The following is a 56,372-nucleotide window of genomic DNA, read 5'->3' on the forward strand; positions in this document are numbered from 1 at the left end:
TTTCGCCGTTGACCCATTCGCCTGTGTATTCATAGCCTGTAGGAAGACGATAAGTCCCCGTACCATGCTGCTTTCCATCAAGGAATTCACCCTCATAGACGCCACCGTCGTCATACTGCTTTGTTTGGACTGTTTGCGCATGTGCGCTAGTCGCCAACCCAACTGTAAGCAGGGCCACCGCCATTGTCTTTGGTAATCCAAACGTCTTCATTCGTGTACTCCGATCACTTGCTCGCACTGCAGCTTATGAAAGGTGCTGCATCCTGACAACGGTTAAGGTTGCACAATGCATGCATTGTTTTGCAGCCGTCTTTCTAATACGCGTCATTCTGCTACATAAATTGCGGTGAATTAGGACAAAACTATGACGAAAATGTTCCGCCTTACGATGGCTCAGCTGAATCCCGCCGTTGGTGATCTGTCCGGCAATGCGCAGCTTGCGCGCGATGCATGGGAGGCAGGCCGTGAAGCAGGTGCAGACATGGTCGCATTGCCTGAAATGTTCATCACCGGATATCAGACGCAAGATTTGGTTCAAAAGCCTGCGTTTGTTGCTGATGCGATGGCGCATATCATGTCGCTTGCTGCTGATTGCGCCGATGGCCCGGCGCTTGCGATTGGTGGCCCGCAGTTTGATGAAGACCGTCTATACAATTGCTACTTTATCTTGCGTGGCGGTGAAGTCGTGGCGCGGATGAAGAAACATTTCCTGCCGAACTTTAATGTTTTCGACGAAGTCCGCCTGTTTAAGAGTGATGATATTTCTGGCCCCTATGTGGTTTCAGATGGTCCGCGCCTTGGTAGCCCGATTTGCGAAGATGCATGGTATCCTGATGTCGCCGAGGCGATGGTTGAAACTGGGGCGGAAATTCTGGTGGTCCCTAATGGGTCACCTTACTTTCGCAATAAGTTCCCAATCCGCTTAAACAATATGGTCGCGCGTGTCGTCGAAAATGACGTGCCACTGGTCTACATCAACATGGTTGGTGGTCAGGATGATCAGGTGTTTGACGGCGGATCGTTCGTTTTGAACCGAGGTGGTAAGCTGGCCATGCAAATGCCTGTTTTGCAAAGCGCGATTTCTCATGTCGATTTCAAACAGACTGATGACGGGTGGGAAGCGTTACCGGGTGAAATGGCGACGTTGCCCGACGACATCGCTCAAGATTATCAGGTGATGGTCATCGGTTTGCGTGACTATATGCGCAAGACCGGTTTCAAGAAGGTTCTGTTAGGCCTCTCTGGCGGAATCGATAGCGCGATTGTCGCCGCGATTGCGACCGATGCGCTGGGCCCAGAAAATGTGCGCTGTGTGATGCTGCCTTCGGAATACACGTCGCAAGGGTCGTTAGATGATGCGGCGAAGGCCGCAGATGCGCTGGGTGTAAAATACGACATCGTCAATATAGCTGGACCACGCGCCGCAGTGACCGAGGCCTTGGCGCCGTTGTTTGGTGATATGCCTGCCGATCTGACTGAAGAAAACATTCAGTCTCGTATTCGTGGCCTGCTGTTGATGGCGCAGTCAAACAAGTTTGGCGAGATGCTTTTGACAACGGGCAACAAATCCGAGGTCGCAGTTGGTTATGCCACGATCTATGGCGATATGGCGGGCGGGTATAACCCGATCAAAGACATGTATAAAACGCGCGTCTTTGAAACATGCCGCTGGCGGAACGCAAACCACCGCGATTGGATGAAAGGCCCAGAGGGCGAAGTGATCCCTGTTGCGATCATCGATAAGCCGCCATCGGCTGAGCTGCGTCCTGATCAAAAAGACGAAGACAGCTTGCCGCCTTACGACATTCTGGATGGTATCCTAACGATGCTCGTCGATGAGGAAGCTTCTGTCGCGGATTGCATTGCAGCAGGCTATGATCGCGAAACGGTCAAACGCGTAGAGCACCTGATTTACATCAGTGAATATAAACGCTTCCAGTCCGCACCGGGGCCGCGTTTGTCGAACCGTGCGTTCTGGCTCGATCGCCGTTATCCGATCGTGAACCGTTGGCGCGACAATACCTGACAAACACGGGTGGGCTGGGTTAAGCTGAACTATGGCTGAAAACAAAACCCAACCCACGGCACAGGCTGTTTCTGAATTCATCGCGAAGGTGGAACCGCAGCGCAGGCACGATGATGCGGTCACGCTCAACGCGTTGTTCCAAAAGATCACGGGCTGGGAACCACGAATGTGGGGGCCGTCTATTATTGGGTATGGGCAGTATCACTACACCTATGACAGCGGACGCGGAGGCGATTTTCTGGCAACGGGATTTAGCCCGCGCAAAGCAAATTTGGTTATCTATATCATGCCGGGATACACAGATTTTAGCGTAATCTTAGGGCGTTTGGGTAAACACAAATTGGGCAAGTCATGCCTGTATATCAATAAACTGTCGGATGTTGATATCGACGTGCTTGCCGAACTTATCCAAGCGGGGCTTGATGATTTAGGCAGACGTTGGCCCATCACGGCCGAGTGAACACGCCTATTTTGCCGTAGACATAACGTGTTGAAGGATTAAGTCTTAGCCGTGGCGCTGCACTGCAGCGCCGATTTTCATTTAGCCTTAGGTATTCCCAAATGACTGCACCAGACGAACCCGCATTGCTTCCTGGCCGTTGGGTCGCGATGGCTGCTTTGTTGATGGCCAACTTTATCAACCTTCTAGACGTGAGCATCGTCAATGTCGCCCTTCCCAGTATGCAACACGCGTTTGATGCAACTGATAGCCAGATCGAATGGGTCGTTGCAGTCTATATTCTAACCTTTGCATTGCTTCTGTTACCAATGGGTCGGCTTGGCGATGTTGTTGGCCGGCGGCGCATGTTTTTGTCAGGGGTATGTGTGTTCACGGTTGGATCGACGCTATGTGGGATGGCACCTAGCATCGGGACCTTAGTTGGGGCGCGTGTCATTCAAGGGATCGGTGGGGCGATGATGATCCCGCAAACGATGGCCATTGTTCCGGCACTATTTCCACCGCGTGAACGCGGGTTAGCTTTTGCGTTATTCGGCTTGTCTGCTGGGTTGGCGTCGGTCGCTGGGCCGCTGATTGGCGGAATGTTGATTGCTGTCGATCTGTGGGGCCTTGATTGGCGTCCCATTTTCCTAGTGAACATCCCAGTCGGGATCGTTGCGGTTGTCGCGACTCTACGGTTTGTGCCGTCCTTAGAAGGAAATAAGGCGCTGCGGCTTGATTTTATCGGGATCGGGATTGCGGCTGTGGCGCTGCTACTTGTCCTTTTCCCTTTGATCGAAGGGCGTCAGGTCGGTTGGCCATGGTGGTGTTGGGCTATGATGGTCGCGTCACTACCGCTCATCTATGCTTTTGTGACTTGGCAAAAAAATCAAGCTGCGAATGGTCGCCCGCAATTGGTCCCTGCGAGCCTGCTTGAGAATTCCGGCTTTGTCCGAAGTGTTGGCTTTGCGACGATGTTGTTTTCAGGGATGCCAGGGTTCTTTTTGACATTGGCAATGCTACTGCAGGTGGGGAACGGCCTGACCCCGCTGGAGTCTGGTATCACCACGCTTCCGTTCTCTGTTGGGGTGCTGATTGCCTCGTTTATCTCGGGTAAACTTGGCGTACGCTTCCCCCGCGAACGCGTTTGCGCCGGAGCCTTGATGATGGGGAGCGGGATGACCGCACTTCAGTTTTTGATCCCAGGCGCGGGTGAGGAACTGTCGCGTATCGCGTTGACACCTGCGTTGATTATTGCGGGTATTGGCCTGGGGACAGCGGTTTCGCCGCTGTTTCAGACGGTTCTATCGCATGTTGACGGCCAAGATACTGGGTCTGCCTCAGGTGCGATGCAGGCATTTGTCCAAGTTGGCGGCGCGCTTGGGCTGGCCGTCATGGGCGAGTTGTTCTTTGCCACGGTGCAGCGCGAATTACCCGGTGCGGTGGATCCGGCAGCGGTTTACACGCATGGGTTCTCGCTTGCGATTATGTTTTCGACGACGGTTTTCTTCTTGCTGGCGCTTTGGGTGTGGCGTTTACCTGTACCAAATCTTGGCGAAGCCGCCCCAACGGTAGACAAACCGCACCTAGTATGAGAAGGGCGTGCCAACAGGAGAATGCGTTATGACAGTCACGAGATTCGCCCCATCGCCAACTGGATGGATACATATCGGTAACTTGCGCGCTGCGCTATTCAACTATGCGATTGCACGTCAAAATGGTGGTCAGTTTGTACTACGTATTGACGATACCGACGGCGAGCGTTCCAAAGAGGAATACGTCGAAGGTATCAAAGCCGATCTGACGTGGCTGGGTATCAAGTGGGATCGTGTTGAGCACCAGTCACTGCGGATGGACCGTTACGAAATCGCCAAGCAGCGCTTAATCGAAATGGGCCGACTGTACGAATGTTTTGAAACGCCGGTTGAGCTGGACCTAAAGCGCAAGAAGCAGCTGAACATGGGCAAGCCGCCGGTTTATGACCGGGCAGCATTGTCACTGACCGACGCTGAAAAAGACGCGTTGCGTGCTGAACGCGGTTCGCATTGGCGCTTTAAGCTCGATCTGGAACGGATTGAATGGAACGACGGGATTATCGGTGACATCTCTATTGATGCGTCATCCGTGAGCGATCCTGTTCTGTTCAAGAACGGTGGTCAAATTCTTTATACTTTGGCATCTGTCGTTGATGATATTGAAATGGGCATCACTGATGTTGTCCGCGGTTCTGATCACGTCACCAACACAGCGACGCAAATTCAGATCATGCAGGCGCTGGGTGGCACGCCGCCGCGCTTTGCGCACCATTCGCTGCTGACTGGCCCACAAGGCGAGGCGCTGTCAAAACGCCTTGGCACGCTGGCACTGCGCGATTTGCGTAAATCTGGAATTGCACCGGAAGCGATCCTTTCTCTGATGGCACGTCTTGGGTCATCCGACCCGGTTGAACTGCGCGCGAATATCGACGAAGTGATTGCTGGGTTTGATATTTCCAAGTTTGGTTCGGCACCGACGAAATTCGATGCTGCAGACCTCGGCCCGCTGACCGCGCGCCACCTTGCTACGCTTTCGCACGAAGATGTCGCAGAAACGATCAATGCCGCTGGTGTCCCTGCCGAATTGGCCGAGCCATTCTGGAAAGTCGTTCGCGACAACATTAACACGCTTGATGATGTTGCTGGCTGGTGGGTTCTGTTCCGCGATGGCGCGACGCCGCTTGTCGACGATGAAGATCGTGAATTTATTTCTCAGGCGTTCTATCTGTTGGATAACCCACCTTACACGAGTGAGACTTGGGGTAACTGGACAAACCTTGTGAAAACCGAAACTGGTCGCAAAGGTCGCGGGCTGTTTATGCCGTTGCGCAAGGCGGTCACCGGGCTAGAACGCGGACCAGAGATGGCCGACGTTATGCCTCTTTTGCAGGTTAAGCCGACGCTGGATTAAATCCGGAGGACGTCTTGTAGATGACGATCAACAAGGGCGGTTTCGCCCTTGTTTAGTTTTTGGTGACGCGGATAGCGCGGTGCGCTTCGGTCATCCCAAACTGGGCCCCATCCATCAGTGGTTTCGAAAAATGCGGCAACACCAGCTGTGCCGAACATTTGTAGATATCCCTGCACCACAACATCCAAATAGCTTAGCAAGATCGGATGCGAGACCGTCGGCCCGGAATGAAGCGTTTGATTAACTTGGTACACTGCGGTCGCAGTTTGCAGGCCGTTGTGTTTGGTCTGGTCCGTTACATCATGTCGCCGGTATGCGGCTTCGCGTTCATCCAGCGCGGCCCAATCTGCATTTGGTACACGGGCAACAACACCTGCGATTTCACTTTGATCGTCGGGGACGACGGATAGATAGGCCACTTCACGTGTCGTGGTGCTTTGCCAGACCCTCCGCCACCCGGATAACACCGCCGGGCGTGGTTCTTGGTAATCATGCGTGGATAGGTTCACGAGGCTACCGTAACCAAAGAATGCTGGATCGTTCATTCGCGTGCTCGTAAGATTTGGGCGGGTTTCGCGGACAATGATCGCCAAGCAAAGCCAAGGCCCGCCAGCGTAGACGCAAGAACTCCGCCGATGATAATGAGCAATGCATTTGGCCAGATGACGCTAAAGCTTGTTTCCATGATGTAGGTCATGACGGCCCATCCTCCTAAGATGCCAGCGCCCAATGCGACGATCCCTGCGGCAAAACCTAGCAAGGCGGATCGCAGCGCGAAACTGATTAGAATGCGCCGACGCGAAGCGCCAAGTGTCTTTAGCACGGCGGCTTCAAATGTGCGGGCGCGTTCTCCGGCTGCGGCTGCGCCGATAAGTACCAAGAACCCGGTAACCAGCGTAATTAGCGCGCCATATCGTGTCGCTGCCGCGATCCCGCCGATCAGTTCTATGACTTGGTCAATCGCGTCACGGATACGGATGGCCGTGATATTGGGGTAGGCTGTCGCGAGGTCGCGCAGGATGGTGGCCTCGGCCTGTTCTTCGGCATAGACAGTTGCGATCCAGCTATGTGGGGCACCTGCCAGTGCGGCCTGATTGAGTGCAAGGACAAACCCGATGCCTGCGTCTTCCCATGTGACATTACGAAAGCTAGTGATCGTTCCTGTAATATCGCGGCCCAGCACGTTGACGGTCATCGTGTCGCCCAGTTCTAATCCCATCTCAGTCGCTTCCTCTTGGGAAAAGCTGATTTGGGGTGGGCCGTCATAGCCTTCGGGCCACCATTCGCCTGCGGTGATCTCTGTCCCAGTCGGTTGGGCGTCGGTGTAGGTGATGCCGCGATCACCTTGAACCACCCAATGCCCGCCGGCTGCTCTTTGGGCTGATTGGCCGTTGATCTGCGTGATGACACCGCGCAGCATTGGGGCGGTTTCAACTTTGCTGACGGCTGGATCACTATCTAGCCGCGCGTTAAATCCGTCGATTTGATCGGGTTGGATATCAACAAAGAAATAGCTGGGCGCAACAGCGGGCAATTCATCTGAGAAAGACTGCTGCAAATTCCCGTCGATCTGCCCAACCGAGGCAAGCACAGTTAGCCCAAGACCAAGCGACAGAACCACAGAAGTGGCCTCGCCACCTTGTGCGCCAATGGAGCCAAGCGCCAACCGCAGGGCGGGGCGGCCTCTTGCCGTTGTGCGCAGGCGGCGGGCAATCCAGCGGATTATGATCGCCGCGATTACCAGGATAAACAGCGACCCTGCGATGCCGCCTGCCGTCCACAGTGTAAGGAACGCTGTTCCAGAAAACTTGATCGCGGCCGCGACGAGTAGGATGACCAATGCAGTTAATGTGCTTAGGTACTTTCGTGGCGGCAATGTTCTGGCACTGCCAAAGGCATCGCGGAACAGGGTCGCTGCGCGGATGTCCTCGGTCTTTGCAAGTGGCCATAGTGTAAAGATCAGCGCGGCAAGGACGCCGTAAATGGCTGCTTCAATTAGCGGCTGTGAATAGACTTTGAAAACTGCAGGGATGGGCAGGCGTGCCTCGATCACTGGCGCGAACAATACTGGCAGGCCCGCGCCCAAGACTAAGCCAATACAGATACCAAACAGCGCGAGCACCCCGATCTGGATAAAGTAAGTCTGAAAGATAGTCGCCCTTGTGGCGCCCAGCGTCTTAAGGGTCGCGATAACGTTTGTCTTGCCTGCGAGGTAAGCTCGAACTGCGGCGGAAACGCCTACGCCGCCAACAGCCAGCCCGGACAAGCCAACAAGGATCAAAAACGCGCCAATCCTATTCACAAATTGTGCCGTGCCACCTGCGCCCCGCCGACTATCGCGCCAGCGTAATCCATCGTCTCGGAATTGGCGCATCGCGTCACGTCGCAATACGGGCAGGTTGGCTCCATCAGGGAGATCCAGCCGGTAATTGGTGGAAAACAACGTGCCTTCGTTCAGCAGCCCAGAATTCGCCAAAGCGTCTGTTAGAACGATTGTGCGCGGCCCTAGGCCAAAGCCTCCAGCAGCATTGTCCGGATAACGGTCGAGGATCGCACGAAGCGTGAAGTCTTGGGTGCCCAACCGAAACCCATCACCGGGTTTCAGGCCAAGACGGTCTGCAAGGACGCGTTCCATCACGCCGCCATAATCGGCAAGTGCATCTGCCAAGGGCATTGGTGGGTCTAGGATGACCGACCCAATAAGCGGATACAAATCGTCAACTGCACGTATTTGCGTAAGCCCCCGTTCGTCACCCACTACAGCCATTGACCTAAAATCAACGGTTTCCGAGACGTGATCGGCGATACTATTGAGCCACGCTAATTCTGTATCTCGGGCAAAACGATAGGTGAACTCGACCTCGGCATCGCCGCCCAAAAGTGCTGCACCGTCGCGTTTTAGCCCGGCCTCGATCCCGGCACGCACGGTGCCAACGGCGGCAATTGCGGCCACACCCAGCGCAAGGCAGGCCAGAAAAACACGAAAACCACGCAGGCCACCGCGTAGTTCGCGCATGGCAAAGCGCGATGCGATCCGGATACTCATTCTGCGGCCTGTGCTTGGGTTTCGATCCGTCCGTCACGCAACCGCACAACGCGGTCACAACGCGCGGCCAATTCTGGTGCATGGGTTACCATGATCAGCGTGGCGCCGTGTTTGTCGCGCAGATCAAACAGCAAATCCATAATCGCCTGACCATTCGTTTCGTCAAGATTGCCAGTAGGTTCGTCAGCCAGCAAGATCCGAGGGCGCGGTGCTGATGCGCGGGCAAGCGCGACGCGTTGCTGTTCACCTCCCGACATCTGGCTGGGATAGTGATTGATCCGGTCACCAAGCCCCACTGCCTGCAATTCCGCCTCTGCCCGTGCAAAGCCATCCGCCACACCAGCCAGTTCGAGTGGGGTCGCGACGTTTTCTAGCGCGGTCATCGTCGGGATCAGGTGGAAAGATTGGAACACCACCCCCATATTGTCCCTGCGAAAGCGCGCAAGCTGGTCTTCGTTCATCGTCGTTAGCTCTTGGCCAAGCGCCAGGATGCTGCCAGACGTAGCCTGTTCCAGCCCGCCCATGAGCATAAGGAGTGACGATTTGCCCGACCCACTTGGTCCAACAAGGCCCAATGTTTCCCCCGCCCCAACATCAAGCGAGATGTCGTGCAGAATATCGACGCGCCCCGCATTCCCATCAAGTGAAAGATTAGTGTCGGAAATGGATAGAACAGGATCGGTCATGCAGGCGGCCTTTGGTCAAATCTGGTCCAATGGATATGGTGCGTCACGGTGGCTGCGCAACCTTACTATCGCGGTTTTGCTAACTACCGGGTCAGTTCAGGCAGAAACGGTCACGATCGCGGCGCTTGGTGACAGCCTGACGGCTGGCTACGGGTTACAGCAAAGCGATGGGTTTGTGGCGCAGATGCAGGCTTGGCTGAATGAACAAGGCTCTGATGTGCGCGTCATCAACGCCGGTGTGTCCGGCGACACAACAGCGGGTGGGCGCAGTAGGGTCGATTGGACACTGACCCCGGACGTTGATGCGATGATCATTGCGCTTGGCGGGAATGACTATCTGCGGGGGATCGACCCAAAGGTAAGTCGCGATAATCTAGATGCAATCTTGGCCGCAGGGCAGGCGGCAGGTGTGCAGATGCTTTTGGTTGGGCTGAATGTTGGGGCCAATTATGGGCCCGACTATGAAACGGCGTTTGAGCAAAACTATGTTGATTTGGCCGAGAAATATAATGTTTCTTTATACCCAGACATGCTCACCGCAATGCGCGCACAAGTAAGCGACCCATCGCAGTTAGGGGCATTGCTACAGTCTGACGGGTTACACCCAAATCCGCGCGGGGTGGCATTAATCGTCCGAGATTTGGGACCGACCTTGTTAGAGCTTGTCGCCAAGGTTGAGTAGTTTAGGATGATTTCACTCAAGTAACCTAAAATCTAAGGGGTATAGTTATGTCTATTGCTAAGGTCACAGAAGTCATCTCAAGCTCATCAAAGTCGTTTGACGATGCAGTCGAAAATGGCATCAAACGTGCGTCAAAAACGCTGAAGGGCATTACTGGTGCATGGGTTGCAGACCAGAAAGTCACAGTGTCAGACGGTGAAATCCAAGAATACCGCGTCGTCCTAAAGATCACGTTTGTTCTGGACGATTGATTAATAAACAGGGCGTTCCGCTTGGGGCGCCCTATTTTTGCTCAAATCGGCGCTCCCCTTAGGCGGTAGCTAAGAGGGGGATACCCGATTAGCAAGCGCCCAACCTGTCTGTACACCGTAGGAAAAAACTTGTGTTTTTTTAATGCTAGCGAGGAGCATTTATCAATGTTGGTAATTGGCGGGACCCTCGGTGAGTAATAATAATTTGAAACACTATCAAGTTTTTGTTCTTCAAATAATGGCTCAGCCAGCTGACACATTAATTAACGATGGTCGGTGGAATATCGACGACATACCACTTGCGATTATTCAATCGTGGATGACTGCTTTCACAGACATGGAAACAGGTGGAAGTTACACGTTGCTTCCTGAGTTTCTTGAGGAGGTGATCGAAATTGATAAATTGCTACGATCTAGAATAGATGACGGGACCGCAAAGAACTGGAAGAATTCTGAGCTTAAAATTGAACCAATGTGGGCAAAGATAAGGAATCTCGCACATCAACTACTTCTCAGTGAAGAAATCCCAGTTGATAATCCGGACCCAAGTGATTGGTATGCGATCTTACCGGAAGAATTGCACTAATTTCTTTTTGCTCACATTGTGTGAGCGTGAAAATTAGAGAAACGACATATGAGGTGGTATCAAAATCCCTTCCCCATGTTGTGCTTTAGGACTGATAGTCAGATTCGACTAAGCCTACACAGCAACAGTTAAACATTGCCTAGCGTCGCACTTTCTGGATTGTCTGATCCGCCCTAACCGTTTCCCAACCGCCTACTGCCCCATCTGGCCAGATCACCCGGACCTCTGCAGTTTCATGCGCTCCGATCCCAAAATGCAGCGGGAGGAGGCTGCCGCTAACGTGCCCGCCTCCGATGGTGCGTTCGATGGTTTGGGTTCCGTCTGGGGTGCGCAGTTCGACGAAGGCTCCGATAGCGAAGGTGTTCGAACCAGTTTGACGCGGATCTATGGTGACCCAATGGCCGGTATCAACGCTCGTATTCTGCCAAATTTCTAGCGGTGCGCGGCGGTTGACGACGACGATATCTAGCAATCCGTCAGCGTTCAGGTCGGCCAGTCCGGCTCCGCGAGAGCGTTCGGTAGTGCCAATCCCGGCAATTCCGGCGGCCTCGGTGAACGTGCCATCAGAGTTTTGCATCAGCAAGTTGTTGGGGTCTTGCATCGCAAGCCCCGGCATCTGATCGACGTTGCCTTTGGCGATGAATAAATCTGCCAGCCCGTCATTGTCGATGTCACCGAATTCGGCATGCCAGCCGGTTGAGGGGCGGCCATCATCTCCGGTAAAGGGGCGTTGGGCGTAGGTGCCTGTGGCATAAGGGACGGGCGCGAATTGTTGACCGTCGTTGAACATAAGCACCTGATCACCCATCGAGGTCAGCATGACATCGGGTTTGCCGTTTCCGGATACGTCACGGCTGGCGATGCCCATGCCCCAGATGCGCTGCACAGGCCAGCCGTCATCTTCACCAAGCTCGCGCAGCGGATCCAGCGACCACATCTGTTCGTATCCGTTACGAACATAATACTGGCGGTCGTTTGATATCCGCAGCATCGGATTGCCAGATCGTTGCCAATCCGAGAACAGCATCGAAAGCGGGCAAAAGCCCGGACTAAGTGCGGTTGTTTCGCCGTAGAGATTGTACTCTGGGCGCAAGAGCCAATTCGTGTCGCACGTTCCAAACGGCCCGTCGGGGTCTTTTGCATCAACATAGTTGCCAATGGCCAGTGTCGGTAGCGTCTGATTGTCTTCCCATGTGGCTGAAAACGCTGTGGACCAACGGTCATCTTTGGGGAGGTTGAATGTGTCAGTTGCATCGCTGAATTGACAGTCACCTTGCCCCCGCAAAAGTACATTGGGTCCATTACGCAGTACCATGAGGTCAACAATACCGTCGCTGTCGATATCGATTGGATATGCACCCGTCACGGCGAGAATCGGTTCGATATCGCCTAAAGTGAAGGCGATGTCAGTTTTTGAGGTGTTAATAAAAAGTTGCGCGGGGTTTGCGCCACCAGCGGCAAAGACCTCGGGCAGAGAATCGTTATTGCAGTCAAAAAGGGCAACACCTCCACCTACGAAATGCTCCCAACCACCGGCATAGATATGTTCGGGCTTAAGGCTATAGTCGCGGTTGACAAAGCGAGGTTGCGCATGTGCTGACTGTACTGCCACCGAAAAGGTTAACGCTATGATCAGCTTGCAAAAATTATAAGGCGCCTGATGTGGGGTCGCATCTGGTCTCATCATAAGTAGTTGCTTGATGCGGGGGCAAATTGCGCGAAATGTATTATTTTCAGACATTGTTTTTTCCCTCTTGCGGCTACCGTTTATACGGTGCAGACGAGCCCGGGCGTCGATAGGGCGGCGTAAATCAGTATTAAGATTTTTCAATGATTACAACGCTCTTTATCAGTTTGACAAAACTGTTAGCGCTAGCCATATTTCCGCATATTACGGCCCTAGAAGGCCGAGTTCTGGGAGGATATCAAATGAACAAATATGTTATTATCGCTGCAGCGATGGCTGCGGCAATGCCTGCAACTATGACGTTTGCAGAAGGTCATGCAATGACCGTTGGCGTGAGCTGGTCTAACTTTCAAGAAGAGCGCTGGAAGACAGACGAAGGTGCTATCAAAGCGGCTTTGGAAGCTGCCGGTGCCGAATATGTTTCAGCTGACGCGCAGTCTTCTGCTGCAAAACAGCTGACAGACATCGAAAACCTGATTGCACAGGGCGTTGATGCGCTAATCGTTCTTGGCCAAGATACACAGGCTGTTATTCCTGCGGTTCAGGCTGCTGTTGACGAAGACATTCCTGTTGTTGCCTACGACCGTCTGATCGAAGACGACCGTGCGTTTTACCTGACCTTCGACAACATCGAAGTTGGTCGCTTGCAAGCTGCTGCCGTCTTGGCTGTTCAGCCGACAGGTAACTACGTGATGATCAAAGGTTCGCCGACTGATCCAAACGCAGACTTCCTGCGTGGCGGTCAGCAAGAAGTGCTGCAAGCCGCAATCGATTCTGGCGCGATCACTATCGTTGGTGAAGCGTACACCGATGGTTGGCAGCCTGCGAACGCACAGCGCAACATGGAGCAAATCCTGACAGCGCAAGACAACAACGTTGATGCTGTTGTTGCGTCTAACGACGGTACTGCCGGTGGTGCGGTTGCCGCGCTGACAGCGCAGGGCATGCAGGGTATTCCTGTGTCTGGCCAAGATGGTGACCACGCTGCGCTGAACCGCGTTGCTGCGGGTACACAAACTGTGTCTGTCTGGAAGGATGCTCGTGAACTGGGTAAAGCCGCTGGCGAAATCGCTGTTGCACTTGCCGGTGGCACTGCACCTGCTGATGTTGACGGCGCTGTGACATTCACAACACCGGGCGGCAACGACATGAACGCAGTGTTCTTGGCACCTGTTCCAGTAACCGCTGATAACCTGTCCGTCGTCGTTGACGCGGGTTGGATCACTCAAGAAGCACTGTGCCAAGGCGTCGAAAACGGCCCAGCACCTTGTAACTAATCGCAGTTAATCTGTGAGTTGAGCGCGCCGTTCCGATGTATCATCGGGGCGGCGCATCCGCTCTAGCACCTTAAAAATCGAAAACGCGGGACAGCATATGACTGATAGCACCCAACCTTCTGGATCTACCCCGGCCCAGACGAAACGAAACATTTTCCAAAGCCTCGAGCTTGATGCACGTTTGCTTGGTATGATTGGGGCCTTAATTGCGATCGCGATAGGCTTTAGCATCGCAACCGGGGGTAATTTCCTGACGCCTCGGAACATTTTTAACTTAACCGTTCAGACGGTATCAGTTGCGATCATGGCAACGGGCATGGTTTTCGTGATTGTGACCCGTAACATTGACCTTTCGGTTGGTGCTTTGCTTGCAATTTGTTCTGCTGTCATCGCGATGATGCAGGCGCGTTGGTTGCCTGGTTACTTTGGCTTTGAGCTTGGGTCCCCTTGGATTGCGCCGCTTGCTGTTATCTCGGGCTTGTTGATCGGTACTTTGATCGGCGCGTTCAATGGCGTGTTGGTTGGATACCAAAAAATTCCAGCATTTATCGTCACATTGGGTGGCTTTATGGTTTGGCGTTATTCAGGCTGGTTCCTGACTGAAGGCCAAACAATCGCGCCGTTGGACCCTACCTTTAATCTGCTTGGCGGCGCCGAAGGTACGCTGGGTGAATTCTGGAGCTGGATTGTCGGTATTGTCGCGTCACTTGCCGCCGTATGGAGCGTTTACAAAGCGCGCCGCAACCGTACCGAACATGGTTTCCCAACCAAGCCACTTTGGGCGGATGGCACAATTGCTGGTGTATTCGTTGTTGCGATCTTGGGATTTGTGGCGACGTTGAACGCGTACAATATTCCCAAAGGCAAAATGCGTCGCATTTTCGAGGCACGCGGCGAAGTGATGCCCGAAGGGTTCACACAAGGCCACGGTCTGCCGATTTCGGTTATGATCTTGATTGTCGTCGCCGTTGTTATGACAGTTGTCGCCAAGAAAACGCGCCTTGGCCGTTATATTTTTGCTACAGGTGGTAACCCTGATGCCGCTGAATTGTCAGGGATCAATACCCGCCTACTGACGGTTAAGATTTTCGCAATCATGGGCTTCCTATGTGGCCTATCGGCAATCGTTGCGCAGGCGCGTTTGCAGTCGCACACGACCGATATCGGTACGCTGGACGAACTGCGTGTCATCGCGGCTGCCGTTATCGGTGGTACAGCCTTGGCTGGTGGCGCTGGTACGATTTACGGTGCTATCTTGGGTGCGATGATTATGCAGTCGTTGACATCAGGCATGGGTATGGTCGGTGTCGATAGCCCGCTACAAAACATCGTTGTTGGTGCAGTTTTGGTCTTCGCCGTCTGGATTGACATCGTATATCGTCGCAAAACGGGAGACGTATAATGACTACGCCACTTCTTGAAATGAAGAACATCTCTATCCGTTTCGGAGGTATCAAGGCGGTTGATAACGTATCAATCAGCCTGATGCCTGGCGAAGTTGTTGGTCTGTTGGGCCACAATGGTGCAGGTAAGTCGACGCTGATCAAAATTCTAGCTGGTGCCTATAAGGCCGACGAAGGCGAGATTTTTGTCGATGGCAAAAAGGTCGAGATCAACAATCCGCGTGATGCACGTGCGCAAAACATCGAAACGATCTTTCAGACGCTTGCACTGGCGGATAACCTTGATGCCGCGTCAAACCTGTTCTTAGGTCGTGAAATCACAACGCCTTTGGGGTTAGTTGACGATGCAAAGATGGAAGCTGAATCGCGCAAGATCATGGCGCGTTTGAACCCCAACTTTCAGCGGTTCTCTGAACCTGTTCGGTCACTTTCAGGCGGTCAACGTCAGTCCGTTGCGATTGCGCGTGCCGTGTATTTTAATGCGCGTATTCTGATCATGGATGAACCAACCGCTGCGTTGGGTGTCCATGAAACGGCGATGGTTGCTGATCTGATCAAAGAACTAAAAGCCCAAGGCTTGGGGATCTTTTTGATCAGTCACGACACACGTGAAATGATGGAACTGTGTGACCGTGTGTCTGTCATGAAAAACGGTCAGATGATCGGTAACGAACGTGTCGAAGACGTGACCGAAGATGATATCCTATCGATGATCATCATGGGTAAAAACCCAAAGCGTGACGCAGCCTAAGGCGCGAATGCTTTAGAATTGAAAAGGGCGGCAGGTGTAAACCTTGCCGCCCTTTTTATTACCCGGTGACCGACATTGTCGCGGTCACCGCTTTTTTCCAAGCGTCATAGCGTCGGGCTCGTTCGTCTTCGGGCATTGCCGCCTCAAACGTACGTTCACAACGCCAGCGCTCTGCGAATTCGGTCTTGGTTGGGTAAAGGCCAACATGCTGTCCGGCAAGCCATGCAGCCCCCAGCGCGGTGGTTTCTAAGACCTCTGGTCGGTCCACGGACGCACCGATGATATCAGCAAGGAACTGCATCGCCCAGTCAGACGCGCTCATCCCGCCGTCAACGCGCAGGGTGGGTTGGACACCTTCACCTTGCCAATCGGCGTGCATCGCCTCGATAAGGTCGCGGGTCTGATAGCCAACGCTTTCAAGCGCGGCGCGGGCCAGTTCGGCAGGGCCAGTGTTGCGGGTTAGACCATAGATTGCCCCGCGGCATTCAGGATCCCAATAGGGCGCACCAAGGCCCGTAAAGGCGGGTACAAGTATCACGTCTTGGCTTTCATCTGCGGTTTGGGCAAGCGGCTGGGTTTCAGCCGCATCCCGAATAATCTTTAGCCCATCGCGCAGCCATTGCACGACCGCGCCCGCGACAAAGATTGATCCTTCTAATGCGTAGGTCGGTTTGCCATCTAGCTGATAGGCGATCGTGGTCAGCAATCTGTTTTGCGACGCGACCGGAGTATCGCCCGTGTTCAATAACGCAAAACAACCCGTGCCATAGGTGGATTTTAACATGCCCGGTTCAAAGCAGGCTTGCCCAACAGTCGCTGCCTGTTGATCGCCAGCGACGCCAGTAATCGGGACCGCCCTGCCAAATAGGTCAGGTCGTGTTGTACCAAAATCGGCGGCGCAGTCTTTGACCTCTGGCAGCATATTTTGTGGGATATCCAAAAGGTCGCAGATTGTCGTGCTCCAGCGCCCTTTGTGGATGTCATACAGCATCGTGCGGGCCGCATTGGTGGCGTCGGTGACATGCGAAGCGCCATCGGTCATTTTCCAGATGAGATAGCTATCGACTGTACCAAACAGCAGGTCACCGTTGCGTGCGCTTTCGCGTGCTCCGGGGGTGTTATCCAAAATCCATTTCAGCTTAGTCGCGGAAAAATACGGGTCCAATAGTAGGCCGGTACGGGCTGTGATCATATCAGCATGACCTGCGGCCGTCAGTTCGCGACAGAACGCAGCGGTGCGGCGGTCCTGCCAAACGATGGCGCGGTGGATGGCTTGGCCCGTGTGTTTGTTCCAAACGACCGTGGTTTCGCGTTGGTTGGTAATCCCAATCGCGGCGATGTCATCGGGGCGAAGCCCGGCGCGTTCAATCGCGGAGCGCGCGGTGCCTGCGACTGTCGACCAAAGGTCTTCGGGGGCGTGTTCAACCCAACCTGAGTTTGGGAAATGCTGTTCGAATTCTTCTTGTGCAGAGGCCACGATTTTCATGTCGCGATCAAATACGATCGTGCGTGATGATGTGGTGCCCTGATCAATGGCAAGGATATGTGTCATGCGACTATCCTATCCCTATTTATGCGTGATGGAAAAGCGCGACGGCGGTAAAAACCGTCGTCGCGCCACTGGTGTCATGGGCAGGGAGGCCGCCCATGACGGGACTTCAATTTACTGCCAAGACTGGATCAGCTCGTCGTAAGAAACCGTGACCGGCTCTTCGTCAGTGCTTTCCAAAGCGGCCTTTGGCGAACCCGGCTGGCTTAGCCAGTATTCTGGGTCCATTTCTTCGTTCATGACCGGGCCAAGTTCACCCTGTACGCCTGCGCGCTCAAGACGTTCCAGAACGCGTTCTTGTTCTGCACAGAGGCTGTCCAGCGCCTCTTGGGCGGATTTCGCACCAGAGGACGCGTCCCCGATGTTCTGCCACCACAACTGTGCCAGCTTTGGATAGTCAGGGATGTTGGTGCCTGTTGGCGACCACTGAACCCGTGCTGGTGAACGATAGAATTCAATCAAACCACCCAAACGCGGTGCGCGCTCGGTAAAGCTTTCGTGGTCGATTGTGGATTCACGGATGAACGTCAGACCAGCGTGGGACTTTTCAACGTCAACCGTCATCGAAGTCACGAACTGTGCGTATAGCCAAGCAGCCTGAGCACGATCCAATGGTGTGGATTCCATCAGTGTCCAAGACCCAGCATCCTGATAGCCGACTTTCATGCCGTCTTCCCAGTATGCGCCGTGTGGGCTTGGTGCCATGCGCCACAATGGCATGCCGTCTTCGTCCAGAACGGCCGCAGCACCTTCGCCAACCATGTCAGCGGTGAATGCGGTGTACCAGAACATTTGCTGTGCGATGCTACCTTGCGCCGGAATTGGACCCGATTCAGAGAACGTCATGCCAGCCGCAGCAGGTGGGGCATAGTTGGTTAGCCAATCCACGTAGCTTTCGATCGCGTAGACGGCAGCAGGAGAGTTCGTCGCGCCGCCACGGGCCACGCATGAACCGACAGGCTGGCTTTTCTCGTTTACGCGCACACCCCATTCATCGACAGGCAGACCGTTTGGTTCGCCTTTGTCGCCCATACCAGCCATGGACATCCACGCATCAGTAAAGCGCCAGCCGAGTGACGGATCTTTTTTGCCGTAATCCATGTGGCCATAGATTTCAGTGTCGATGCCCATGTGGCTTAGGTCGCGGCCAGTAAAGAAGGCAGCGATGTCTTCGTATGCGGACCAGTTCACAGGCACGCCCAGATCATAGCCATACTCGGCTGCGAAATCGGCCATGTTCTTTTCGTCGGTAAACATGTCGTAGCGGAACCAGTACAGGTTCGCGAACTGCTGTGTTGGCAGTTGGTAAAGCTTACCATCGGGCCCAGTCGTAAAGTCCAAACCGATAAAGTCAGCAAGGTCTAGTGTTGGGCTTGTGACGGCAGCGCCTTCACCAGACATCCAGTCGCTCAGGTTGCGCGCCTGTTGGTAACGCCAGTGCGTACCGATCAGGTCACTGTCGTTCACATAGGCATCATAGATGTTCTGACCAGACTGCATTTGCGTTTGCAGCTTTTCCACAACATCGCCTTCGCCGATCAAGTCGTGGGTGATGTTGATGCCAGTGATCGCTGTAAATGCGGGTGCCAATACATTGGCTTCGTATTCGTGGGTCGCGATGGTTTCAGAAACCACACGGATGTCCATGCCTGCGTAAGGCTGGGCTGCATCAACAAACCACTGCATCTCTGATTCTTGATCGGCACGGCTAATGGCCGAACGTTCAATTGTGCTGTCTAGAAAGTCGATTGCGGCCGCCATATCAGCATGGGCGGAATTGCCCAGTACCGCAAAGGCCAGTGCCATCGCTGTCGTTGATTTTAAAGGTAAGTTCATTATCTTATCTCCTCCCGATAGTAGAACTTTTCATATTTTGGCCATGCGGCATGTATCGTTGCCGCACAGCATATCTACTGATCAGACCCAGCGAAAAACCGCGCCGGCGTAGATCAGGCAGACCAGCAGCGCATATGGCTGGGGTCCGACCTCAAGACCCAGCCAAATCAGATTGATAAAGGCTGATCCTAAGAGCGTGATGAACAAACGATCACCACGGGTCGTTTCGATCCGAAGAACGCCAACGCGTGGCGTTTCGGGAACTTTGATTGCAAGGATCGTAAAGATCACAAGCAGGGTCGCGATAACCGCAAAGAAAATTGCGGTCGGTGTTGTCCAAGCCATCCATGCCATGTGCAGTCTCCTTGGTTACACGCGGCCTAGGGCAAAGCCCTTGGCGATGTAGTTACGTACGAAATAGATCACGAGAGCACCGGGAACGATGGTCAGCACACCGGCTGCCGCTAGAACGCCCCAGTCCATGCCAGAGGCCGAAACCGTCCGTGTCATGGTGGCCGCGATTGGCTTTGCGTCGACCGAAGTCAGTGTCCGGCTAAGCAGCAGTTCGACCCACGAAAACATAAAGCAAAAGAACGCCGCGACGCCGATCCCGCTGGCGATCAGCGGTGTAAAGATACGGATGAAAAAGCGTCCAAAGCTGTAGCCATCGATATAGGCGGTCTCGTCGATTTCCTTTGGTACGCCGCGCATGAACCCTTCGAGAATCCAAACCGCTAGCGGTACATTGAATAGGCAATGTGCCAAGGCCACCGCGATATGCGTATCGAACAATCCAACCGAGCTATACAGCTGAAAGAAGGGCAGGGCGAAAACCGCAGGTGGTGCCATCCGGTTGGTCAGCAGCCAAAAGAACAGATGCTTATCACCAAGGAACGTATACCGCGAAAACGCATAAGCTGCGGGGAGTGCCACAGTGATACTGATCACAGTGTTCATGACGACATAGATCATCGAATTGACGTACCCCATGTACCAGCTGGGGTCGGTCAAAATCTTGGTGTAGTTCGCAAATGTCAGATCACGCGGCCAAAGAGAAAAGCCACCCAAAATCTCGGCGTTGGTCTTTAGGCTCATGTTCAGCAGCCAGTAGATCGGCAAAAGCAGGAACAATAGATAAAGCCCCATCACGATGGCAGGCCCATTGATCCGTGAAGTTTTGCGGCGGGTTGCAGCGGGTGTCACTGTCTTTGCTCCCGAGATGGGCTGTGTTGTTACATCAGTCATCACACACCGTCCCGTTTATCGAGGTTGGTCATCACGGTGTAGAACACCCATGAAATCAGAAGGATCACGAGGAAATACATGATCGAGAAAGCAGCCGCCGGGCCCAGGTCGAACTGACCCATCGCCATTTTCACAAGGTCAATCGACAGGAACGTTGTGGCGTTGCCTGGGCCACCGCCTGTGACGACGAAAGGCTCTGTGTAGATCATAAAGCTATCCATGAACCGCAGTAGGATCGCGATCATCAATACGCCCGCCATTTTAGGTAGTTCGATGTAGCGGAAGACTTTCCAGCGCGATGCTTGGTCGATTTTGGCGGCCTGATAATAGGCGTCGGGGATCGATTGCAGGCCAGCATAGGCAAGCAGCGCAACCAAAGACGTCCAGTGCCAAACATCCATCACAATCAAGGTGGCCCAAGCGGCGATGAAATCTTGGGTGTAGTTGTAGGAAATGCCAAGTTTATCCAGCGTATAGCCAAGAAGTCCAATGTCGACGCGACCAAAGATTTGCCAAATCGTCCCGACAACGTTCCAAGGGATCAGCAGGGGCAATGACATCAGCACCAGACAAAAGCTCGCCCAGAACCCTTTTTTCGGCATGTTGAGAGCCACGAAAATACCAAGCGGAATTTCGATCGCAAGAATGATTGCTGAAAACGCCAGCTGTCGGGTTAGCGCATTCCACATGCGCTCTGAATCTAGCATTTCGCGGAACCATTCGAGGCCCGCCCAGAAGAACTGGTTGTTTCCGAATGTGTCTTGGACCGAATAGTTCACGACAGTCATCAACGGAATAACCGCCGAAAACGCGACTAGCACCAGAACGGGCAGGACCAGAAACCATGCTTTTTGATTAACAGTCTTGTTCATTACGCGGCCTCCTGCTGCGGTTGGACGCGCCAATCGTCGGCGTAGACGTTGATACCCTTGGGATCGAATACGATACGGTTGGTGTCGGCTGCGATATTTGCGCCTTCGTCAGCGATGGCTGCGATCTGCTGGCCATTCACGTCAAGGCGAACAATTTTGTGCCGCCCGACGTCTTCGATACGTTGGATGCGGGCAGGAATGCCGGTGCCATCAGTCGATAGTTTGATGAATTCGGGACGGACGCCAACTTGAGTGCGGCCAGTTTGCGGCGTGTATCCCGCGCCCAGATCAATTTGCGTGCCCGAGATCGATGCGGTCGATCCATCGATCGTAGCATCAAATAGGTTCATGCCCGGCGATCCAATAAAGTACCCCACAAATGTATGCGCGGGACGTTCGAACAGTTCTTGTGGCGTGCCAATCTGCACAACGCGCCCATCGTACATCACCACAACTTTGTCAGCGAAGGTCAGCGCCTCTGTTTGGTCGTGGGTCACATAGATCATCGTATGACCGAATTCGTGGTGCAGCGCCTTTAGCTGCGTGCGCAGTTCCCATTTCATATGCGGGTCGATTACGGTCAGCGGTTCGTCAAACAACAGTGCGTTCACATCTTCGCGGACCATGCCACGACCGAGCGAAATCTTTTGTTTTGCATCAGCGGTTAGACCACGCGCCTTTTGGTTTAACCTGTCTTCCATCCCAATCATCGCGGCGATTTGGTTCACACGTTGCGCGATATATTTAGGATCGTCGCCACGGTTACGCAGTGGAAACGCAAGGTTATCGCGAACAGTCATTGTGTCGTAGACAACGGGAAACTGGAAAACCTGCGCGATGTTGCGTTCAGCTGTCGGCGCATGCGTGACGTCTTTGTCGTCAAACAAAATACGCCCCTGACTAGGATGCAGCAGCCCCGAGATAATATTGAGTAGCGTCGATTTCCCACAGCCCGAGGACCCAAGTAGGGCATAGGCTTCGCCGTCGGTCCAGTCGTGGTTTAATTCCTTGAGCGCAAAGTCGTTTTCGCTACTGGGATTGGGCAGGTAGGAATGCGCGAGGTTATCAAGTGTAATTTTTGCCATGTTACGCAGCCTCTGCATATGGGGCAGCGGACAACAATGCGCCGTCGGGCGAAAAGATATACGCGTGCGCAGGATCAAGATAAATCTTAAGCGGTTGCCCGATAGAAAGATCGCGGACACCATGCACAAGACCGACCCAGCGTTCGCCATGGTGGTCTAAATGGACAAATGTTTCTGACCCGGTGATTTCGGTCACAGTCAACTGGGTTGCGAATTCCAATGTGTCTGCGCCTTGTGGCTCTAACTCTAGGTGGTTCGGACGGAAACCAGCCATATAAGTCCCATCTGGTAGATCCGCCAATTGGCTAGGTGCGGCAGCGCTTTGACCATCACCGAAGGAAATCTTGCTGCCGAACTTTGTCACGTTGATAAAGTTCATGGGCGGATCGGAAAATACGCGTGCGGTCGTCGCATCGCTGGGGCGGCGGTAAACTGTTGGTGTAAGGCCAAACTGGGTTATCCGACCTTCCCATAGGGTGGCCGTGTTGCCGCCAAGTAGAAGAGCTTCTTCTGGTTCGGTCGTTGCGTAGACAAAAATCGCACCGGATTCTTCAAAAATACGTGGAATTTCAGCGCGCAATTCTTCGCGCAGCTTATAGTCAAGGTTGGCAAGCGGCTCATCCAGTAAAACTAAACCAGCCTTTTTGACTAAGGCACGCGCGAGCGCACAGCGTTGCTGCTGGCCACCCGAGAGCTCTAGCGGTTTGCGGTCAAGCATTGGCGACAACTGCATTAGCTCTGCTGCTTCTTTCACCGCCGCGTCAATCTCTTGCGCGGATTTGCCCATCAGCCGCATCGGGGAGGCGATGTTTTCATAGACAGTCATCGATGGGTAGTTGATGAACTGCTGGTAAACCATGGCGACCTTGCGATCTTGAACGCGCATGCCGGTTACATCATCATCGTTCCACAGGATTTTGCCCGTGTTGGGTACGTCCAATCCTGCCATCAGCCGCATCAGCGATGTTTTACCAGCCGAGGTCGGCCCAAGCAGGACGTTCATCGTCCCTTTTTGAAGCGTAAGATCTGTCGGGAAGATGTGCGTCTTCCCGTCAACGATCTTAGACACTCCCTCCATTTTAAGCGTCATTTTTGTTTTTCTCCCCCCGGGCGGTTCTTAGGCCGCGTCTGTCCTTAGGACGTCGGCACGGTTGGCCTGCATCCATTCATCTAATGCCGATATTTGGTCGGCGGATAGTCTGAGCCCCAGCTTGCTACGACGCCAGACGACATCCTCTGCTGTGCGGGCGAATTCATTCCGCATCAGCCACACGATCTCGGCTTCATAAAGGTTCGCACCAAAGTCTTTGCCTAGGTCGGTATAGCTTTGTGCTGTGCCCAAGATTGTGGGTGCTTCTGTGCCGTAAGCGCGAACCAAACGAAGCGCATGTGCGGATGTCAGAAACGCATAGTCATGCGAAAGTTCGGCAACCTTGGTGTCGAACGCTGATACCTCGAAATCACCGCCTGGCAGTGCAACACCTGCCGTCCATTTGTCGGGGAGATCGGGGAAATAAGCCTTAACCTTATCCATAGCACTTTCGGCCAGTCGTCGATAGGTTGTTATTTTTCCGCCAAAGACGTTCAGAACGGGTGCGCCACCTGTGTTATCCACTTTGAGAGTGTAGTCGCGTGTGGCTGCCGTAGCAGAGCTTGCCCCATCATCGTAAAGCGGGCGCACACCTGAGTAGGACCAAACCACATCTTCGGCTTTGATCGTTGATTTGAAGTAGCCATTCGCGAAATTGATAAGGTAGTCGCGTTCTTCGTCGGTGCAAATAGGCGAAACAGAAGGGTCTTCATGGTCAGCATCGGTTGTCCCGATCAGGGTAAAGTCCGTTTCATAAGGGATAGCGAAAATAATGCGGCCATCAGTTCCTTGGAAGAAATAGCATTTATCGTGATCATATAGTTTACGGGTAACAATGTGGCTGCCACGTACAAGGCGCACATCTTCAGTGCTGTTTACCCGTAGCTTTTGGTGAATGATATCGCCGACCCACGGTCCTGCAGCATTGATTAGCATGCGTGCACGGACGACTTTGGTTTCGTTTGTATCCAGATCCTCGACGATCACTTCCCATAGATCATCAACGCGGTCCGCTTTGATGACTTTGGTGCGGGTCATGATTTGTGCACCGCGTGCGACAGCATCACGCGCATTCAACACCACAAGCCGGGAATCTTCGATCCAGCAATCTGAGTATTCGTATGCTTTGGCGAACTTATCGTCCAACGGAGCGCCTTCAGGGCCGCTACGCAAGTCGACCGTCGTCGTGGCTGGTAGAATTTTGCGCCCACCTAGGTTGTCATACATGAACAGCCCAAAGCGGATCAGCCACGCCGGGCGGCGGCCCTTTAGCCAAGGCATGATGACGTTCAGCAGTTTGGATGTTGGGGTGCTACCTTCGAACCGCATGTCGTTGTGGTAGGGTAGAACGAACCGCATTGGCCAAGAAATATGAGGCATCGCCCGCAGTAGCGTTTCACGTTCGATCAGTGCTTCGCGTACCAACCGTACTTCGAAATATTCGAGGTAGCGCAATCCGCCGTGGAACAGTTTTGTTGATGCTGATGACGTAGCGGATGCCAGATCGGACATTTCGGCTAAGGTCACCGTTAAGCCACGACCGACCGCATCGCGTGCGATACCGCAGCCGTTAATGCCGCCACCGATCACAAAGAGATCGCGTACATCTTCTGATGTCTGAGAATGTGGCAACTGGTTCTCCCCCTACCAAGAGCCGATGGATTTCGAAAATTTATGCAGCGAGTCGCGTTCGAATGGAAGTGAATTTTGTTCGTTTGTGTTCGATTTTTGATAATATATTGATTTTAAACGTAAAATATTGCTAACTGTTTTAACTCGCTATCGCTTGGATCGTGCGAAATGTCGAGAAGCGAACATAAACGAATATTTTTGTTGTCTAATTTTGCGAAAGCGAACTAATGTTGCGGGCGCTGTCGCAAGAAACGATACCAAACGCGCAGCAAACAGGGGGGGCAATGGCACAAACATTCAGAGCGCCAGAGATCATTGATATTGCGCGACGCGAGGGCAAAGTGACCGTTGAGGGGCTGGCAGAGCATTTTGGCGTGACGTTGCAAACGATACGTCGCGATTTAACAGAGCTTGCAGATACGGGGCGGCTTGAACGGGTCCACGGTGGAGCGATCCTACCTTCGAGCACAACAAATATTGGCTACGAAGATCGTCGCATTTTGAACAATCAACAAAAGGTCGACATCGCCCGCGCCTGCGCAAGCGAATTGCCAGAGGATTGTTCGGTGTTCCTAAACATTGGTACAACAACAGAGGCCGTCGCAGCCGAATTATTGAACCACCGCAACCTTATGTCAGTGACTAATAATATGAACGTGGCAAATATTCTGGCCGCAAACCCAAATTGTCAGGTCATTGTCACTGGCGGTAGCTTGCGCCGGTCAGATGGTGGGTTGGTAGGCAGCATCACCACGGACACGATCCGAAAATTCAAATTCGACTATGCTATTATCGGATGCTCGGCTTTGGATGATGACGGTGACCTACTTGATTTCGATATTCATGAGGTGGGCGTTAGTCAGGCGATCATTGAGCAATCACGACACGTTTTTGTTGTCACAGACCACACGAAATTTCACCGGTCTGCCCCTGCAAGAATCGGGTCACTTGCGGCTGTCGACGCAATATTTACCGATAGACCTGTATCTGAGAATTTGCAGGCCCGCTGCGATGCTTGGGGAACGCGCGTCATTTGTACGCAAGGCTAGGGATTTGGATGGGCGTTGTTTTCAGCGTCTCCAGACCCCAACGGACTCAACGAGGTCTTCGATTTCTTGGTCTGAGAGCATTTTCTGTCCGCTGGCGCCGTTTTTTCTGCGGATGAAGTTCAGCGCCGCATATTTCGCGGCCCCCCGTTGGAAAAGGTTCGTGGCGTGATTTCGGTAAAATTGCTCCCAAAATGGCGCTGATCTCAATTTGAGTTTTTTGATTTCACCGTCATCCCTAAGAGAGTAAAACTCTTCTAAAATTGTATCTATCACCACTCCGTCCACGTTTAATTCGTCGGCGCGCTCGACGAAGTCTAGTGGGGTTTCGTTCTTTAGAGGTGTTATCGGCTGCATGGAACGAGCAATAACATGACATGCTACGTCGGTAAACTTTTGAAGAAGCGTTGCCGCGCTATCCCATTCGTTCTGAGGCGTATGATCCGGGTGACGCTGGAAACACGACCGTCTTGTTTCCGTTGAGGAATACGCGCCCATGAATATGTGCGTGGATCGCGCGGGCAAAGACTTGGGCTTCTACATCGCGACCCAACGATACGTAGTCGTTCGGGGACTGCGCGTGTGTGACGCGGGTAATGTCTTGTTCGATGATGGGGCCTTCGTCGAGGTCGGCAGTCACATAGTGGGACGTTGCGCCGATCAGTTTTACACCACGTTCAAACGCTTGCTTGTAAGGGTTCGCACCCTTGAACGAAGGCAGGAATGAATGGTGGATGTTGATAATCCGTCCAGACATTTGCTTGCACATCTGGTCCGACAGAATTTGCATATAGCGGGCAAGAACGATCAGTTCGGCGCCGGTGTCTTCGACGACTTGCATGATACGTGCTTCGGCGTCCGGTTTGTTTTCTTTGGTGACTTTGATGCAATGGAACGGGATGTCGTGGTTCACGACGACCTTTTGGTAATCCATATGGTTCGAAATTACGGCCACGATTTCAATGGGCAACGCGCCAATTTGCCAACGGTAAAGCAAGTCGTTTAGGCAGTGGCCGAAACGTGATACCATGATGATAACCTTGGGCTTAACCGATTCATCAAAGAATTCGGCCTTCATATCGTATTTGCCTGCGATGCCTGCGAACCGTTCTTCAAGTTCGGCCAAGGTCACGCCTTCTTCGGATCGAAAGCTGTTGCGCATAAAGAAATAGCCGGTGTCTTTGTCGTCAAACTGTGAACTATCGGTGATGTTGCAACCCTGTTCAGCAAGAAAGGTCGATGTCTCGGCGACGATCCCGCGGGTCGATTTACATTGTACGCGAAGGGCAAAGTTAGTCATGGCGAATGGTGCTCCGGCTAGTTCGGACCGCGTCTGGTCGTGTCTGACGTTTGTGATAATGGCGTTCTTGCGCCTTTGACTACATCAAAGCGACGCCTGAAGCGCCGGAATAGACACTTCTAGATTTCCGATCCGACACGCATGTCGCGGATGAGGTCAGATTTCATGCACACGCACGCCGTCACCGCAAACCTCCTGCGCAATATCAACGACATGCTGGTGGTGCGTCAGATAGATCGCCTGCCCGCGTCGCCCGATCCGTTCCATCATTTTGCATGCGGCCTTTGTGCGTTCTTCGTCAAAGGTCTCGAAAATATCGTCGCAAAAGAACGGAAGGCAGGTGCCTTGGCTGGCCAGTTGTTCATATGCGGCGGCACGCAGTGCAAGATACAGCTGAAACCGGGTGCCTTTGGACATGTCTTGCGCTTGTTTTGCGCGACCCGACGCATCAATTGCGATCAAGGTTTCGTTTGCCCCGTCAGGTTTCGTTTGTAGCGCCGTATATGCGCCGTTTGTCAGTTCAGAAAAAGCGAGCTGTGTGGCATCCATCATGCTACTGCGGTGTGTGTCGCGGTAACGTCTGATAGCTTCTTGAGCTAACATATGGCCAGCGCGCAGTTCGACATATCGCAAGGCAACATCCTGCATGGCGAGTTCAAGCGTGGTTTTGCGTTCGGCAAGTTCGGCGATCACGTTGTCATCAGTAACAGACTGCAAATCTTTTGCCGCTTCGGCGCGGGCGGCGATCGCCTGTCTATATCGGGTTTCTAATTCATCGAGGTCACCTTGTAACTGCATAGATTGCGCATCGAGCATTGCAGGGCTGGTATTTTCTAGTGCGGTCCGTGCCTCAGTCATATCATGCAGATCCAGTTGTCCGACGATTTGGGTTTCCAATTCATCCACTTCACGGCGGGCGGAAATAACGTCCTTGGCCTTGGCGACGGCGTGGCGCAGGTCATCAACAGATTGAGCCGCGACATGCTTTGGAAATAGCTTTCCAAGTTCTGCCACTTTGCGGTCGATATCGGTCAGGCTTTGCTGTGCGCGGGTAATTGCGGATTTTTGGTTGATGACCTTGGCCGTTAACGCGGCATGGTTCGTTTCTGCGCTCTGCGCTGCGCTTGATAACTCCGCTAAGGCGGCAAAGACATTTAGGGGGTCATCACGGACGTCTAACTCGTGTTTCGTGGCAAGCTCTGCCATTGCTGCGCTAAACTGAGCCTGATCAGCCTGCATTGCGTCGACCTGCCGGGCAGCTGTCGTGCGGCGCACGTCAAGTTCGCGTAGAGTGCGCAAAGGTTCGAATGACAGTTCAAGCCGATCTGGTTCAACCTGATTATGTAGGCATTCCGCGACCAGTTTATCCCAGTCTTTGCTAGCGCTATTCGCAATACTAAGCAGTTCAGCGCACCGCTGCACCCGTTTCTTATGATCGGACGTCAGATCATCCAAGGCGCGTTGTTCGGTGTTGCGCTGTTCGCGCAGTTCGCGCGCGGCCTTGTCTTTTTGTCGTGCCGCAGCGAGCAGAGTGTCAAAGTCAGGTGCGTCTAACGAGATATGTTCACTCAGGACTGCGACCAAACGGCTAGATTTCTCCAAAATCGCGGCGTTTTCATCGCGTATGATGTTAAGCTGCTGTTGGGCTGCATGGGCGGCTTCGACCTGCGTAACCCATTTGGCGAATGCGATAGGATTAGGGGGTGTTGTGAGGCCCATTTGTTGCGCCGCAGTATTGATCTGGTTTGAAATGCTGGCCTGTTGGGTTTGCTGTTTCTCCAGTCGCTGTTTGACGTGTTCGACCCGCGCTTTGATTTCAGCCAAGTTTTGGGTCGCTTGGCGCAATTGCCCGATGTCGTTAGCCTGTGTGAAGCGTTGCTGCGCGGTATTATCTGTGCGCTGTAGCGCAGCTTCGAATTTGTCGGCCGTTTCGACATTCAATGCGTCACGGTGTGCATGCCAAAGCGCGTTGCGCTGCTGCATTTCAGCGTCGGATGTCGCGTCATCAATCGTTAATCCACTGCTGCGCATCTGTTCGATTTGCGCATGTAACACAGCGATTTCTGCGTTAAGTTGATCAATCTCGTCGTTTGTTTGTGCGATCTTTCGGGTTGCCTCGCTATGCGTATCAGCAAGCGAACCGACTTCTTGGGTCGTTAAAGCGCATGGCGATAGCGTGCTAAACGACTGCCCGTTGATGCTAAGGCCCGCCAGCGCGATTGCCAGTTGGCGTTGCGCTGTTGCGATAGCTGCTGTCGCTTTCGCATATGCGGGCGCAAGGCTGTCTGCTGAAAACCGGTCGAATATCTCCCCGATTGTAGTGCCAACAGGGTGCGCTGCCGTGGTCCGCGCCAGATTTTCTGAAACGATGGCTAACCGATCAGACAGGTGCGTTACCTCGTCACGTTCAGTTTGTAGGTTTTGGACCGCTGTGCGCTTTGCTTCGCGCGATTGTTCTAGCTGTGAAAGGACCGAAGGGGCGATGATCAATTGGGTCGGGTCATCGTGTGCGCCCAGTTCGGACGCGGCTCTTGTCATATCAGCGATGATTTCATCACGTGTTTCTATGCGGCGGGGCAGGTCCAGCTGTGCGGTCGCAAACCGGCTGCGTGCAGGATCAAGATCCGCTAGCGCGCTTTGCAGATATAGCTGATCGGGCTGTCGCGCGATTTGTGAAAGCTCAACCCCAAGCTCGTTCACTTCATCCTGCAATCGGGCGATGTCGGCTTGGGCTTGGCGTTGATCAGTCAGCATGCGCACCAAGTTTTCGGGCGCAACATCAAGCGTATCGGGATAGTCTGCGAACGGGGCGATATCTGCTTCAAGCTGATCCAGCTTTTGCAACAGTGGCAGCGCGGCTTGTTGCGTTCTTATCTTGGCCAGTTGGGACATCCGTTTTGCGCGTTCATCCCCGATTTCGGTTTCTTGCGACGTTGCTGTCGTTAGTGCCTGTCGTAATTTCCGGTAAGCGCTGGCCGGCACGTCTTGGGCTTTGATTTGCGCCACGACGTCGGTCAGTTCTTTCTTGATCTGCGCCATTTCAGATTTGCTGGATCGTTTGAGGTAAAGCGCGTTTGCATCTGTATCAACGCGGTCCAGTACTGTCGTTAGGTCACTGACGCCTGCGGCAGCGGAAAACAGCAACCGCCCAATGTCGCCCTTACTATTCGCGATTTCTTCGCCGCCGGCTTCGATTGTTTCATCGTCGAGGCAAAGCAAACTGCGATAGTCGGCAGCCGTTAATCCACCAAGATGCGCGGCAATCGCTGCTTCGGGCAGGGTCGTGCCATTGGCATCTACTAAAGATGTTGCGCGGGTTGGTAGTCGGGTCAGTGTTAAATCGCCTTGTGCGGTTTCCAACGTGCCAGATACCCGCAGGTTTTTGCGTTGATGCTGAAAATCATAGGCTTCGCGTGTGTCAAACCCGTATAGCAGCCGCAGATATGCCTCCATCGTGGTGGTTTTACCTGCCTCATTCGGCCCGTATACAATATGAAAGTCAGGTTCACCTTCGCTCCCTGTACCAAAGTCATAGGATTTGCCTGCAAAGTGCCCAAACAGGTCGAGGCTTAGCTTTTTTAATCGCATCAGTCTGTTGCGCCTTTCATGAGGGCAATCATCTGTGCAGCGCCGCGATCAGCAAGGTCTGCGGCAAGGGTCGTTAGCGCGTCTTGGTCCGGTAACATGTCAGCACGTAGGTGGGCGGGTAATTCTGACAGCATCGCATCCACCATTCCAGTCATTTCCGTTGAAAACCCCGGTTCACCGCGAATGCCGTCCATTATTTGTCCCAGCTCGTCTGTTGCGTTGTTCGTCTCTGACGATATCGGTCGCTGAAGGTCAAAGCTGACTTTGTCGATCCACAACTTCCCCGTTTCGCGGGCCAGTTCGCGTGCGGTTTCTTCCCAGACACCACGATCGCGCAGGATTTGCCAATGACGTTTGGGCTGACCCGTAAAGAACAAGCGCAAGATCGCGGTTTCGTCGGTGGCTTGGCCTAAGTCACGAAGGGTTTGTCGCAAAACATCGCGCAACATGTCGTTGGTGTCAGATGTACTGATATCAATTGAATGGCTGATAAACGTGACCGCCGATGTTGGCACTTCGCTGAGGGTGATTTCACGGCCATCAATATGGAGCATCGTGGCAGATTGCGGCCCCGATTCACCGATGTCGCGGCCTTGAGGGATGCCGGGCATGACAATCCACGGGGTACTGCCGTAAACGCGCCGTTTGTGAATATGCCCTAACGCCCAGTAGTCAAAACCCATTCCTTGCAGGTCAGCTTCGGAGCAGGGAGCATAGGTGTCGTGGCCCGCAGCGCCTGCAAGCGATGTGTGCAGCATGCCAATATTGATTGCGTCGGCTATTGGAGCGTTGAATTTGTCCAGCAGACTATCGGGAGCATGCCGCCCGCTAAAGCTGACGCCGTGAACCCAAATGTTCGTTTCTGGTAACTGCACCTTGCCACCACGCCCGTCAAAAACGTGGACGTTTGCGGGCAGGGCGACTTCGCCGGTAATGGGGTTTTCGGCGTCATGGTTTCCTTTGATATAGAATACAGGAATATCCGCATCCGCGAGCCGATCTAGCTGGGTGACAAGAAACGCTGCAGTTTTGGCGCTGCGTGCGGAACCGTCGAATAAATCGCCAGCAATCAATAGCGCGGCAACCCGTTCAGATAAGGCCGTGTCCACAATCCGAATAAATGCAGATCGCGTGGCCGTTTGTACGATGTCACGCATCGTTTCATCGCGCAGGGCCAACGATTTCAGCGGTGAATCAAGATGTAAATCAGCGGTATGCAAAATGCGGATCAAATGCGTTCTCCTTAGGTGCGAACTTGATCGCTTTTCGGAAAAAGCGCAACGGCAAGGGACTCGCGCGTCACAAGGCAGGCGGATGGATCGCCTAGCCTAGCAGAAAAAGTCGGGATGCTGCCGTTCAAGAGGCTCTATCCGGTTGATCAACTGAGCAAGGTGATACCGCATCGCCTTTGCCGCCGCTTGTGGGTCTTGGTCGGTGATCGCATCTAATATCGCAGCATGTTCAGCAAGCGTTTCTGCGGGGCGACCAGCTTTGGGTAGAACCAGCATCCTGACGCGCCGCAACTGAAGTGCGAGCTGTCCAGCAATCGCAGCGACAGACCGAAAGCCCGTAAACTCTAACAACATTTTGTGAAATGCCTCGTCGGCCTCAAAGAAGCCGTGGAAATCCTCGTCTTCGACCAGCAGTTTTTGCAGGTGAACGTTTCGCTTGAGCTGAAGGATTTGATCGTGCGTCCGGGTCGCAGCGACGCGTTTCACTGCTGCGACTTCGACCGCATCACGCAAAAAACATTCTTCGCGGATCTCGTCCAATGAAAATCGTGTCACGCGGGTTGCAGATTGTGGAACCACATCAACGAGCCCGTCGCCTGACAGTCGTGTTAACGCATCGGCGACTGGCGATCGCGACACACCAAATTGTTCGCAGATCGCCGCCTTGCGCAGGACGGTGCCGGGGACCAATTTCATATCAAGGATCGCGTCGCGTAGGGCGGTATAGACCCGCTGTGAAAGAGGTCCATCAAGCTGGTCAATGTCCGTTAAGGTATCAACGCTAATGTTGGTCGTGTTCGCCAAGTCTGTTCTCCGATCTTAACTGACATGTTAGTTGACAGGTGCTGCGTGTAAAGCTAATTGTGATTTTGTTTTTAACGAACTCTTTTATGCCAGCATAGGACGCCAGTATGCCCCAAGTGATCTGCCTTCACGACGACGACAATATCGTTATCGCACTTGCAGATTTGGACGCTGGCGCTGTTGCTGATGGGGTCGAGGTGCCTTTGGCGCAATCGATTGTCCGCGGGCACAAGATCGCGCGCTGGGCCATTGCGTCAGGCGAAAAGATCATTCGCTATGGCCAAACGATTGGTCAGGCCAAAAAAGACATTGCGGCTGGCGAACATATCCATGTTCAAAACCTTGGCATGGGCGATCATGCCCAAGACTATGCTTTCGCGAGCGAAGTGAAAACGCTTGAACCCGCCACCCAAGAACGGACTTTCAATGGCTATCATCGTGCAGATGGTGGGGTGGGTACGCGCAACTATATCGGTATTTTGACCTCGGTGAACTGTTCGGGTTCTGTTGCTAAATTCATCGCCGAGGCCGCTGAGAAATCAGGTTTGCTGGACGCGTTTCCAAATGTGGACGGGATCGTTCCAATCACCCATGGCACTGGTTGTGGCATGTCGGGCGAAAACGAAGGCTATGACGCGCTGTTCCGCACGTTGTCTGGCTATGCGTGTCACCCTAACTTTGGTGGCATTCTGCTGATTGGACTTGGCTGCGAGGTTATGCAGCTGTCTGCGCTTGTCGATGGTCGCCCAATCCGGGCTGACGGCGCGTTGCGCTATATGACCATCCAACAAGAGGGCGGGACGCGCAAAACCATAGAAAAAGGTTTGGAGCAACTGGTCGGCGTTGCTGCGCTTGCCAATCAGGTTACCCGTCAGCCAGCACCGATTTCCAAGATCATGGTTGGGATGCAGTGCGGCGGGTCTGACGGGTATTCTGGGATTACAGCGAACCCTGCGCTGGGCGTGGCATCTGATTTGTTGGTACGTCACGGCGGGACAACGATCCTGTCAGAGACGTCAGAAATCTATGGCGCTGAACATTTGCTGACCCGCCGTGCGATATCGCAAGAAGTCGGTCAAAAGCTAATCGACCGCGTGCTGTGGTGGGAAGACTACTGTGCCCGCAACGGTGGCGAGATGGACAACAATCCAAGCCCCGGCAACAAACGCGGTGGGCTGACTACGATCCTTGAAAAGTCGCTGGGCGCGGTCGCGAAAAGCGGCAGTGCACCACTGGCGGATGTCTACAAATTTGCCGAGAAGATCATGACACCGGGTTTTGTCTTTATGGATAGCCCCGGGTTCGACCCTTGTTCTGTAACGGGGCAGGTCGCGTCGGGTGCGAACCTGATTGCCTTTACTACCGGGCGGGGTTCGGTGTCGGGTTATATGCCTACGCCGGGAATTAAGATCGCCACCAACAGCGAAATGTATGCCCGCATGTCGGACGACATGGATATGAACTGCGGTGATATCGTGACTGATGGCGTATCAATCGAAGACAAGGGACGCGATTTGTTTGAATTGTTCATTCGCGTGGCCTCGGGCGAGAAAACCAAAAGCGAAGAGTTGGGCTATGGCGGGGTGGAGTTCGTGCCATGGCAAATCGGCGCGGTGATGTAAGCAAAAACGGGGGGAGCCGGGAATGCGATTGAAGGACAAGACCATACTGATCACTGCTGCAGGGCAGGGGATGGGGCGTGCTGCGGCGATTGCCTGCGCGGCAGAAGGTGCGCAGGTCTATGCCACGGATGTGAACCGCGAAGCACTGGAAACGTTGGAGGCAGTTGAGGGCATCCAAACCCGATACTTTGATGTGACAGATGCGGCGGCGACGCTGGCACTTGCCGAGGAATTGCCAGACCTTGATTGTCTATTTAACTGCGCTGGCATCGTGCACCACGGCACAATTCTAGATGTGTCAGACGCCGATTGGGATCTGTCGGTCAGCGTAAACATAACCTCAATGCTGCGGATAAGTCGGGCATTTATTCCCGGTATGTTGCGGCGGGCAGAAATTACAGGCACCGCATCTATCTTGAATATGTCCTCGATGGCCTCTTCGATCAAAGGGTTCCCATTCCGCACCGCTTACGGCGCAACGAAGGCTGCCGTCCTAGGGCTGACCAAAGCGGTCGCCGCTGATTTCGTAAGCACCGGTTTGCGTTGTAATGCGCTTTGCCCGGGTACGGTCGATACACCGTCACTACAGGGAAGGATCGCATCTGCACCCGACCCGGTTCAGGCCGAAAAGGACTTTATCGCGCGTCAGCCGATGGGACGACTGGCAACCGTCGATGACATGACCCCAACGATTATTCATCTGCTGTCGGACGACAGCCGCTTTGTCACAGGGCAAGCCATTTTGGTCGACGGAGGCGTCACGATCTAAGCGTGATTGATTGCTTTCAATTCTTGGCTGGCTATGGTCAGCGGGCCAATACTTTTTTGCGGAAAGGGCAAAGATGAAACTGTTGCGTTACGGGCCTGCGGGTCAAGAAAAGCCGGGACTTTTGGACGATCAGGGGCAGGTGCGTGACCTGTCGGGCATCGTATCTGATATTGCAGGCGACACATTGACCACCGAAGGTATGGATAAGCTGCGTGGGCTGGACATGGACGCGCTGCCAGTTGTGCAAGGGACACCGCAAGAAAGCCTGCGTTTGGGTGCATGTGTTGGCAACATTGGAAAATTCATCTGTATCGGTTTGAACTATGCCGACCACGCTGCCGAAAGCGGTCTGGATGTACCGCCAGAGCCCGTAATCTTCAATAAATGGACCTCTGCGGTGGTGGGCCCGAATGATGATGTCATGATCCCGCGTGGATCAATTAAGACCGATTGGGAAGTCGAACTCGGCGTGGTTATCGGTACTGGTGGTTCCTACATCGACGAAGCTGACGCGATGAACCATGTCGCAGGTTTTTGCGTGGTTAACGATGTGTCCGAACGTGAATATCAGATCGAACGCGCGGGTACTTGGGACAAGGGCAAGGGGTGCGATACCTTTGGCCCCACTGGTCCGTGGCTCGTGACGCCGGATGAAGTCGGCGATTTTGATAACCTGTCCATGTGGCTGGATGTCGACGGCAAACGTTACCAAAACGGTTCTACTGCGACGATGGTCTATAAGGTGCCGTTCCTTGTCGCGTATTGTAGCCGCTTTATGTCGTTGCAACCCGGTGACGTGATCTCAACTGGGACGCCGCCTGGCGTTGGTATGGGACAAAAACCGCCAACATACCTCAAAGGTGGCGAAGTCATGCGGCTTGGGATTGATGGGCTGGGTGAACAGCAGCAAAAAGTCACTAAGGCGTAGATTCCGTCGTGCAGGGCCATCTGGGGATGTTTCACCCTTGATGGCCCTTAACGTGAATGTGCTTGCTCTGCATTAGCCTTAGATTGTATTTCTGTGGGGTGAATGTTGATTTTTTCATATAACGTAACATTTTAGTCGAATTTTAGTTTGCTATTTGGAGCGCGTTCGTTAGTCACGGCCCTGCAGTTTGGCGGGCTGGTTACGTTACGTCGCAACACCCTAAGTCCTTCGAATTGCAAGAAATGACCTCTGGTTGCGGAGGTGGTGTAATTTAATGATTTACGGGGTAAAATGACTGATTTTAATGTGCATGCGCGCAAAGTATCTACTTTGGCGCGTATTTTTGTGTGTGCTGCAGGCGTGATGGGCGGAACCATGGCGAACGCGCAGCAAAGCCTTCCTGTCGAACTGAAGTCTTTGGATGGTACGATGTAGATTGTTGGAAATATGCTTTCCGTCGATGGCGATACTTTTGTTGTTGAAACGCAAGATTTGGGCACGGTGCGGGTTCAGCGTGACAGCGTTATTTGTTTGGGTGCTGTATGCCCAGAGGGGAGTGCCTCTGCGGATGCTTCAGAAACCACTGAAGTCGAGAACATCGACTTTGGTCCGGAATTTGGTATTTATGGGTCGCGGACTGTTGGTACGACTTTAATCCCAAACTTGCTGCGTGGATATGCGCAATCTGTTGGCGCATCTTATGAAATCTTACCGACTGACGATCCAGCGGAACGTATCGTTCGTTTGGTAAACGCTGACGGTACATTGCGCGCTGAGATTGATTTGCAAACACGCGGATCGGGCAGCGCATTTCCGGCGCTTGCGGATCGTGTGGCGGCAATTGGTGTTGCTGACCGCCGTATGAAGGATAGCGATGTCGTAAAAATTGCGGCGGCGGGTATTCCTGACCTTCGTGACACGGCGAACGAAACGGTTTTGGGTGTTGATGGGATCATCATGATTACACACCCAGAAAACCCCGTACGTAACCTGAGCGCAGAAGATATTGTACGAATTTGGTCCGGTGAAGCAACGAACTGGATCGAATTCGGAGGTGGGGATTTCCCGATCACAGTCAATTCATTCGGCGAAAGCTCGGGCGACCGCGCGGTTATGATGGATGCGCTTGTGCGTCCAAACGGGCGTGACGAAAAAGCAGATGTAACACGCTGGAGCGCCTATCAAGATATGGTCGATGCTGTCATCGCAGATCGCGGTGGTATCGGCTTTGTTGGGCGCTGGCTTGCACGCACAAACGACGTCAACCTTCTTGAAATTCATGAGGAATGTGGGCTGTTGTCACCGCCGACAGATTTTCGGATGAAGATCGAAGGCTACGCGCTTTCACGCCGGTTATATGCGTACACCACGCCGGGCCGCGTACACCCAGAAGCTCAAGCATTTCTTGATTGGACGCTGACAAGCGATGCGCAGCTTTATATCAAAGAAAGCCACTTTATTGATCGTGAACTCGAACGCATGCGGCTTGAAGATATGGGGATGATGTTGTTTCACACCGCTGCTGTGGAACCCGATTTTGATGGGCGTCAATATTCTAACATGATCCAAGAACTACGCGACGCGGATCGCTTAAGTGTTTCGTTCCGCTTCAATACAGGGTCAAGCGTCTTAGATGTTGAATCTATCCGCAATATTGAAGAACTTGCTGCGCGGATGGAAGCTGGTGAATTTGCTGGTCTCGAAGTGATGTTAGTTGGTTTCGCTGACTCGATTGGTAACCGTCATCGCAACACAGACTTGGCGCTGGCCCGTGCAAGTGCTGTGCGCGAAATCTTGGCTACTGCGCTAGACGTTGAAACAACTCAGCAACTTGGCCTACAGCCGCTAAGTTATGGCGAGCTGCTACCATTGTCATGCAACGATAGTAAAATCGGTCGCGCGCGTAACCGTCGCGTCGAAGTATGGCTTCGTTTGCCAAACAGCCGTTCGACACTGCGCTAGGCATCACGTGCCTTTGCGTGAAGGGTGCCCGCCAATTTGGCGGGCATTTCTGCGTTTAGAGTAGTATTGCAAACGGATTTCATACATAATTTTCGTGCCAAGAGGTCGGGAGCCGCCAAAATGCAATTATCTGTCCCAAAGCTGAAGTCATGTGATGATTGTCCAATTCGGTATAATGCTGTTTGTTCCAAATGCGAGCCCGCTGAAATGCGCGAGCTGGAAGAGATCAAATATTACCGCTCGTTCTCGGCTGGACAGCCGGTGTTTTTCGCAGGCGATCCATTAGAATTTGTGGGCTCGATTGTCTCCGGTGTGTCTAGTTTGACGCGCACAATGCCTGACGGGCGTGTGCAAATGGTGGGGTTGCTATTGCCGGGTGATTTCATGGGGCGCCCGCATCGTGAAACGATTGATTGTGACGTTGTCGCCGAGACGGACATTATGCTGTGTTGTTTTCGTAGAAAGCCCTTCGAGCGACTGATCAATGACACGCCACATGTTGGTCAGCGGTTGTTGGAAATGACACTTGATGAGCTGGATGCCGCGCGCGAATGGATGCTTGTTTTGGGCCGTAAAACTGCCCGCGAAAAAATTGCGTCCCTGCTATATATGATTGCGACCCGCATGGCGAAACTGTCGGAAAAAACAGGTGATGAAGCAACGTTCACTTTGCCGATTACCCGCGAAACAATGGCGAATTACTTGGGGCTGACGATTGAAACGGTGAGCCGTCAGATGTCTGCGCTAAAGCGCGATGGCCTAATCGCATTTTCAGACCGCCGAGACATCACCGTACCTCAGATTGATGCGTTGAAGGCGGAAACAGGCGAAGACGCTTAGGGCAGAGTTACCTGTTGTTTTCTTGCATGTTTTTCCGGGGCTAAGGTTGCGTTGCAGCGCCGTTTACCACCGCAGTTTCAGCGTGAAGCGCAGTTGATCGCAGCGGGTTTAATTCCGTTGTTACCGATGATGGTGGCACTAACTGACGGTGCGATTACCAAGGGACTGTTAAACTGTGATGCTTTTGGCCGTCTTCATCGTGAATGTTTGCGACTGGAATTTGGCCTGTAGCGGATCTGCAGTCGGACCAAATGCGTCCCTATGCCCATTTGCGCAGTTAGATTCACCAAGCCTGCCGACCGAGGCCGACTTAGCAGATTGGCTCATGCTGGATCATCCACGCATTACGCCAACCAGATAATTCACGTCATCTAGACCGGGCGTTTCGTTTGTCGTTGGAAGAAAAAACACGACTAGGTTTGCGCCGTGAACTTGCATCGGAGCAATAAGTTAAGGCGATTATATCAATTCAGAACCGAAGACTTCGGGTGAGGGTGGGCGCAACCTGTGATCCTCCCAGTACACAAACACGACCACCCTACGTGTGTCGCGGTTCTTAGCGCGACATCAAGATCGGTCGGTCGGCCATCTCCAGCAAGCTTCGCGTTGTGCCACCAAAGACAGCTTCGCGTAGGCGGGAATGGCCATAGGCCCCGGACACGATCATCTGTGCGCCAACCTCCCGAGTACGGCGCAACAGTATCTCGGCGATATCTGGCTCTGTTTTTGCCAAAACGTCAACCTGAGTCTTTGCTCCATGCCGCATTAAATACTGTGCGACCGCCCCTCCGGGGTCTGATCTATCGGCGGCGCGGACGGGTGGATCAATGATACAGATGTCGGTTTGTGCCGCTTCGGCCAGAAATGGAAGCGCGGCACGTGTTGCGGTCATCGCCTCGATGCCATCGTTCCATCCGACGATCACGCGCCCGCCTGGTTCTGGGGCTGTGCAGCCTTTTGGAATCATAAGAACGGGGCGTTCGGCTGCAAATAGGCTTGCTTCGACAATCGCGGCGACTTCTTCGCTGTCTTGGTATGGGCGCGCTGTTACTACAAGGTCGGAAAACCGCAAGTTACGGGCGAGGAAGCTGGATAAGGCTGGTCCCTGTACAGCGGCACCTTGCAAAGACCAACGTACAGTTTCGCCCTGCATTTCGGCATTTACCCATTTTTCTAAAACATCACGCTGTTTAATGGCCTCGCGGGTTTGGTCGGCAGCAAGCATTGCCTCGGCCCCCATATAATAGCCGCCTGTTTCCGAATGGCTGATCGTGATTGCGTATATGTCGAGATGCGCATCCATCCGTGTGGTAAGCGCGATCGCCGCATTCAGTCCGTCAACGTCTTCTTTTTGTGTAAGAATAGTAGAGATGATCTTATAGGCCATTGTTGGCATCCCTTTGATCGATTTCATCGTTGGTCCGGTCGTTCGCGCAAAACCGTTCCCTAAACCCAGCATGCTATAAATCAAGTAGTTCAGTCTTGATCCATGTCAAAGACCCCAGCGGAACATCCGCGCAAAAGAGAATCCATAAATAGCTGTCGCATCAGATTTTGGGTGTGGCAAACGAAGAGGATTCTCTGATGGAGAACTATATTAAGCTGGTCGTCTTAGGGCTAATCACCCTGATTGCGGCTATTGGCGCAAACTGGGGAAGAGATGTCGCCTATGTTGTGCATGCGATCATCATTATGCTGGTGTCGGGTTTTTTGTTTGTGCGTACGCTGCGCTTGACTGATGAACCGGTTAGGGCGGTCGCGACCGATGGATATATGGATGACGTTGTACGGGCGGGGGTCATTGCGACCACGTTTTGGGGCGTCGTTGGTTTCCTTGTTGGTGTGGTCATTGCGTTTCAACTGGCATTTCCATCGCTGAATTTTGAATTCCTGCAACCCTTCGGAAATTTTGGCCGGTTGCGTCCACTGCATACAAGCGCGGTGATTTTTGCCTTTGGTGGCAACGCATTGATCATGTCGTCCTTCTACATCGTGCAACGCACATGCGGTGCGCGATTGTGGGGAGGAAACCTGTCGTGGTTTGTGTTTTGGGGGTACAACTTGTTTATCGTGCTTGCCGCGACAGGTTATTTGCTTGGGTCAACCCAATCAAAGGAATACGCAGAGCCTGAATGGTACGTTGATATCTGGTTGACCATTGTTTGGGTCGCATTCTTGGCTGTTTATCTAGGCACGATCTTTAAGCGCAAAGAAAAACACATCTACGTCGCAAACTGGTTCCTGCTGTCGTTCATCATTACCGTGGCGATGCTGCATATTGTGAACAACCTATCCGTCCCGGTCAGTATCTGGGGCAGCAAATCTGTGCAGCTATTTGCAGGCGTCCAAGACGCTATGACCCAGTGGTGGTACGGCCACAACGCTGTGGGCTTTTTCCTGACCGCCGGCTTCTTGGGCATGATGTACTACTTTGTGCCCAAACAAGCGGGGCGCCCTGTTTACAGTTACAAGCTGTCGATCATTCACTTTTGGGCGCTGATTTTCCTATATATCTGGGCTGGTCCACACCACCTGCACTATACCGCGCTGCCTGATTGGGCATCGACGCTGGGCATGGTGTTTTCGATCATCCTTTGGATGCCTAGCTGGGGCGGTATGATCAACGGCCTGATGACCCTACAAGGGGCATGGGACAAGCTGCGCACCGATCCGATCATTCGGATGATGGTCATCAGTCTCGCGTTCTATGGCATGTCCACCTTTGAGGGACCGATGATGTCGATCCGCGCCGTGAACAGCCTGTCACACTATACCGACTGGACAATTGGACACGTGCACTCTGGCGCGTTGGGTTGGAACGGAATGATTACATTCTCGGCATTGTATTTCCTAACACCTAAACTCTGGGGCCGCGCGCAGATGCATTCGATGTCGGCTATCAACTGGCACTTCTGGTTGGCCACAATCGGTATCATTCTTTACGCGGCGTCCATGTGGGTCACCGGTATCATGGAAGGCCTGATGTGGCGCGAAGTCGATGCCAATGGTTTCCTTGTGAACAGCTTTGCCGACACCGTTTCCGCCAAGTTCCCGATGTACGTTGTCCGTGGGCTAGGTGGGGTCATGTACCTGACTGGTGCACTGATCATGGCTTGGAACATCTTTATGACCGCCAAAGGTGGCGCACGCCAAAAAGCCTTTGTTGGCGTCCCAGCAGAATAAGGATCAGAAACAATGTCTGATACAACTCCAACCAAAGGTTTTCTGGCAAAGCATGGGATACTAGAACGTAGCCCGACCTTGCTACTTGTCAGCTCCTTACTTGTCGTGAGCATCGGCGGAATCGTGGAAATTGCGCCTTTGTTCTATCTTGAAAATACGATCGAGAAAGTCGAAGGCGTGCGCCCCTATTCCCCGCTAGAACTGGCGGGGCGGGATATCTATGTACGCGAAGGCTGCTATGTCTGTCACAGCCAGATGATCCGCCCGATGCGTGACGAGGTCGAACGCTATGGCCATTATTCGCTGGCAGCTGAATCGATGTATGACCACCCGTTTCAATGGGGTTCAAAACGCACAGGGCCTGATCTGGCCCGTGTTGGCGGCAAGTATTCAGATGCTTGGCATGTGGATCACCTAATTGATCCGCAATCCGTGGTGCCTGAATCGGTGATGCCGGGATACGGTTATCTGATGGATGTCTCTGTAAACGCTGAATACGCGGCAGACGTCGTGGCAACCCATCGGATTGTCGGTGTTCCCTATACCGAAGAGATGATTGAGGTCGCCGCATCTGACGTCTTGGCACAGATTGATCCCGACAGTGACTCTTATGATGATCTGCTTGAACGCTATCCCGGAGCGCAAATCCGTAACTTTGACGGCGCGCCCGGCGTGTCTGAAATGGATGCGCTTGTGGCCTATCTGCAAATGCTGGGTACGACGGTTGATTTCTCGACCTTCACCCCAGACGCCAGCCGCTAAGGAGCACTAACAATGGATACCTATTCATTCTTACGCCAACTCGCCGATAGCTGGGTTCTACTGGCGATGACACTGTTCTTTCTTGGGGTCATTGTATGGGCGTTCCGGCCCGGCAGCGCCAAGGTTCATGCCGAAACCGCAAGCATCCCTTTTCGAAACGAAGTTAAGCCGGGCAGCGTGGAAGCGCCTGCCGAAGAACGGCCAAAGACCAAGGAGCTGCAATCATGAGCAGCGATAAAACAGATATCGATGAAATTACAGGTACTGACACAACAGGTCACAGTTGGGATGGTATCAAAGAGCTGAACAATCCGCTCCCACGGTGGTGGCTATACACTTTGTATTTATGCATTGTCTGGGCCATCGGATATTCGATTGCTTATCCAGCGTGGCCAATGATTTCTGGTGCGACAGCGGGGGTGCTTGGCTACTCAACGCGCGCAGAGGTGGCCGCAGATATTGCAAGGTTTGAAGAAGCTAACGCTGGAATTTCAGCAGAGTTGGCTTCAGCCGATCTTGTGACCTTGTCTGACAACGAAGAGCTAATGAGATATGCGACCTCGGCTGGGGCTGCGGTGTTCCGCAATAACTGTTCGCAGTGTCATGGTTCAGGTGCCGCGGGTTCAAAGGGTTACCCCAACCTGCTTGATGATGATTGGCTGTGGGGCGGTGATTTTGAAAACATCAGCTACACTATCCGTCACGGTATCCGAAACGAGGAAGACTGGGATGCGCGCTATTCTGAGATGACAGCGTTTGATGAGGTACTGACCAATGATGAAATCGACGCGGTAGTGCAGCATGTGCTGGCTATTTCCAATCAAGACCATGATGCGGCGTTAGCCGAAACAGGCGGCGTAATTTTCTATGATAATTGTGCCGCGTGTCACGGAGATGACGGTGCTGGAAACAGGGATATGGGCGCAGCAAATCTGACCGACGCCATTTGGCTTTATGGTGGGGACGCTGCGACGCTAGAGGAAACCGTGCGCTATGCCCGTTTTGGTGTGATGCCTAACTGGGGTACGCGTCTAACAGAAGCTGAAATTCAAGCGGTTACCGCTTATGTCCATCAATTAGGCGGCGGCGAATAAAGATCACAGGCACCGTACCATCTGTTCGCGCAACGGTACGTACCCAGTGAAGGAAGGGCACCCACGCAAATGGGTGCCCTTTTTTGGTTGAGCGAGTTGTCGCTTGGCTACTACAGGATGTATTGATTTTTGAAATTCCGGCCAAGTGGAATTGCTGCTGTGTGATTAGCTAGGTTAGTCGGCCAGTGGGGGCGCTAAAAAACGTCTATTAAAGGTTAGGAAAAGTTAAGTGAAATTTATATCAACTATTATTCTATGTGCCGCTGTATCTGTGTCCGGTTGCGCGACGGTCACGCGTGGGACGAATGACGTATTGAATGTCAACACAACACCATCTGGAGCACAGGTCCAGACAAGTAATGGATTTAGCTGCGCCAGCACGCCATGTGCGATTAAAATGCCTCGACGTTCAGAGTTTGTAGTTTCGATTGCTAAGCCTGGGTGTCGTCCAGTGAATGTCAATGTGACACATAAAACTGCGAATGGTGGTGGCGCTGCGCTGGCTGGAAACGTCTTGGTTGGTGGCGTGATTGGTCTAGGTGTTGATGCGGCTACAGGTGCGTCTCAAGAGTTGACGCCGAACCCGGTCCAGGTCCCGCTCGAGTGCTGATCTAATGTAGTGTGGCAACAAGTTAACGTTGCCACACTGTTTCTAGGCTTCTTGTGCAAGCCGCGCTTCGAGCACGTCAAATGGAACGCCGGGTTCGTCTTTTGCGCCACGGATGACCAGTGATGTTTTTACAGATGCGACGTTGTCAGCGCTGGTCAATTCCTCGGTCAGGAACCGTTGGAATGTCCGTAAATCAGGTGCGACGCATTTCAGGATGAAATCCACCTCGCCATTCAGCATGTGGCATTCGCGAACCAGCGGCCAGCCAGCACACCGTTTTTCAAATGCACTGAGGTCGATTTCGGCTTGGCTCACCAAGCCGACCATCGCAAAAACTTGCACCTCAAAGCCTAGCTCACGCGAGTTGACCTCTGCGTGGTAGCCTTGGATAAACCCTTGTTCTTCCAGCGTTCGTACACGACGTAGACACGGTGGCGCAGAAATGCCGACGCGTTTTGCTAATTCAACATTTGTCATACGCCCGTCTGCCTGCAGTTCCGCCAGAATCATTCGGTCAATTTCGTCAAGTTTAGTGCCCGGCATCGGGGATCCTCTGTATTTTTTCAAATACTACGCAGTTGTGGGTGTTAGCGCAATATTATTTCAATGCTCGGTAATAAATGTACGGCGCATTCCTGCTATGCGCGGTCTTTTAACCCGGGACGCGCACCGCTATATCAAAGCGGATTCATTTAAAAGAGGCCAATCATGTCCGATACCCGTCACACCAAAGTTCTGATCATCGGCTCTGGTCCGTCTGGCTATACTGCGGGGGTCTATGCGGCCCGCGCCATGCTGGAACCAATCCTAGTGCAAGGCATTGAGCCCGGTGGCCAATTGACCACAACAACCGAAGTCGAAAACTGGCCGGGTGATACCGAAGTCCAAGGTCCAGACCTGATGGTTCGCATGGAAGCACACGCCCGCGCGATGGGTTGCGAGATTGTCGGCGACATCATTACTGAGCTGGATTTGCAAAACCGCCCATTCACGGCAAAGTCTGACAGCGGCACAGTTTATACTGCCGATGCTGTGATTCTATGCACTGGCGCACGTGCGAAATGGCTGGGCCTTCCGACCGAAGAAAAGTTCAAGGGTTTTGGCGTTAGCGCCTGTGCAACCTGCGACGGTTTCTTTTATCGCGGTCAAGAAATCGTTGTTGTTGGTGGCGGCAACACTGCCGTGGAAGAGGCATTGTTCCTGACCAACTTTGCATCCAAAGTGACTCTGATCCACCGCCGCGACGAACTGCGCGCTGAAAAAATCCTGCAGGATCGTTTAGAGAAGAACCCGAAAATTGAAACCCTTTGGTTCCATGAAGTTGACGAAGTCTATGGCACAGACAGCCCGCTTGGCGTCGAAGGGATCAAAGTTAAGCACACTACCACTGGTGAGATCACAGATATCCCGGCCAAAGGCGTCTTTATCGCGATTGGCCACGCGCCTGCATCTGAACTGGTCAAAGACCAGCTTGAACTACACAGCGGTGGTTATGTCGCGGTTGAACCGGGCAGCACACGCACAGCGATTCCCGGTGTATTCGCGGCTGGCGACTTGACTGACCACGTTTACCGTCAGGCAGTGACATCTGCCGGGATGGGCTGCATGGCTGCGCTTGACGCGGAACGCTTCTTAGCCGAGCAAGAATAACGGCTAACGACAATTGAATGATAATAAAATGCCGGGCGTAATGTCCGGCATTTTTTGTTACGTGGACAATGAGATCAGTAACGCGTTCATCCGCGACCCAAACTGAAAGACCTAAAGTCCATTTGTGGCGCTTAGTAGCCGCTTTGGTTCTATCGCCTTGCTGAAGATGCGAACGCCTGTCTTTTTTGTTGTGCTATGCTAGACAATGCCCGTGGTGCGGGTCTATGCCCGCCTCAAATTGCATATTAATTGTCAGAGAGTAATCATGCCGCAAAACCTGGCTCCGATCCCCGAACTATACGTGTCCTATGACAGCGCACAGAAACTCAAAGCCGACGCAGGTGATTTGATCAGCCACGATCTTACACCGCGCCAGATTTGTGACCTTGAACTGCTGATGAACGGTGGTTTTAACCCGCTTAAGGGCTTTCTTTCTGAGGAAGACTATAATGGCGTTGTTGAGAACATGCGTACTGCTGATGGTACGCTTTGGCCTATGCCAATCACGCTCGACGTTACCGAAAAATTCGCTGAAACGGTCGAACTTGGTCAAGATATTGCATTGCGTGACCAAGAAGGGGTTATCCTTGCGACGATGACTGTCACCGATAAATGGGTGCCAAACAAGTCGCGCGAAGCTGAAAAAGTATTTGGCGCTGATGATCTGGCACACCCGGCGGTGAACTATCTGCATAACCATGCGGGCGCTGTTTACCTTGGCGGTCCTGTAACGGGTATCCAACAGCCGGTTCACTATGACTTCCGTGCGCGTCGTGACACGCCAAATGAACTGCGTGCCTACTTCCGTAAAATGGGCTGGCGCAAGGTTGTTGCGTTCCAAACACGTAACCCGCTGCACCGTGCGCACCAAGAGCTGACGTTCCGCGCAGCGAAAGAAGCACAAGCGAACCTGTTGATTCACCCAGTTGTTGGCCTGACCAAGCCGGGCGATATCGACCACTTTACGCGCGTGCGCTGCTACGAGGCGGTTCTGGACCAATACCCAGCATCCACAACAGCGATGTCTTTGCTAAACCTTGCAATGCGCATGGCTGGCCCACGTGAAGCGGTTTGGCATGGTCTGATCCGTAAGAACCACGGCTGCACCCACTTTATCGTTGGTCGCGATCACGCTGGCCCGGGTAAGAACTCGGCTGGTGACGATTTCTATGGCCCATACGATGCGCAGGACCTGTTCCGCGAGCATCAAGAAGAAATGGGCATCGAAATGGTCGACTTTAAGCACATGGTTTATGTGCAGGACCGTGCTCAATACGAACCAGCCGATGAGATCGCAGACAAGGATGATGTTACAATCCTGAATATTTCGGGCACCGAACTGCGTCGCCGTCTGGCCGAAGGATTGGAAATTCCAGAGTGGTTCAGCTTCCCGACTGTGGTCGAAGAACTGCGTAAGACACGTCCACCACGGGCCAAGCAGGGCTTTACCGTGTTCTTCACTGGATTCTCTGGTTCTGGTAAATCTACAATTGCAAACGCGTTGATGGTAAAGCTGATGGAAATGGGCGGTCGCCCGGTCACATTGCTGGATGGCGATATCGTTCGTAAGAACCTTTCGTCCGAGCTGGGCTTTAGCAAAGAGCACCGCGACCTGAACATTCGTCGCATCGGTTATGTGGCGTCTGAAATTACCAAAAACGGTGGTATCGCGATCTGTGCGCCAATCGCGCCTTACGCGTCAACACGCCGTGCCGTTCGTGAGGATATCGAACAGTTTGGTGCCTTCATCGAAGTGCACGTTGCAACGTCGATCGAGGAATGCGAACGCCGTGACCGTAAGGGGCTGTACAAGCTAGCGCGCGAAGGCAAGATCAAGGAGTTCACAGGTATTTCAGACCCGTATGACGTGCCAGAAAACCCTGAGATCAGTCTTGAGACCGAAAGTGTCGAAGTGGATAACTGCGCGCATCAGGTGATCCTGAAGCTGGAGAGTATGGGCCTAATTAAAGGCTAATCCATCGCTTATCGTAAATTTCAGGCCAGCCCATTGATTAGGCTGGCCTAATTATTTCCGTTTAGTGAACCGTCACTGGGTTCATGTCGTTTTCGCGGGCGAGGTGGAACGCCAGCTTGCGGTTTGCAACCAGCGCCAGCTGTTCACCTTCGGCATTGTGCACTGCAAATAGCGTTTCCAAATCACCGACCTGTTCGCGCATGTCTTCGGGCAGATCCGCTGCTAGGACGGGCTTCACGTATACGATGTCTGATGCCAGCTCGTTGATATCGAATTTCGTGTCCATGGCGTTTATCCTTTCCGAATATTTATTGTTTGTACGACGCGGTCAGGGACCGCGCGCGTAAGATCCACATGCAACAGACCGTTTTCCATAACGGCTTCGCCTACGTCGACACCGTCAGCCAACACAAATGCGCGCTGGAATTGGCGGGCCGCGATGCCGCGATGCATATAGATACGTCCTTCGGCATCGTCATCTTGCCGCCCACGAATAACCAGCGAATTATCTTCGACGGTAATAGCGAGATCGTTTTCGGCGAATCCCGCAACAGCCAATGTGATGCGGTAAGAATTATCCGATGTCTGTTCGATGTTGTAAGGCGGGTATCCGTCGTTTCCGTTTTTAGCGGTGCGTTCGACCAGCCTTTCCAACTGTTCAAACCCCAAAAGGAACGGATGGGTTCCCAAAGCCAATTTCGTCATAAGACATGCCCTTCATTAAGCGACTGTCGCGTTTTGGTCCCGATTTCGGCAACCTTTCTAAAAATATGGGGGGCAAAGACGAATTGATCAAGGGTAAGTATTTGGATGATTTCTTTCGCGTCGTTATCTATAGACCAGTTAACGAATGAAAATTGGGTGCACTTTCGATGAATAACTCGGCAAAAATGGACCAGATTGAGGTTTTGCGCGTCAAACTGGAAGTTTTGCGACAAGAGCACCGTGACTTGGATACTGCAATCGGGGCGCTGCATGAAAATCCGACGGCGGATATGTTGACGTTAAAGCGCCTTAAGCGACAGAAACTGATGCTCAAGGATCGTATTGTCGCACTAGAAGACCGCATTTTGCCTGATATTATCGCCTGATAGGCCGTTGCAGGTTTGACCGCCTTGGCTATAGTGCCGCTTCCTTTTGAAACCGAGGATAAGAACAGTATGACGCAACCTTTGGTCGGCATTATTATGGGTAGTCAGTCGGACTGGCCCACCATGCGAGAAGCGGCGGAAGTCCTCGATGAATTGGGTGTTCCTTACGAGGCGAAAATCGTTTCGGCGCATCGCACACCTGATCGACTGTGGGATTACGGTAAGACAGCGGTTGATCGTGGTCTGCAGGTTATCATTGCCGGGGCAGGCGGCGCGGCCCACCTACCGGGTATGATGGCATCCAAGACGCGCGTTCCTGTTGTTGGCGTACCTGTTCAGACAAATGCGCTGTCGGGCGTTGATAGCCTCTATTCCATTTTGCAGATGCCTCGCGGTTTTCCCGTTGCGACAATGGCGATCGGGGCGGCTGGCGCAAAGAATGGCGGCCTGATGGCTGCAGGTATTCTTGCGCTGCAAGATCCAGCGCTGGCCGAACGGTTGGATGCTTGGCGCACAGCACTTTCAGACTCTATTCCGGATGAACCAACAGATGAATAAACCGCTGCCCGTCGGGGCCACGATTGGTATTTTGGGTGGCGGCCAGCTGGGTCGCATGTTGTCTGTCGCGGCATCACGCCTTGGCATCAAAACTCACATCTTTGAACCGGGTGCGAACCCGCCAGCGGGCGAAGTCGCAGACAAAATCACGACGGCAAGCTATGATGATGTTGAGGCACTGACCGCCTTTGGCAAGTCTGTTGACGTTATCACCTACGAATTCGAGAACATCCCGACTAGCGCGCTCGATTTACTTGAATCCTTAGCGCCAATTCATCCGGGTCGTCAGGCATTGGCAACAAGCCAAGACCGTTTGACAGAAAAGGCATTCTTGCAGGGGCTTGGTTTGCAAACCGCACCTTTTGCGGATGTCGGAAACGCGGATGATCTGGCCAAAGCGATTGCAGAAATCGGTACGCCCGCGATCTTGAAAACCCGGCGTATGGGTTACGACGGCAAGGGCCAAGCCCGCATTATGTCGCCAGACGACGCGGATCAGGCACTGGCCGATATGGCAGGTGCGCCCGCCATTTTGGAAGGCTTTATTAGTTTTAGCCACGAGGTGTCGATCATTGGCGCACGTAGCCCAGATGGTGCTGTTGCCTGCTATGATCCCGGCGAGAACGTCCACGAAGACGGTATTTTGCGCACAACAACTGTGCCCGCCAAACTAACACCAAGCCAGCGCACTGATGCTGTGCTGTTGGCTGCTAATATTCTAAATGCGCTGGATTATGTTGGTGTGATGGGTGTCGAACTATTCGTCACGCCAAATGGTTTGATCGTGAATGAGATTGCGCCACGCGTGCATAACTCTGGTCACTGGACACAAAACGGCTGCACGATCTGTCAGTTCGAACAGCACATCCGTGCTGTGGCTGGCTGGCCGCTGGGCAGTGGTTCGCGGCATTCGGACGTTGTGATGGAAAACCTGATCGGCGACGATATGGACCGCGTTCCAGAATTGGCGCTGACTGACGCTGCGATCCATCTGTATGGTAAAGCTGAAGTAAAGCTGGGCCGTAAAATGGGCCATGTGAACCGGATTGTTAAGGCAGCGACTTAGTCTGCCTTTTCCGTACCAAAGATAACGCCAGTCAGGCTGAGGTCATGATCGAATCTTCCTTCTTTCAGGAAGAATAGGACTTCTTCCATGACCAAAGGGTTGTTCATCATAAACGTGTGGGTGACGGGAAGCACGATCTGGTCCGTCATCCCATCCAGCCTGGTTGACGCGACAGATACCTTGCCGTCGTCAGGGCCTTCGATTAGCGCGGAGTAGACCGGGTTCAAGGTGCGATCACCAGCGATCACCCCAATCTCATAGGGTAGGTATTCAAGGCTATTGGGCACGCTATCTGGCTCTGTGCCGAGCTGTAGGCCTGCCGGGCCATTGACCCATTGAAAGGGTTCAAAATCGCCAAAGATATCGACAAGCTCTGACCCGGCATTCGGTGGCCCAAGCATGACGACGCGGCCCATTTGCTCTGGTCTGTTTTCAGTGAGCCACAGCCGCACCAAAATACCGCCCATGGAATGGGTCACAAAGTTGATGCGTTTATCGCCACATGCCGCGACATCTTCGGTCACGTATTCATCGACCAATGTTTGGATCGGAGCCTCGGTCGAGGGGTATCCGCGGTTCACAACCTGATAGCCTTCTTCCTCGAGCACCAACTGCAACGGGGTAAGCGACATTTCCGTTCGGGCAAGCCCATGCAAAAGCACAACACATTCCTGTGCCGAAGTGGCGGTCGCGGACAGACTAAGGGCGGCGGCAATGAATGTTTTCATGCAATTATAGTTAGCACTGCATTGGCATTGTAAAAGGGGAACGGCACGTCATTTTTGCGCGTATAGCGAAACTGCTATGCCACCCAGCACAAGCACACCTGCAATGGCCATTTTTAAGCTGACGGTTTCACCCAAGAACAGGACGCCAAAAGCGACAGTGATCACCGGAACGCTTAGCTGTGCGATGCCTGCGATGGTCGTCTGAAGGCTAGGTAGAACGCGGTACCACAATGCATAGCCGAGCCCCGACGTGATAGCGCCCGCTGCGATGGCGGTCACAATCCCCATTGGCGCTACTGGGTCGCGGCTGATGAAGCCGATCGCGACAAGCGGCACGCATAAGAGAAAGTTGCTCGCGGTTGCGCCTAGAGGGTCTGCCTCACGCCTACCTAACAAGGTATACGCCCCCCACCCCACGGCTGCACTGATCATCGCAATGATGCTGGCCGCAGGCATCGGGCGGATCTCTGATGGCCATAGCAGAACGCATAACCCGCCGAGTGCGATGAACATGCCTAGCCAGCGTTGGGCCGACACGGTCTGTTTCTCAATGATGGCCCAACCGAAGATGACGACTTGAAGTGCACCAAATAAGATCAATGCGCCAACGCCTGCGTCAAGGTTTTGATAGGCCCAGGAAAACCCGATCATATAGGTGGTAAGTGCCACAGCACCCGCCAATCGTTTTGGTGATACGATAACCGGCGCGGGGGTCTTGCGAAGCGCGATCAAAACCCAAAGCATCGCAGCGCCAGCAGCGACACGTATCGCAGCAAAGCTCATCGGGCTCATGTCATAGTTTGCGACACCGATCCGGTTCAAAACAGAGTTTGCCGCAAAGGCGGTCATGGTTAGCGCCACAGCTAAGAAGAGCTTCATAGTCTAAATGTCCGCAAACGGGGCAGGGTAGACGAGCGTTTGTTGTGGCTGCGCGTCACCAGCGCCTGCAAGCAGCGTGTGCTCAATATGATACGATGATTGCAGGTTCTTGGCGGCGTCAGATGAAAAGCCAGCGCTTTGGTAAAACTTGGCGTCACCAATAACGACCACAGGCGTTTTCGTCAGCCGAGCCCACTCGGTCAGCACGCCTATCATACGTTTGCCATAGCCGCGCCGCTGCACATCTGGATGAATCGCCACAGGCGCAAGGCAGAGCCAGCCTTTCGGTTTCACCATATAGGATAGCGCGTAGTAGCCGATGATCTGACCATCCATCGGCAGTACGGTTTCGCCCGCAATCACGCGCGATTTGCGTAATGCAGCGACAAGGCGCGATTCATCAGGACCACCAAAGGCGAGGTCGAGTAGCGCATCAACAGCGGGTTCTTCGCCGCGCTTCATGTCGCGGGCAAAGTCGGGTGTTTGGAAAAGGTTCATTCGCCGGACGGTAACGGTGGGTGACAACGGCGTCTAGCTGTGACCAAGGCTGATAGGGATTTTGTGATCCGCGTTTTAATGGAGCAAATGGAAAGGGCGGCCCGAAATCGGACCGCCCTTTTTATATCGTCGCATTGTTTGGCAGATAGACTTCAAAGCTCTCATCGTTTCTTGCGAAACGACTGCCGCTTTGCAGTCTGAGCCGAATTTCCTTGCGGAAATTCTGCTTACATCATGCCGCCCATGCCGCCCATGTCGGGCATGCCGCCGCCAGCAGCGCCACCATCTTTGGACGGCTTGTCAGCAACCATAGCTTCGGTTGTGATCAGCAGGCCAGCAACAGATGCTGCGTCTTGCAGGGCAGTGCGCACAACTTTTGCAGGGTCGATGACGCCGAACTTGAACATGTCGCCATATTCTTCTGTCTGTGCGTTAAAGCCGAATGCTTTGTCGTCGCTTTCGCGGATTTTACCAGCAACAACGGAACCGTCGACGCCAGAGTTTTCAGCGATCTGACGCAGTGGTGCTTCGATAGCCTTGCGGATGATCGAGATACCGACGTCTTGGTCAGAGTTAGCGCCTTTCAGACCGTCAAGCGCTTTGCCGCCTTGGATCAGAGCAACACCACCACCAACAACAACGCCTTCTTGAACAGCAGCGCGAGTCGCGTTCAGAGCATCGTCAACGCGGTCTTTGCGTTCTTTAACTTCCACTTCGGACATGCCGCCGACGCGGATAACAGCAACACCGCCAGCCAGTTTGGCAACGCGTTCTTGCAGTTTTTCACGGTCGTAATCAGAAGTTGTTTCTTCGATCTGGCCACGGATCTGACCAACACGTGCTTCGATCTCAGCTTTGTCACCAGCACCGTCAACGATAGTTGTTTCGTCTTTGGTGATTGCAACGCGCTTAGCAGAACCCAGCATGTCGATTGTGACGTTCTCAAGCTTCATGCCGAGGTCTTCGGAGATCACTTGGCCGCCAGTCAGGATCGCGATGTCTTGCAGCATTGCTTTGCGGCGATCGCCGAAGCCAGGTGCCTTAACAGCAGCAATTTTCAGGCCGCCGCGCAGTTTGTTAACTACGAGAGTTGCCAGCGCTTCGCCTTCAACGTCTTCAGCGATGATTAGCAAAGGCTTGCCAGACTGGATTACAGACTCGAGCAGTGGAACCATTGGCTGCAGCGACGAAAGTTTCTTTTCGTGCAGCAGGATGATTGCGTCTTCCAGCTCTGTTGTCATTTTCTCTGTGTTGGTCACAAAGTAAGGTGACAGGTAACCGCGGTCGAACTGCATACCTTCAACAACATCGGTTTCTGTTTCCAGACCTTTGTTTTCTTCAACAGTGATAACGCCTTCGTTGCCGACGCGCTGCATAGCGTCGGCGATCTGACGACCGATTTCAGCTTCACCGTTTGCAGAGATTGTACCAACCTGTGCAACTTCGTCGCTGTCGTTGACAGGGCGTGCAGCTGCTTTGATCGCTTCAACAACTTTGGCTGTTGCCATGTCGATGCCGCGCTTCAGGTCCATTGGGTTCATGCCGGCAGCAACCGACTTCATGCCTTCGCGAACGATGGCTTGGGCCAGAACTGTTGCGGTTGTTGTACCGTCACCAGCTTCGTCGTTGGTCCGGGAAGCAACTTCCTTAACCATCTGCGCGCCCATGTTTTCGAACTTGTCTTCGAGTTCGATTTCTTTGGCAACCGATACACCGTCTTTGGTGATGCGCGGTGCGCCGAAAGATTTATCCAGAACAACGTTACGGCCTTTTGGGCCCAGTGTTACTTTTACCGCGTTAGCCAGGATGTTGACGCCTTTCAGCATCTTGTCGCGGGCATCGGTATCGAATTTGACGTCCTTAGCAGCCATTTTCATGTGCTCCTTAAATTTCTAATTGCGTGACATGCGTAGGGTGGATTTCAATCCACCGACCTACGGAATTAAAGAATTCCGAGGATGTCGCTTTCTTTCATGATCAACAGGTCTTCACCGTCGATCTTGACTTCAGTGCCGGACCATTTGCCAAACAGCACTTTGTCGCCAGCCTTAACAGCCATTGCAATCAGCTCACCGCTGTCTTTGCGTGCGCCTTCGCCAGTGCTAACTACTTCGCCTTCAGCAGGCTTTTCTTTAGCGCTGTCAGGAATGATCAAGCCGCCAACAGTCTTTTCGTCGCCTTCAATGCGACGAACGAGTACGCGGTCGTGAAGTGGTGTAAATGCCATTTCAGAACTTCTCCAGTTCGTGTTTCTCCCATGTTAGCACTCACTATGTTCGAGTGATAACGAAGCGTAGTTAGGCACGCATTCAACCCGAGTCAACAGCACGCCCCAGTAATCCTGTCATTTTCCCAAAAAGAGCAGTTTTATTATTCAAAAGGGCTTAGTGCTGTCGTTGTTTTCTTCGTGTGGCTTGTCTTCATCTTCTGACAAGATCCGCCAAGCATCGCCCTCTAGATCTTCATATTGGTCGCTGCGCAGGCTCCATAAAAACGCGATCAACCCAAGCCCGCCAAGAACCAAAGATACCGGGATCAAGATGACCAGAATATTCATACCCGCCCTCGCAGTCGTAGCGCATTCGCCAACACTGTGATTGATGAAGCAGACATTGCAATAGCCGCAAGCAGCGGGGTGGCAAATCCCATCAGTGCAACAGGAATAGCAATAAGGTTATAGCCCGCCGAAATCGCGAAATTCTCGACGATCCGTCGCTTTGCGGCCCGTGCGACCAAGGGCAATTCGATAAGCGGTGTCAGGCTATCGTTTAGCAAGACCACGTCAGACGCCGCGCGTGACGCGTCTGCAGCGGTTGCGGGCGAAACAGATGCGTATGCGGCGGCCAATGCGCCTGTGTCGTTTAACCCGTCTCCGACCATCAACACCCTCGCGCCTGTGCCTGCAAAGCTTTCGACATAGGCAATCTTGTCGGCTGGTGTGGTGTTTGCTTGCCAGCGCGTGATCCCAAGCGCCTCTGCGACCTTTCCGGTTTCTTCAGCATCGTCACCTGATACCAGATGCAGTGAAAGCCCCGCGTTCTGCCACGCTTGGATTAACGCGCGTGCGCCCTCGCGCAGTTCTGAACGAAGCGCGATCT

The 56,372-nt window shown here is 53.2% G+C and carries 57 protein-coding genes (2 of these 57 cut by a window edge); 28 read left to right on the plus strand and 29 right to left on the minus strand.

The genetic code is table 11. From position 1 onward, the window contains the following. Window positions 1-184, minus strand: the 5' portion of a protein-coding gene (locus tag CLV80_RS11355; RefSeq protein ID WP_106358169.1) for an MORN repeat-containing protein. The gene continues 1,196 nt to the left of window position 1, outside the view; 184 of the gene's 1,380 nt are visible here — the first part of the coding sequence; the start codon lies at window positions 182-184; its stop codon lies beyond the left edge, outside the window. 180 nt (window positions 185-364) lie between these two features. Between CLV80_RS11355 and CLV80_RS11360 the strand changes: the two genes are divergently transcribed. From CLV80_RS11360 to gltX, 4 genes are all read left to right on the plus strand, one after another. Further along, a complete protein-coding gene (locus CLV80_RS11360) occupies window positions 365-2,026 on the plus strand; it encodes an NAD+ synthase (RefSeq protein WP_106358052.1) in 1,662 nt (553 codons plus the stop codon). A 31-nt stretch (window positions 2,027-2,057) separates the two neighbouring features. After that, window positions 2,058-2,486, plus strand: coding sequence for a DUF1801 domain-containing protein (locus CLV80_RS11365; RefSeq protein ID WP_106358053.1), 429 nt, complete (start codon window positions 2,058-2,060; stop codon window positions 2,484-2,486). 101 nt (window positions 2,487-2,587) lie between these two features. Beyond that, entirely contained in the window at window positions 2,588-4,060 is a 1,473-nt protein-coding gene (locus CLV80_RS11370) for an MFS transporter (RefSeq protein WP_106358054.1), read from the plus strand. A gap of 28 nt (window positions 4,061-4,088) precedes the next feature. Further along, on the plus strand, window positions 4,089-5,411 hold the full coding sequence (gene gltX, locus CLV80_RS11375; RefSeq protein ID WP_106358055.1) for a glutamate--tRNA ligase: 1,323 nt from the start codon (window positions 4,089-4,091) through the stop codon (window positions 5,409-5,411). Here the strand turns inward: gltX and CLV80_RS11380 are convergent. The 3 genes from CLV80_RS11380 to CLV80_RS11390 are packed head-to-tail and all read right to left on the minus strand — an operon-like array spanning window position 5,408 to window position 9,143. Continuing rightward, the gene (locus tag CLV80_RS11380; protein WP_106358056.1) at window positions 5,408-5,956 is read right to left on the minus strand and encodes a gamma-glutamylcyclotransferase family protein; all 549 of its coding nucleotides are present in this window, start codon (window positions 5,954-5,956) and stop codon (window positions 5,408-5,410) included. The genes gltX and CLV80_RS11380 overlap by 4 nt on opposite strands. Continuing rightward, the gene (locus tag CLV80_RS11385) at window positions 5,953-8,457 is read right to left on the minus strand and encodes an ABC transporter permease (protein WP_106358057.1); all 2,505 of its coding nucleotides are present in this window, start codon (window positions 8,455-8,457) and stop codon (window positions 5,953-5,955) included. Before CLV80_RS11385 ends, CLV80_RS11380 begins: the two co-directional genes overlap by 4 nt. Next, complete coding sequence (locus CLV80_RS11390; RefSeq protein ID WP_106358058.1) at window positions 8,454-9,143, minus strand: ABC transporter ATP-binding protein; 690 nt, start codon at window positions 9,141-9,143, stop codon at window positions 8,454-8,456. Before CLV80_RS11390 ends, CLV80_RS11385 begins: the two co-directional genes overlap by 4 nt. Between CLV80_RS11390 and CLV80_RS11395 the strand changes: the two genes are divergently transcribed. From CLV80_RS11395 to CLV80_RS11405, 3 genes are all read left to right on the plus strand, one after another. Beyond that, window positions 9,121-9,825, plus strand: a complete 705-nt coding sequence (locus CLV80_RS11395; RefSeq protein WP_243394525.1) for an arylesterase — start codon at window positions 9,121-9,123, stop codon at window positions 9,823-9,825. The two genes, CLV80_RS11390 and CLV80_RS11395, sit on opposite strands and share 23 nt — an antisense overlap. A gap of 47 nt (window positions 9,826-9,872) precedes the next feature. Beyond that, on the plus strand, window positions 9,873-10,076 hold the full coding sequence (locus CLV80_RS11400) for a dodecin family protein (protein ID WP_106358060.1): 204 nt from the start codon (window positions 9,873-9,875) through the stop codon (window positions 10,074-10,076). A gap of 190 nt (window positions 10,077-10,266) precedes the next feature. Next, on the plus strand, window positions 10,267-10,662 hold the full coding sequence (locus tag CLV80_RS11405; RefSeq protein WP_106358061.1) for a hypothetical protein: 396 nt from the start codon (window positions 10,267-10,269) through the stop codon (window positions 10,660-10,662). Between the two features lie 139 nt (window positions 10,663-10,801). On the opposite strand, the gene CLV80_RS11410 is transcribed toward CLV80_RS11405, so the two are convergent. Continuing rightward, the gene (locus CLV80_RS11410) at window positions 10,802-12,349 is read right to left on the minus strand and encodes a CRTAC1 family protein (RefSeq protein WP_243394526.1); all 1,548 of its coding nucleotides are present in this window, start codon (window positions 12,347-12,349) and stop codon (window positions 10,802-10,804) included. A 272-nt stretch (window positions 12,350-12,621) separates the two neighbouring features. Between CLV80_RS11410 and xylF the strand changes: the two genes are divergently transcribed. The 3 genes from xylF to CLV80_RS11425 all read left to right on the plus strand — a co-directional run bounded on the left by xylF (window position 12,622) and on the right by CLV80_RS11425 (window position 15,780). After that, the gene (gene xylF / locus CLV80_RS11415; protein ID WP_375342200.1) at window positions 12,622-13,626 is read left to right on the plus strand and encodes a D-xylose ABC transporter substrate-binding protein; all 1,005 of its coding nucleotides are present in this window, start codon (window positions 12,622-12,624) and stop codon (window positions 13,624-13,626) included. Between the two features lie 97 nt (window positions 13,627-13,723). Then, the gene (locus CLV80_RS11420) at window positions 13,724-15,028 is read left to right on the plus strand and encodes a sugar ABC transporter permease (protein ID WP_106358063.1); all 1,305 of its coding nucleotides are present in this window, start codon (window positions 13,724-13,726) and stop codon (window positions 15,026-15,028) included. Beyond that, window positions 15,028-15,780 carry an ATP-binding cassette domain-containing protein gene (locus CLV80_RS11425; RefSeq protein ID WP_106358064.1) on the plus strand — a complete coding sequence of 251 codons (753 nt, stop codon included), beginning with the start codon at window positions 15,028-15,030 and terminating at the stop codon, window positions 15,778-15,780. Before CLV80_RS11420 ends, CLV80_RS11425 begins: the two co-directional genes overlap by 1 nt. Window positions 15,781-15,838: 58 nt before the next feature. On the opposite strand, the gene glpK is transcribed toward CLV80_RS11425, so the two are convergent. Next, a complete protein-coding gene (glpK, locus tag CLV80_RS11430; protein WP_106358065.1) occupies window positions 15,839-17,332 on the minus strand; it encodes a glycerol kinase GlpK in 1,494 nt (497 codons plus the stop codon). Here glpK and CLV80_RS18475 point away from each other — a divergent pair. Next, window positions 17,331-17,474 (plus strand): hypothetical protein, encoded by a 144-nt coding sequence (locus tag CLV80_RS18475; RefSeq protein WP_165793372.1) that lies wholly within the window; start codon window positions 17,331-17,333, stop codon window positions 17,472-17,474. The genes glpK and CLV80_RS18475 overlap by 2 nt on opposite strands. Here the strand turns inward: CLV80_RS18475 and CLV80_RS11435 are convergent. From CLV80_RS11435 to glpD, 7 genes are all read right to left on the minus strand, one after another. Then, the gene (locus tag CLV80_RS11435) at window positions 17,444-19,165 is read right to left on the minus strand and encodes an ABC transporter substrate-binding protein (RefSeq protein WP_106358066.1); all 1,722 of its coding nucleotides are present in this window, start codon (window positions 19,163-19,165) and stop codon (window positions 17,444-17,446) included. The genes CLV80_RS18475 and CLV80_RS11435 overlap by 31 nt on opposite strands. Window positions 19,166-19,246: 81 nt before the next feature. Further along, complete coding sequence (locus CLV80_RS11440; protein WP_106358067.1) at window positions 19,247-19,519, minus strand: DUF2160 domain-containing protein; 273 nt, start codon at window positions 19,517-19,519, stop codon at window positions 19,247-19,249. A gap of 15 nt (window positions 19,520-19,534) precedes the next feature. Further along, complete coding sequence (locus tag CLV80_RS11445; RefSeq protein ID WP_207766565.1) at window positions 19,535-20,410, minus strand: carbohydrate ABC transporter permease; 876 nt, start codon at window positions 20,408-20,410, stop codon at window positions 19,535-19,537. Continuing rightward, window positions 20,410-21,282, minus strand: coding sequence for a carbohydrate ABC transporter permease (locus CLV80_RS11450; RefSeq protein WP_106358068.1), 873 nt, complete (start codon window positions 21,280-21,282; stop codon window positions 20,410-20,412). Before CLV80_RS11450 ends, CLV80_RS11445 begins: the two co-directional genes overlap by 1 nt. Next, window positions 21,282-22,367 (minus strand): ABC transporter ATP-binding protein, encoded by a 1,086-nt coding sequence (locus tag CLV80_RS11455; RefSeq protein WP_106358069.1) that lies wholly within the window; start codon window positions 22,365-22,367, stop codon window positions 21,282-21,284. The genes CLV80_RS11450 and CLV80_RS11455 overlap by 1 nt, the downstream gene beginning before the upstream one ends. A 1-nt stretch (window position 22,368) precedes the next feature. After that, window positions 22,369-23,457 (minus strand): ABC transporter ATP-binding protein, encoded by a 1,089-nt coding sequence (locus CLV80_RS11460; RefSeq protein ID WP_106358070.1) that lies wholly within the window; start codon window positions 23,455-23,457, stop codon window positions 22,369-22,371. A gap of 27 nt (window positions 23,458-23,484) precedes the next feature. Continuing rightward, window positions 23,485-25,089 carry a glycerol-3-phosphate dehydrogenase gene (glpD, locus tag CLV80_RS11465; protein WP_106358071.1) on the minus strand — a complete coding sequence of 535 codons (1,605 nt, stop codon included), beginning with the start codon at window positions 25,087-25,089 and terminating at the stop codon, window positions 23,485-23,487. A 284-nt stretch (window positions 25,090-25,373) separates the two neighbouring features. Between glpD and CLV80_RS11470 the strand changes: the two genes are divergently transcribed. Next, a complete protein-coding gene (locus CLV80_RS11470; RefSeq protein ID WP_106358172.1) occupies window positions 25,374-26,138 on the plus strand; it encodes a DeoR/GlpR family DNA-binding transcription regulator in 765 nt (254 codons plus the stop codon). A gap of 21 nt (window positions 26,139-26,159) precedes the next feature. On the opposite strand, the gene CLV80_RS11475 is transcribed toward CLV80_RS11470, so the two are convergent. The 5 genes from CLV80_RS11475 to CLV80_RS11495 all read right to left on the minus strand — a co-directional run bounded on the left by CLV80_RS11475 (window position 26,160) and on the right by CLV80_RS11495 (window position 33,059). After that, on the minus strand, window positions 26,160-26,492 hold the full coding sequence (locus CLV80_RS11475) for a hypothetical protein (protein ID WP_106358072.1): 333 nt from the start codon (window positions 26,490-26,492) through the stop codon (window positions 26,160-26,162). Between the two features lie 58 nt (window positions 26,493-26,550). After that, complete coding sequence (gene purU, locus CLV80_RS11480; RefSeq protein WP_106358073.1) at window positions 26,551-27,435, minus strand: formyltetrahydrofolate deformylase; 885 nt, start codon at window positions 27,433-27,435, stop codon at window positions 26,551-26,553. Window positions 27,436-27,591: 156 nt separating this feature from the next. After that, window positions 27,592-31,023, minus strand: a complete 3,432-nt coding sequence (locus CLV80_RS11485) for a YhaN family protein (RefSeq protein WP_106358074.1) — start codon at window positions 31,021-31,023, stop codon at window positions 27,592-27,594. After that, complete coding sequence (locus CLV80_RS11490; RefSeq protein WP_106358075.1) at window positions 31,023-32,255, minus strand: metallophosphoesterase family protein; 1,233 nt, start codon at window positions 32,253-32,255, stop codon at window positions 31,023-31,025. Before CLV80_RS11490 ends, CLV80_RS11485 begins: the two co-directional genes overlap by 1 nt. Window positions 32,256-32,351: 96 nt before the next feature. Next, window positions 32,352-33,059, minus strand: coding sequence for a GntR family transcriptional regulator (locus CLV80_RS11495; protein ID WP_243394527.1), 708 nt, complete (start codon window positions 33,057-33,059; stop codon window positions 32,352-32,354). Window positions 33,060-33,166: 107 nt separating this feature from the next. On the opposite strand from CLV80_RS11495, the gene CLV80_RS11500 reads away from it, so the two are divergent. The 6 genes from CLV80_RS11500 (at window position 33,167) to fnrL (ending at window position 39,180) form a co-directional block, all read left to right on the plus strand. Further along, on the plus strand, window positions 33,167-34,681 hold the full coding sequence (locus CLV80_RS11500) for a D-arabinonate dehydratase (protein WP_106358076.1): 1,515 nt from the start codon (window positions 33,167-33,169) through the stop codon (window positions 34,679-34,681). 22 nt (window positions 34,682-34,703) lie between these two features. Beyond that, entirely contained in the window at window positions 34,704-35,450 is a 747-nt protein-coding gene (locus CLV80_RS11505; protein WP_106358077.1) for an SDR family oxidoreductase, read from the plus strand. 73 nt (window positions 35,451-35,523) lie between these two features. Continuing rightward, window positions 35,524-36,378 carry a fumarylacetoacetate hydrolase family protein gene (locus CLV80_RS11510; protein ID WP_106358174.1) on the plus strand — a complete coding sequence of 285 codons (855 nt, stop codon included), beginning with the start codon at window positions 35,524-35,526 and terminating at the stop codon, window positions 36,376-36,378. Window positions 36,379-36,669: 291 nt separating this feature from the next. Then, window positions 36,670-36,813, plus strand: coding sequence for a hypothetical protein (locus CLV80_RS18480; protein WP_165793373.1), 144 nt, complete (start codon window positions 36,670-36,672; stop codon window positions 36,811-36,813). A 12-nt stretch (window positions 36,814-36,825) separates the two neighbouring features. After that, window positions 36,826-38,340, plus strand: a complete 1,515-nt coding sequence (locus CLV80_RS11515) for a phosphate ABC transporter substrate-binding/OmpA family protein (RefSeq protein ID WP_106358078.1) — start codon at window positions 36,826-36,828, stop codon at window positions 38,338-38,340. A gap of 120 nt (window positions 38,341-38,460) precedes the next feature. Further along, window positions 38,461-39,180, plus strand: coding sequence for a transcriptional regulator FnrL (fnrL, locus tag CLV80_RS11520; protein WP_106358079.1), 720 nt, complete (start codon window positions 38,461-38,463; stop codon window positions 39,178-39,180). Window positions 39,181-39,736: 556 nt separating this feature from the next. Here fnrL and CLV80_RS11530 read toward each other — a convergent pair. Continuing rightward, complete coding sequence (locus CLV80_RS11530; protein ID WP_243394528.1) at window positions 39,737-40,594, minus strand: universal stress protein; 858 nt, start codon at window positions 40,592-40,594, stop codon at window positions 39,737-39,739. 170 nt (window positions 40,595-40,764) lie between these two features. On the opposite strand from CLV80_RS11530, the gene ccoN reads away from it, so the two are divergent. The 5 genes from ccoN to CLV80_RS18655 all read left to right on the plus strand — a co-directional run bounded on the left by ccoN (window position 40,765) and on the right by CLV80_RS18655 (window position 44,829). After that, entirely contained in the window at window positions 40,765-42,363 is a 1,599-nt protein-coding gene (gene ccoN, locus CLV80_RS11535; RefSeq protein ID WP_106358081.1) for a cytochrome-c oxidase, cbb3-type subunit I, read from the plus strand. A 12-nt stretch (window positions 42,364-42,375) separates the two neighbouring features. Beyond that, window positions 42,376-43,125 carry a cytochrome-c oxidase, cbb3-type subunit II gene (gene ccoO / locus CLV80_RS11540; protein ID WP_106358082.1) on the plus strand — a complete coding sequence of 250 codons (750 nt, stop codon included), beginning with the start codon at window positions 42,376-42,378 and terminating at the stop codon, window positions 43,123-43,125. Between the two features lie 12 nt (window positions 43,126-43,137). After that, window positions 43,138-43,353: a cbb3-type cytochrome c oxidase subunit 3 gene (locus CLV80_RS11545; RefSeq protein WP_106358083.1), complete on the plus strand. Its 216-nt coding sequence runs from the start codon at window positions 43,138-43,140 to the stop codon at window positions 43,351-43,353. Beyond that, complete coding sequence (gene ccoP, locus CLV80_RS11550) at window positions 43,350-44,219, plus strand: cytochrome-c oxidase, cbb3-type subunit III (protein ID WP_207766566.1); 870 nt, start codon at window positions 43,350-43,352, stop codon at window positions 44,217-44,219. The genes CLV80_RS11545 and ccoP overlap by 4 nt, the downstream gene beginning before the upstream one ends. 463 nt (window positions 44,220-44,682) lie before the next feature. Continuing rightward, on the plus strand, window positions 44,683-44,829 hold the full coding sequence (locus CLV80_RS18655) for a hypothetical protein (protein ID WP_243394530.1): 147 nt from the start codon (window positions 44,683-44,685) through the stop codon (window positions 44,827-44,829). Window positions 44,830-44,871: 42 nt separating this feature from the next. Here the strand turns inward: CLV80_RS18655 and CLV80_RS11560 are convergent, their stop codons facing one another. After that, window positions 44,872-45,372, minus strand: a complete 501-nt coding sequence (locus CLV80_RS11560; RefSeq protein ID WP_106358086.1) for an Lrp/AsnC family transcriptional regulator — start codon at window positions 45,370-45,372, stop codon at window positions 44,872-44,874. 165 nt (window positions 45,373-45,537) lie between these two features. On the opposite strand from CLV80_RS11560, the gene trxB reads away from it, so the two are divergent. After that, on the plus strand, window positions 45,538-46,479 hold the full coding sequence (trxB, locus tag CLV80_RS11565; protein ID WP_106358087.1) for a thioredoxin-disulfide reductase: 942 nt from the start codon (window positions 45,538-45,540) through the stop codon (window positions 46,477-46,479). Between the two features lie 265 nt (window positions 46,480-46,744). Next, window positions 46,745-48,454 carry a bifunctional sulfate adenylyltransferase/adenylylsulfate kinase gene (locus CLV80_RS11570; RefSeq protein ID WP_243394531.1) on the plus strand — a complete coding sequence of 570 codons (1,710 nt, stop codon included), beginning with the start codon at window positions 46,745-46,747 and terminating at the stop codon, window positions 48,452-48,454. A 61-nt stretch (window positions 48,455-48,515) separates the two neighbouring features. Here the strand turns inward: CLV80_RS11570 and CLV80_RS11575 are convergent, their stop codons facing one another. Next, a complete protein-coding gene (locus CLV80_RS11575; protein WP_106358088.1) occupies window positions 48,516-48,740 on the minus strand; it encodes a DUF1150 family protein in 225 nt (74 codons plus the stop codon). 5 nt (window positions 48,741-48,745) lie between these two features. Further along, window positions 48,746-49,159, minus strand: a complete 414-nt coding sequence (locus CLV80_RS11580; RefSeq protein ID WP_106358089.1) for an Hsp20 family protein — start codon at window positions 49,157-49,159, stop codon at window positions 48,746-48,748. Between the two features lie 167 nt (window positions 49,160-49,326). Between CLV80_RS11580 and CLV80_RS11585 the strand changes: the two genes are divergently transcribed. From CLV80_RS11585 to CLV80_RS11595, 3 genes are all read left to right on the plus strand, one after another. Next, entirely contained in the window at window positions 49,327-49,545 is a 219-nt protein-coding gene (locus CLV80_RS11585; protein ID WP_106358090.1) for a YdcH family protein, read from the plus strand. Between the two features lie 69 nt (window positions 49,546-49,614). Beyond that, complete coding sequence (gene purE, locus CLV80_RS11590; RefSeq protein WP_106358091.1) at window positions 49,615-50,103, plus strand: 5-(carboxyamino)imidazole ribonucleotide mutase; 489 nt, start codon at window positions 49,615-49,617, stop codon at window positions 50,101-50,103. Further along, complete coding sequence (locus tag CLV80_RS11595) at window positions 50,096-51,169, plus strand: 5-(carboxyamino)imidazole ribonucleotide synthase (RefSeq protein WP_106358092.1); 1,074 nt, start codon at window positions 50,096-50,098, stop codon at window positions 51,167-51,169. The genes purE and CLV80_RS11595 overlap by 8 nt, the downstream gene beginning before the upstream one ends. Here the strand turns inward: CLV80_RS11595 and CLV80_RS11600 are convergent. The 7 genes from CLV80_RS11600 to CLV80_RS11630 form a co-directional block, all read right to left on the minus strand. After that, window positions 51,166-51,897 carry an esterase/lipase family protein gene (locus tag CLV80_RS11600; RefSeq protein ID WP_106358093.1) on the minus strand — a complete coding sequence of 244 codons (732 nt, stop codon included), beginning with the start codon at window positions 51,895-51,897 and terminating at the stop codon, window positions 51,166-51,168. The genes CLV80_RS11595 and CLV80_RS11600 overlap by 4 nt on opposite strands. Window positions 51,898-51,945: 48 nt before the next feature. After that, complete coding sequence (locus CLV80_RS11605; RefSeq protein ID WP_106358094.1) at window positions 51,946-52,776, minus strand: DMT family transporter; 831 nt, start codon at window positions 52,774-52,776, stop codon at window positions 51,946-51,948. 3 nt (window positions 52,777-52,779) lie between these two features. Further along, a complete protein-coding gene (locus tag CLV80_RS11610; protein WP_106358095.1) occupies window positions 52,780-53,274 on the minus strand; it encodes a GNAT family N-acetyltransferase in 495 nt (164 codons plus the stop codon). A gap of 227 nt (window positions 53,275-53,501) precedes the next feature. Next, window positions 53,502-55,145, minus strand: coding sequence for a chaperonin GroEL (gene groL, locus CLV80_RS11615; protein WP_106358096.1), 1,644 nt, complete (start codon window positions 55,143-55,145; stop codon window positions 53,502-53,504). A gap of 71 nt (window positions 55,146-55,216) precedes the next feature. Next, window positions 55,217-55,501, minus strand: coding sequence for a co-chaperone GroES (locus CLV80_RS11620; RefSeq protein WP_106358097.1), 285 nt, complete (start codon window positions 55,499-55,501; stop codon window positions 55,217-55,219). Between the two features lie 147 nt (window positions 55,502-55,648). Continuing rightward, the gene (gene ccoS, locus CLV80_RS11625; protein WP_106358098.1) at window positions 55,649-55,831 is read right to left on the minus strand and encodes a cbb3-type cytochrome oxidase assembly protein CcoS; all 183 of its coding nucleotides are present in this window, start codon (window positions 55,829-55,831) and stop codon (window positions 55,649-55,651) included. Next, window positions 55,828-56,372 carry the final stretch of a heavy metal translocating P-type ATPase gene (locus CLV80_RS11630; RefSeq protein ID WP_106358099.1) on the minus strand. 1,603 nt of this gene lie beyond the right edge of the window, so only the last 545 of its 2,148 coding nucleotides appear in the window; its start codon lies off the right edge, out of view — the gene reads right to left on this strand; the stop codon is at window positions 55,828-55,830. Before CLV80_RS11630 ends, ccoS begins: the two co-directional genes overlap by 4 nt.

The sequence above is a fragment of the Yoonia maritima genome (genome assembly GCF_003003285.1).
Lineage (GTDB): Bacteria > Pseudomonadota > Alphaproteobacteria > Rhodobacterales > Rhodobacteraceae > Yoonia > Yoonia maritima.

What these genes read in the sequence shown, in the direction of transcription:
- CLV80_RS11360 (WP_106358052.1), top strand. Translation starts at nt 365, where the DNA reads ATGACGAAAATGTTCCGCCTTACGATGGCTCAGCTGAATCCCGCCGTT.
- CLV80_RS11365 (WP_106358053.1), top strand. Translation starts at nt 2,058, where the DNA reads ATGGCTGAAAACAAAACCCAACCCACGGCACAGGCTGTTTCTGAATTC.
- CLV80_RS11370 (WP_106358054.1), top strand. Translation starts at nt 2,588, where the DNA reads ATGACTGCACCAGACGAACCCGCATTGCTTCCTGGCCGTTGGGTCGCG.
- gltX (WP_106358055.1), top strand. Translation starts at nt 4,089, where the DNA reads ATGACAGTCACGAGATTCGCCCCATCGCCAACTGGATGGATACATATC.
- CLV80_RS11380 (WP_106358056.1), bottom strand. Translation starts at nt 5,956, where the DNA reads ATGAACGATCCAGCATTCTTTGGTTACGGTAGCCTCGTGAACCTATCC.
- CLV80_RS11385 (WP_106358057.1), bottom strand. Translation starts at nt 8,457, where the DNA reads ATGAGTATCCGGATCGCATCGCGCTTTGCCATGCGCGAACTACGCGGT.
- CLV80_RS11395 (WP_243394525.1), top strand. Translation starts at nt 9,121, where the DNA reads ATGGATAGAACAGGATCGGTCATGCAGGCGGCCTTTGGTCAAATCTGG.
- CLV80_RS11390 (WP_106358058.1), bottom strand. Translation starts at nt 9,143, where the DNA reads ATGACCGATCCTGTTCTATCCATTTCCGACACTAATCTTTCACTTGAT.
- CLV80_RS11400 (WP_106358060.1), top strand. Translation starts at nt 9,873, where the DNA reads ATGTCTATTGCTAAGGTCACAGAAGTCATCTCAAGCTCATCAAAGTCG.
- CLV80_RS11410 (WP_243394526.1), bottom strand. Translation starts at nt 12,349, where the DNA reads ATGATGAGACCAGATGCGACCCCACATCAGGCGCCTTATAATTTTTGC.
- xylF (WP_375342200.1), top strand. Translation starts at nt 12,622, where the DNA reads ATGGCTGCGGCAATGCCTGCAACTATGACGTTTGCAGAAGGTCATGCA.
- CLV80_RS11420 (WP_106358063.1), top strand. Translation starts at nt 13,724, where the DNA reads ATGACTGATAGCACCCAACCTTCTGGATCTACCCCGGCCCAGACGAAA.
- CLV80_RS11425 (WP_106358064.1), top strand. Translation starts at nt 15,028, where the DNA reads ATGACTACGCCACTTCTTGAAATGAAGAACATCTCTATCCGTTTCGGA.
- CLV80_RS18475 (WP_165793372.1), top strand. Translation starts at nt 17,331, where the DNA reads ATGCGACTATCCTATCCCTATTTATGCGTGATGGAAAAGCGCGACGGC.
- glpK (WP_106358065.1), bottom strand. Translation starts at nt 17,332, where the DNA reads ATGACACATATCCTTGCCATTGATCAGGGCACCACATCATCACGCACG.
- CLV80_RS11435 (WP_106358066.1), bottom strand. Translation starts at nt 19,165, where the DNA reads ATGAACTTACCTTTAAAATCAACGACAGCGATGGCACTGGCCTTTGCG.
- CLV80_RS11440 (WP_106358067.1), bottom strand. Translation starts at nt 19,519, where the DNA reads ATGGCATGGATGGCTTGGACAACACCGACCGCAATTTTCTTTGCGGTT.
- CLV80_RS11445 (WP_207766565.1), bottom strand. Translation starts at nt 20,410, where the DNA reads ATGACTGATGTAACAACACAGCCCATCTCGGGAGCAAAGACAGTGACA.
- CLV80_RS11450 (WP_106358068.1), bottom strand. Translation starts at nt 21,282, where the DNA reads ATGAACAAGACTGTTAATCAAAAAGCATGGTTTCTGGTCCTGCCCGTT.
- CLV80_RS11455 (WP_106358069.1), bottom strand. Translation starts at nt 22,367, where the DNA reads ATGGCAAAAATTACACTTGATAACCTCGCGCATTCCTACCTGCCCAAT.
- CLV80_RS11460 (WP_106358070.1), bottom strand. Translation starts at nt 23,457, where the DNA reads ATGACGCTTAAAATGGAGGGAGTGTCTAAGATCGTTGACGGGAAGACG.
- CLV80_RS11470 (WP_106358172.1), top strand. Translation starts at nt 25,374, where the DNA reads ATGGCACAAACATTCAGAGCGCCAGAGATCATTGATATTGCGCGACGC.
- CLV80_RS11475 (WP_106358072.1), bottom strand. Translation starts at nt 26,492, where the DNA reads ATGCAGCCGATAACACCTCTAAAGAACGAAACCCCACTAGACTTCGTC.
- purU (WP_106358073.1), bottom strand. Translation starts at nt 27,435, where the DNA reads ATGACTAACTTTGCCCTTCGCGTACAATGTAAATCGACCCGCGGGATC.
- CLV80_RS11485 (WP_106358074.1), bottom strand. Translation starts at nt 31,023, where the DNA reads ATGCGATTAAAAAAGCTAAGCCTCGACCTGTTTGGGCACTTTGCAGGC.
- CLV80_RS11500 (WP_106358076.1), top strand. Translation starts at nt 33,167, where the DNA reads ATGCCCCAAGTGATCTGCCTTCACGACGACGACAATATCGTTATCGCA.
- CLV80_RS11505 (WP_106358077.1), top strand. Translation starts at nt 34,704, where the DNA reads ATGCGATTGAAGGACAAGACCATACTGATCACTGCTGCAGGGCAGGGG.
- CLV80_RS11510 (WP_106358174.1), top strand. Translation starts at nt 35,524, where the DNA reads ATGAAACTGTTGCGTTACGGGCCTGCGGGTCAAGAAAAGCCGGGACTT.
- CLV80_RS18480 (WP_165793373.1), top strand. Translation starts at nt 36,670, where the DNA reads ATGACTGATTTTAATGTGCATGCGCGCAAAGTATCTACTTTGGCGCGT.
- CLV80_RS11515 (WP_106358078.1), top strand. Translation starts at nt 36,826, where the DNA reads ATGCTTTCCGTCGATGGCGATACTTTTGTTGTTGAAACGCAAGATTTG.
- fnrL (WP_106358079.1), top strand. Translation starts at nt 38,461, where the DNA reads ATGCAATTATCTGTCCCAAAGCTGAAGTCATGTGATGATTGTCCAATT.
- CLV80_RS11530 (WP_243394528.1), bottom strand. Translation starts at nt 40,594, where the DNA reads ATGAAATCGATCAAAGGGATGCCAACAATGGCCTATAAGATCATCTCT.
- ccoN (WP_106358081.1), top strand. Translation starts at nt 40,765, where the DNA reads ATGGAGAACTATATTAAGCTGGTCGTCTTAGGGCTAATCACCCTGATT.
- ccoO (WP_106358082.1), top strand. Translation starts at nt 42,376, where the DNA reads ATGTCTGATACAACTCCAACCAAAGGTTTTCTGGCAAAGCATGGGATA.
- CLV80_RS11545 (WP_106358083.1), top strand. Translation starts at nt 43,138, where the DNA reads ATGGATACCTATTCATTCTTACGCCAACTCGCCGATAGCTGGGTTCTA.
- ccoP (WP_207766566.1), top strand. Translation starts at nt 43,350, where the DNA reads ATGAGCAGCGATAAAACAGATATCGATGAAATTACAGGTACTGACACA.
- CLV80_RS11560 (WP_106358086.1), bottom strand. Translation starts at nt 45,372, where the DNA reads ATGCCGGGCACTAAACTTGACGAAATTGACCGAATGATTCTGGCGGAA.
- trxB (WP_106358087.1), top strand. Translation starts at nt 45,538, where the DNA reads ATGTCCGATACCCGTCACACCAAAGTTCTGATCATCGGCTCTGGTCCG.
- CLV80_RS11570 (WP_243394531.1), top strand. Translation starts at nt 46,745, where the DNA reads ATGCCGCAAAACCTGGCTCCGATCCCCGAACTATACGTGTCCTATGAC.
- CLV80_RS11575 (WP_106358088.1), bottom strand. Translation starts at nt 48,740, where the DNA reads ATGGACACGAAATTCGATATCAACGAGCTGGCATCAGACATCGTATAC.
- CLV80_RS11580 (WP_106358089.1), bottom strand. Translation starts at nt 49,159, where the DNA reads ATGACGAAATTGGCTTTGGGAACCCATCCGTTCCTTTTGGGGTTTGAA.
- CLV80_RS11585 (WP_106358090.1), top strand. Translation starts at nt 49,327, where the DNA reads ATGAATAACTCGGCAAAAATGGACCAGATTGAGGTTTTGCGCGTCAAA.
- purE (WP_106358091.1), top strand. Translation starts at nt 49,615, where the DNA reads ATGACGCAACCTTTGGTCGGCATTATTATGGGTAGTCAGTCGGACTGG.
- CLV80_RS11595 (WP_106358092.1), top strand. Translation starts at nt 50,096, where the DNA reads ATGAATAAACCGCTGCCCGTCGGGGCCACGATTGGTATTTTGGGTGGC.
- CLV80_RS11600 (WP_106358093.1), bottom strand. Translation starts at nt 51,897, where the DNA reads ATGAAAACATTCATTGCCGCCGCCCTTAGTCTGTCCGCGACCGCCACT.
- CLV80_RS11605 (WP_106358094.1), bottom strand. Translation starts at nt 52,776, where the DNA reads ATGAAGCTCTTCTTAGCTGTGGCGCTAACCATGACCGCCTTTGCGGCA.
- CLV80_RS11610 (WP_106358095.1), bottom strand. Translation starts at nt 53,274, where the DNA reads ATGAACCTTTTCCAAACACCCGACTTTGCCCGCGACATGAAGCGCGGC.
- groL (WP_106358096.1), bottom strand. Translation starts at nt 55,145, where the DNA reads ATGGCTGCTAAGGACGTCAAATTCGATACCGATGCCCGCGACAAGATG.
- CLV80_RS11620 (WP_106358097.1), bottom strand. Translation starts at nt 55,501, where the DNA reads ATGGCATTTACACCACTTCACGACCGCGTACTCGTTCGTCGCATTGAA.
- ccoS (WP_106358098.1), bottom strand. Translation starts at nt 55,831, where the DNA reads ATGAATATTCTGGTCATCTTGATCCCGGTATCTTTGGTTCTTGGCGGG.